Origin of the sequence: Streptomyces sp. SM11 (genome assembly GCF_002910905.1) — a bacterium.
Lineage (GTDB): Bacteria > Actinomycetota > Actinomycetes > Streptomycetales > Streptomycetaceae > Streptomyces.
On sequence record NZ_NEUE01000116.1, the window covers coordinates 1 to 52,275 of the forward strand.

General features: G+C 72.1%; 47 protein-coding genes and 2 pseudogenes. 23 read left to right on the top strand and 26 right to left on the bottom strand.

What is annotated here, in order from left to right; translation table 11 throughout:
• Positions 1-158: 158 nt before the first annotated feature.
• The gene (treY, locus tag B9S58_RS08245; protein ID WP_103531456.1) at positions 159-2,540 is read right to left on the bottom strand and encodes a malto-oligosyltrehalose synthase; all 2,382 of its coding nucleotides are present in this window, start codon (positions 2,538-2,540) and stop codon (positions 159-161) included.
• Between the two features lie 79 nt (positions 2,541-2,619).
• A complete protein-coding gene (glgX, locus tag B9S58_RS08250; RefSeq protein WP_103531457.1) occupies positions 2,620-4,749 on the bottom strand; it encodes a glycogen debranching protein GlgX in 2,130 nt (709 codons plus the stop codon).
• Positions 4,750-5,132: 383 nt separating this feature from the next.
• On the opposite strand from glgX, the gene B9S58_RS08255 reads away from it, so the two are divergent.
• Positions 5,133-6,368: an SAV2148 family HEPN domain-containing protein gene (locus B9S58_RS08255; RefSeq protein WP_103531458.1), complete on the top strand. Its 1,236-nt coding sequence runs from the start codon at positions 5,133-5,135 to the stop codon at positions 6,366-6,368.
• Between the two features lie 151 nt (positions 6,369-6,519).
• Entirely contained in the window at positions 6,520-7,230 is a 711-nt protein-coding gene (locus B9S58_RS08260; RefSeq protein ID WP_103531459.1) for a 3'-5' exonuclease, read from the top strand.
• 56 nt (positions 7,231-7,286) lie between these two features.
• On the opposite strand, the gene B9S58_RS08265 is transcribed toward B9S58_RS08260, so the two are convergent.
• Entirely contained in the window at positions 7,287-8,153 is an 867-nt protein-coding gene (locus tag B9S58_RS08265) for a phosphotransferase enzyme family protein (RefSeq protein ID WP_103531460.1), read from the bottom strand.
• 142 nt (positions 8,154-8,295) lie between these two features.
• Between B9S58_RS08265 and B9S58_RS08270 the strand changes: the two genes are divergently transcribed.
• The 7 genes and pseudogenes from B9S58_RS08270 to B9S58_RS08300 all read left to right on the top strand — a co-directional run bounded on the left by B9S58_RS08270 (position 8,296) and on the right by B9S58_RS08300 (position 14,968).
• Entirely contained in the window at positions 8,296-9,336 is a 1,041-nt protein-coding gene (locus B9S58_RS08270) for a carbohydrate ABC transporter permease (protein ID WP_103531461.1), read from the top strand.
• Complete coding sequence (locus tag B9S58_RS08275) at positions 9,333-10,232, top strand: carbohydrate ABC transporter permease (RefSeq protein WP_258044229.1); 900 nt, start codon at positions 9,333-9,335, stop codon at positions 10,230-10,232. Before B9S58_RS08270 ends, B9S58_RS08275 begins: the two co-directional genes overlap by 4 nt.
• Positions 10,232-11,527, top strand: a complete 1,296-nt coding sequence (locus tag B9S58_RS08280; RefSeq protein ID WP_103531462.1) for an ABC transporter substrate-binding protein — start codon at positions 10,232-10,234, stop codon at positions 11,525-11,527. Before B9S58_RS08275 ends, B9S58_RS08280 begins: the two co-directional genes overlap by 1 nt.
• Positions 11,528-11,545: 18 nt before the next feature.
• Positions 11,546-12,782, top strand: a pseudogene (mgt, locus tag B9S58_RS08285) (macrolide-inactivating glycosyltransferase).
• Positions 12,783-13,198: 416 nt separating this feature from the next.
• Positions 13,199-13,747, top strand: a complete 549-nt coding sequence (locus tag B9S58_RS08290; protein ID WP_103531464.1) for a DUF1697 domain-containing protein — start codon at positions 13,199-13,201, stop codon at positions 13,745-13,747.
• Entirely contained in the window at positions 13,740-14,135 is a 396-nt protein-coding gene (locus B9S58_RS08295; protein WP_103531465.1) for a DUF4440 domain-containing protein, read from the top strand. The genes B9S58_RS08290 and B9S58_RS08295 overlap by 8 nt, the downstream gene beginning before the upstream one ends.
• 215 nt (positions 14,136-14,350) lie before the next feature.
• Positions 14,351-14,968 (top strand): DsbA family protein, encoded by a 618-nt coding sequence (locus tag B9S58_RS08300; protein ID WP_103531466.1) that lies wholly within the window; start codon positions 14,351-14,353, stop codon positions 14,966-14,968.
• Between the two features lie 130 nt (positions 14,969-15,098).
• Here B9S58_RS08300 and B9S58_RS08305 read toward each other — a convergent pair whose 3' ends face one another.
• The 14 genes from B9S58_RS08305 to B9S58_RS08365 form a co-directional block, all read right to left on the bottom strand.
• Positions 15,099-15,851: a sirohydrochlorin chelatase gene (locus B9S58_RS08305; RefSeq protein ID WP_103531467.1), complete on the bottom strand. Its 753-nt coding sequence runs from the start codon at positions 15,849-15,851 to the stop codon at positions 15,099-15,101.
• An 8-nt stretch (positions 15,852-15,859) separates the two neighbouring features.
• Entirely contained in the window at positions 15,860-16,786 is a 927-nt protein-coding gene (locus B9S58_RS08310; protein WP_103531468.1) for an ABC transporter permease, read from the bottom strand.
• Entirely contained in the window at positions 16,773-17,564 is a 792-nt protein-coding gene (locus B9S58_RS08315) for an ABC transporter ATP-binding protein (protein ID WP_103531469.1), read from the bottom strand. Before B9S58_RS08315 ends, B9S58_RS08310 begins: the two co-directional genes overlap by 14 nt.
• 46 nt (positions 17,565-17,610) lie before the next feature.
• A complete protein-coding gene (locus B9S58_RS08320; protein ID WP_103531470.1) occupies positions 17,611-18,723 on the bottom strand; it encodes an aliphatic sulfonate ABC transporter substrate-binding protein in 1,113 nt (370 codons plus the stop codon).
• Between the two features lie 219 nt (positions 18,724-18,942).
• A complete protein-coding gene (locus B9S58_RS08325) occupies positions 18,943-20,280 on the bottom strand; it encodes a sulfate adenylyltransferase subunit 1 (RefSeq protein WP_103531471.1) in 1,338 nt (445 codons plus the stop codon).
• A gap of 1 nt (position 20,281) precedes the next feature.
• On the bottom strand, positions 20,282-21,217 hold the full coding sequence (gene cysD / locus B9S58_RS08330) for a sulfate adenylyltransferase subunit CysD (RefSeq protein ID WP_103531472.1): 936 nt from the start codon (positions 21,215-21,217) through the stop codon (positions 20,282-20,284).
• Positions 21,214-21,759, bottom strand: coding sequence for an adenylyl-sulfate kinase (gene cysC, locus B9S58_RS08335; protein WP_258044230.1), 546 nt, complete (start codon positions 21,757-21,759; stop codon positions 21,214-21,216). The genes cysD and cysC overlap by 4 nt, the downstream gene beginning before the upstream one ends.
• A 23-nt stretch (positions 21,760-21,782) precedes the next feature.
• On the bottom strand, positions 21,783-22,499 hold the full coding sequence (locus B9S58_RS08340) for a phosphoadenylyl-sulfate reductase (protein WP_103531473.1): 717 nt from the start codon (positions 22,497-22,499) through the stop codon (positions 21,783-21,785).
• On the bottom strand, positions 22,496-22,675 hold the full coding sequence (locus B9S58_RS08345; protein ID WP_103531474.1) for a hypothetical protein: 180 nt from the start codon (positions 22,673-22,675) through the stop codon (positions 22,496-22,498). The genes B9S58_RS08340 and B9S58_RS08345 overlap by 4 nt, the downstream gene beginning before the upstream one ends.
• Positions 22,672-24,369, bottom strand: coding sequence for a nitrite/sulfite reductase (locus B9S58_RS08350; RefSeq protein WP_103531475.1), 1,698 nt, complete (start codon positions 24,367-24,369; stop codon positions 22,672-22,674). The genes B9S58_RS08345 and B9S58_RS08350 overlap by 4 nt, the downstream gene beginning before the upstream one ends.
• Positions 24,370-24,484: 115 nt before the next feature.
• On the bottom strand, positions 24,485-24,568 hold the full coding sequence (locus B9S58_RS40170) for a putative leader peptide (RefSeq protein WP_309500612.1): 84 nt from the start codon (positions 24,566-24,568) through the stop codon (positions 24,485-24,487).
• Positions 24,569-24,758: 190 nt separating this feature from the next.
• Positions 24,759-25,355 carry a GNAT family N-acetyltransferase gene (locus B9S58_RS08355; RefSeq protein WP_103531476.1) on the bottom strand — a complete coding sequence of 199 codons (597 nt, stop codon included), beginning with the start codon at positions 25,353-25,355 and terminating at the stop codon, positions 24,759-24,761.
• Positions 25,356-25,437: 82 nt separating this feature from the next.
• On the bottom strand, positions 25,438-26,733 hold the full coding sequence (locus tag B9S58_RS08360) for a helix-turn-helix domain-containing protein (RefSeq protein ID WP_103531499.1): 1,296 nt from the start codon (positions 26,731-26,733) through the stop codon (positions 25,438-25,440).
• A 248-nt stretch (positions 26,734-26,981) separates the two neighbouring features.
• Positions 26,982-28,619 carry an acyl-CoA dehydrogenase family protein gene (locus tag B9S58_RS08365; RefSeq protein ID WP_103531477.1) on the bottom strand — a complete coding sequence of 546 codons (1,638 nt, stop codon included), beginning with the start codon at positions 28,617-28,619 and terminating at the stop codon, positions 26,982-26,984.
• A 74-nt stretch (positions 28,620-28,693) separates the two neighbouring features.
• Here B9S58_RS08365 and B9S58_RS08370 point away from each other — a divergent pair, with 74 nt between their 5' ends.
• Together B9S58_RS08370 and B9S58_RS08375 are read left to right on the top strand one after the other, a co-directional pair.
• The gene (locus tag B9S58_RS08370) at positions 28,694-29,863 is read left to right on the top strand and encodes a YihY/virulence factor BrkB family protein (RefSeq protein WP_103531478.1); all 1,170 of its coding nucleotides are present in this window, start codon (positions 28,694-28,696) and stop codon (positions 29,861-29,863) included.
• Positions 29,860-30,654, top strand: coding sequence for a DUF6597 domain-containing transcriptional factor (locus B9S58_RS08375; protein ID WP_103531500.1), 795 nt, complete (start codon positions 29,860-29,862; stop codon positions 30,652-30,654). Before B9S58_RS08370 ends, B9S58_RS08375 begins: the two co-directional genes overlap by 4 nt.
• On the opposite strand, the gene B9S58_RS08380 is transcribed toward B9S58_RS08375, so the two are convergent.
• The 4 genes from B9S58_RS08380 to B9S58_RS08395 all read right to left on the bottom strand — a co-directional run bounded on the left by B9S58_RS08380 (position 30,588) and on the right by B9S58_RS08395 (position 34,379).
• Complete coding sequence (locus B9S58_RS08380) at positions 30,588-30,986, bottom strand: VOC family protein (RefSeq protein WP_103531479.1); 399 nt, start codon at positions 30,984-30,986, stop codon at positions 30,588-30,590. The genes B9S58_RS08375 and B9S58_RS08380 overlap by 67 nt on opposite strands.
• A gap of 64 nt (positions 30,987-31,050) precedes the next feature.
• The gene (locus tag B9S58_RS08385; RefSeq protein ID WP_103531480.1) at positions 31,051-32,601 is read right to left on the bottom strand and encodes a 3-hydroxyacyl-CoA dehydrogenase NAD-binding domain-containing protein; all 1,551 of its coding nucleotides are present in this window, start codon (positions 32,599-32,601) and stop codon (positions 31,051-31,053) included.
• A gap of 39 nt (positions 32,602-32,640) precedes the next feature.
• The gene (locus tag B9S58_RS08390; RefSeq protein WP_103531481.1) at positions 32,641-33,438 is read right to left on the bottom strand and encodes a CoA-transferase subunit beta; all 798 of its coding nucleotides are present in this window, start codon (positions 33,436-33,438) and stop codon (positions 32,641-32,643) included.
• Complete coding sequence (locus B9S58_RS08395) at positions 33,435-34,379, bottom strand: CoA transferase subunit A (protein ID WP_103531482.1); 945 nt, start codon at positions 34,377-34,379, stop codon at positions 33,435-33,437. Before B9S58_RS08395 ends, B9S58_RS08390 begins: the two co-directional genes overlap by 4 nt.
• Positions 34,380-34,535: 156 nt before the next feature.
• Here B9S58_RS08395 and B9S58_RS08400 point away from each other — a divergent pair, with 156 nt between their 5' ends.
• Both B9S58_RS08400 and B9S58_RS08405 read left to right on the top strand, forming a co-directional pair.
• Positions 34,536-35,564: a LysR family transcriptional regulator gene (locus B9S58_RS08400; protein ID WP_258044231.1), complete on the top strand. Its 1,029-nt coding sequence runs from the start codon at positions 34,536-34,538 to the stop codon at positions 35,562-35,564.
• A 14-nt stretch (positions 35,565-35,578) separates the two neighbouring features.
• Complete coding sequence (locus B9S58_RS08405) at positions 35,579-36,799, top strand: acetyl-CoA C-acetyltransferase (protein ID WP_103531483.1); 1,221 nt, start codon at positions 35,579-35,581, stop codon at positions 36,797-36,799.
• 6 nt (positions 36,800-36,805) lie between these two features.
• Here B9S58_RS08405 and B9S58_RS08410 read toward each other — a convergent pair whose 3' ends face one another.
• Positions 36,806-38,050: an FAD-dependent monooxygenase gene (locus B9S58_RS08410; RefSeq protein WP_258044232.1), complete on the bottom strand. Its 1,245-nt coding sequence runs from the start codon at positions 38,048-38,050 to the stop codon at positions 36,806-36,808.
• A gap of 182 nt (positions 38,051-38,232) precedes the next feature.
• Positions 38,233-38,913: a chaplin gene (locus B9S58_RS39925; RefSeq protein ID WP_103531484.1), complete on the bottom strand. Its 681-nt coding sequence runs from the start codon at positions 38,911-38,913 to the stop codon at positions 38,233-38,235.
• A 549-nt stretch (positions 38,914-39,462) separates the two neighbouring features.
• Between B9S58_RS39925 and B9S58_RS08420 the strand changes: the two genes are divergently transcribed.
• The 6 genes from B9S58_RS08420 (at position 39,463) to B9S58_RS08445 (ending at position 42,362) form a co-directional block, all read left to right on the top strand.
• Positions 39,463-39,864, top strand: a complete 402-nt coding sequence (locus tag B9S58_RS08420; protein WP_103531485.1) for a rodlin — start codon at positions 39,463-39,465, stop codon at positions 39,862-39,864.
• 293 nt (positions 39,865-40,157) lie between these two features.
• Positions 40,158-40,391 (top strand): chaplin, encoded by a 234-nt coding sequence (locus B9S58_RS08425; protein WP_103531486.1) that lies wholly within the window; start codon positions 40,158-40,160, stop codon positions 40,389-40,391.
• A 265-nt stretch (positions 40,392-40,656) separates the two neighbouring features.
• Complete coding sequence (locus tag B9S58_RS08430; RefSeq protein WP_103531487.1) at positions 40,657-40,947, top strand: hypothetical protein; 291 nt, start codon at positions 40,657-40,659, stop codon at positions 40,945-40,947.
• Between the two features lie 68 nt (positions 40,948-41,015).
• Entirely contained in the window at positions 41,016-41,426 is a 411-nt protein-coding gene (locus B9S58_RS08435; RefSeq protein WP_103531488.1) for a rodlin, read from the top strand.
• Between the two features lie 188 nt (positions 41,427-41,614).
• On the top strand, positions 41,615-41,836 hold the full coding sequence (locus B9S58_RS38835; RefSeq protein ID WP_103531489.1) for a hypothetical protein: 222 nt from the start codon (positions 41,615-41,617) through the stop codon (positions 41,834-41,836).
• 118 nt (positions 41,837-41,954) lie between these two features.
• Positions 41,955-42,362 carry a rodlin gene (locus B9S58_RS08445; RefSeq protein ID WP_103531490.1) on the top strand — a complete coding sequence of 136 codons (408 nt, stop codon included), beginning with the start codon at positions 41,955-41,957 and terminating at the stop codon, positions 42,360-42,362.
• 153 nt (positions 42,363-42,515) lie between these two features.
• On the opposite strand, the gene B9S58_RS08450 is transcribed toward B9S58_RS08445, so the two are convergent.
• Positions 42,516-43,016, bottom strand: a complete 501-nt coding sequence (locus B9S58_RS08450) for a DUF5949 family protein (protein WP_103531491.1) — start codon at positions 43,014-43,016, stop codon at positions 42,516-42,518.
• Positions 43,017-43,390: 374 nt separating this feature from the next.
• Between B9S58_RS08450 and rsgA the strand changes: the two genes are divergently transcribed.
• Together rsgA and B9S58_RS08460 are read left to right on the top strand one after the other, a co-directional pair.
• A complete protein-coding gene (gene rsgA / locus B9S58_RS08455; RefSeq protein WP_103531492.1) occupies positions 43,391-44,542 on the top strand; it encodes a ribosome small subunit-dependent GTPase A in 1,152 nt (383 codons plus the stop codon).
• A gap of 72 nt (positions 44,543-44,614) precedes the next feature.
• Positions 44,615-45,988, top strand: a complete 1,374-nt coding sequence (locus B9S58_RS08460) for a DNA-3-methyladenine glycosylase 2 family protein (protein ID WP_103531493.1) — start codon at positions 44,615-44,617, stop codon at positions 45,986-45,988.
• Between the two features lie 24 nt (positions 45,989-46,012).
• Here the strand turns inward: B9S58_RS08460 and B9S58_RS08465 are convergent, their stop codons facing one another.
• Together B9S58_RS08465 and B9S58_RS08470 are read right to left on the bottom strand one after the other, a co-directional pair.
• Positions 46,013-46,495 (bottom strand): DUF456 domain-containing protein, encoded by a 483-nt coding sequence (locus B9S58_RS08465; protein WP_103531494.1) that lies wholly within the window; start codon positions 46,493-46,495, stop codon positions 46,013-46,015.
• 80 nt (positions 46,496-46,575) lie between these two features.
• On the bottom strand, positions 46,576-47,568 hold the full coding sequence (locus tag B9S58_RS08470; protein ID WP_103531495.1) for a LuxR family transcriptional regulator: 993 nt from the start codon (positions 47,566-47,568) through the stop codon (positions 46,576-46,578).
• 209 nt (positions 47,569-47,777) lie between these two features.
• On the opposite strand from B9S58_RS08470, the gene B9S58_RS08475 reads away from it, so the two are divergent.
• The gene (locus B9S58_RS08475; RefSeq protein ID WP_103531496.1) at positions 47,778-51,545 is read left to right on the top strand and encodes a S8 family peptidase; all 3,768 of its coding nucleotides are present in this window, start codon (positions 47,778-47,780) and stop codon (positions 51,543-51,545) included.
• 197 nt (positions 51,546-51,742) lie between these two features.
• Positions 51,743-52,275: pseudogene (locus B9S58_RS08480) on the top strand (hypothetical protein); the annotation flags it as partial.

Sequence of the window (52,275 nt, forward strand, 5' to 3'; positions counted from 1 at the left end):
ACCGGGAAGCCGCATGTACCGCACCGGGGACCGCGCGCGGTGGCGGGCGGCCTGCTCACCCGCGGCCCGCGAACCCTGCTCGTACGCCCGTCCTGAGGGCCGGGGCCGCGCCGGTCCGGCCGTGGTCACGGGCACAACCGGCGCGGGCCCCCCGGCCCTCAGTCCCCCCGCACGCGCCGCAGCAGCGCCACCGGCCGCTCGGCGAACAGCTCCGCCGCCGCCACCGGGCCCCCCGCGAACCTTCGGCCGGGAGCGGCCGACAGCAGGTCCTGCCAGCGGCCGTCGGCCGGCAGCTCCAGCGCCGTGTCCCGCCAGCCGCCGCCATCGGTCAGCCGCAGTGACAGCCGGGTCACCGCCGTGACCACCTCGCCCGACCGGCAGAAGGACAGCAGATGCGAGGCGGCCGGGCCCCCGGCCGACAGCGGCGTGTACGTCCCCGACGCCCCGAACACGTCCGGCAGTTCGCGTCGCAGCCCCAGCGCGGCCGACGTCAGCGCCCACTTCTCGTCCGGCACCTCGGGCCGCCGGAACGGCCGCCGGTTGTCCGGGTCGACCAGGGCCGGGTACTCGCTCTCCGTGCCCTGGTAGAGGTCCGGCACCCCGGGCATCGTCAGATGTACCAGCGCCGCCCCCAGTACCTGGGCGCGCACATGCGGGGCGAGCGCGTCCGCGAACTCGGCGAGCAGGGCCCGGGCCACGCCCGATCCGCTGCCCGGGCCGGCGGCGACGAAGTCCGACACCGCCCGCTCGTACGCCGGATCCGGCTCCGTCCAGCTGGTGAACAGGCCCGCCTCGCGCACCGACTTCAGCAGCGCCGGCTCCAGCCGCGCGGACAGCTCATCGGCCGGAAGCTCCGCGCAGCCGTACGCCGACTGCCAGGCCGCCCAGGCCAGTTGCGGGTCCGGGGCCCCGACGGCGGTCGCCGCGGTCAGCTCCGCCACCAGCGCCGCCCACCGCTCCGGGCACTGGGACAGCACCGCGATCCGGGCCCGGACGTCCGCGCTGCGCTTGGTGTCGTGCGTGGTCAGGACCGTGCCGGTGGCGGGCCGGTCGCGGGCGATCCGGGCGGCGAAGGCGTGGAACTCCTCCGGCGACACGGCGGGACGCTCCGGGTCCCCGCCCACCTCGGTGGCCGAGATCAGCGGGACGTACCGGTAGAACGCCGTGTCCTCCACCGACTTGGCGTGCAGTGCAGACGCCGTCTGCGCGAACCGGGCGCAGAACGCGGCCTGTTCCTCCCCGCCGCCGAGCCGCCCGAGCGCCAGGTCCCGTACGACGTCGACGGCGGCCGCCTCCTCCGGAACGGAGAACACCGCCTTCGCCTCCCGTACCGCCTCGTCGGGCAGTGTCTCCCGCGCGATCCGTGTCGGTGGCTCGCCCGCCGTGACATACGGGCGGTAGACCGGGACCCGTACCAGCAGCTCCCGGGCCGCCGTCCGCAGCGCCCAGGGCGCGTGGTCGCGCAGCGCCGGGTCCCGGCCGCAGATCCCGGCCGCCAGCCGGGTCAGCCAGGCCGTCTCGGCGGCCAGCTCATGGGTCACCACCCGGTACGCGGCTTGGCGCACCGTCGCCGTCCAGTCGCCGCCCCGGTCGCAGGGCGGGCCCGCGAACTCCCGGTAGCGGCCGAGCAGCTCCGACGCGCCGGACGGGTCGGTGAACAGGCCGTCGATCCGGTGCAGCGCGTCGTAGCCGGTGGTGCCAGCGACCGCCCAGTCCGCCGGGAGGCGCTCGTCGCCGGTGAGGATCTTCTCCACCACCGTCCAGCGGCCGCCGGTGGCCTCGTCCAGCCGCTCCAGATAGGCGGCGGGGGCGGCGAGGCCGTCCGGATGGTCGATGCGCAGCCCGTCCAGCACTCCGTCGTCGAGCAGTTCGAGGACCTTGGCATGCGTGGCGTCGAAGACCTCCGGGTGCTCGACGCGTACGCCGATCAGCTCCGAGACGGTGAAGAACCGCCGGTAGTTCAGCTCGGTGCGGGCCAGGCGCCACCAGCCGAGCCGGTAGTGCTGGGCGTCCAGCAGCTCCGGCAGCGGGAGATTCGCCGAGCCGGCGCGGAGCGGGAACCGCAGGTCGCCGTGGCGCAGCAGCTCCCCGTCCACGTCCACGGAGAGGGAAGCCAGCTCCCGGCCGAGCGGCCCGGCGAGCACCGGCAGCAGGATCCGCCCGCCGCCCGCGGCCCAGTCGATGTCGAACCAGCGGGCGTACGGGGACGCCGGGCCCTCGCGCAGCACCTCCCACAGCGGCCGGTTGTGCCGGGGCGAGGCCGCCATGTGGTTGGGCACGATGTCCAGGACCAGGCCGAGCCCCTGCTCCCGGGCGGCCGAGGCGAGCGACCGCAGCCCCTCCTCACCGCCCAGCTCCGCCCGGACCCGGCTGTGGTCGACCACGTCGTAACCGTGCGGGGAGCCCGGGACCGCCTCCAGGACGGGCGACAGATGGAGGTGCGAGACGCCGAGCCCGGCGAGGTACGGAACGGCCTTCTCGGCGGCGGCGAACGGGAAGTCGGGCTGGAGCTGAAGCCGGTACGTGGCGGAGGGCGTCATGGACTTCTACGTACCCCGTCCGGGGCGGTCCGTGTCACCCCGGGCGGCACACTCACTCCCGCTTCCGGCCCACCGAGCCTCAGGCGGGCCGCTTCAGCACCGTCAGGCTGCGCCCGATCAGCGTGACCCGTTCGCCCTCGGCCACCTTCGGTGCCGTCCCCGGCGCCACCCCGTCCGGCCGTGCGGTGTCGACGACGACCTGCCACTGCTCCCCGTGGCCGACCGGGACGGCGAACCGAAGGGTCTCGGCGCTCGCGTTGAACATCAGCAGGAACGAATCGTCGGAGATCCGCTCCCCGCGCGGCCCCGGCTCCGAGATCGCGTGGCCGTTGAGGAACACGGTCATCGCCTTGGCGTGCGCCGCCTGCCAGTCCTGCTGGGTCATCTCCTCGCCCTCGGGTGTGAACCAGGCGATGTCGGAGAGCTCGTCGTGGGTCCCCTCCACCGGCCGCCCGTGGAAGAAGCGGCGGCGCCGGAAGACCGGGTGGTCGCGGCGCAGCCACACCATGGCCCGGGTGAACTCCAGCAGCGTCGAGGCCGGGGCGTCCGCCGCCTCGTCCGGATCGGGCCAGTGCACCCAGGCCAGCTCGTTGTCCTGGCAGTAGGCGTTGTTGTTGCCCTGCTGCGTACGGGCGAACTCGTCGCCGTGGCTCAGCATCGGCACGCCCTGGGAGAGCATCAGCGTGGCGATGAAGTTCCGCATCTGGCGGGCCCGCAGCTCCAGGACCTCCGGGTTCTCGGTCTCGCCCTCCGCGCCGCAGTTCCAGGACCGGTTGTGGCTCTCGCCGTCCCGGTTGTCCTCCCCGTTGGCGTCGTTGCGCTTGTCGTTGTACGAGACGAGGTCGTGCAGGGTGAAGCCGTCGTGGCAGGTGGTGAAGTTGATCGAGGCGAGCGGGCGGCGCCCGTCGTCCTGGTAGAGGTCGGACGATCCCGTGAGCCGCCCGGCGAACTCCGCCAGGGTGCGCGGCTCGCCCCGCCACAGATCGCGGACCGTGTCGCGGTACTTGCCGTTCCACTCCGTCCACAGCGGCGGGAAGTTGCCCACCTGGTAGCCGCCCTCGCCGACGTCCCACGGCTCGGCGATCAGCTTCACCTGGCTGACCACCGGGTCCTGCTGCACCAGGTCGAAGAACGAGGAGAGCCGGTCCACCTCGTGGAACTGGCGGGCGAGCGTCGCCGCGAGGTCGAAGCGGAAGCCGTCCACATGCATCTCGGTCACCCAGTACCGCAACGAGTCCATGATCATCTGGAGGACGTGCGGGGACCGCATGAGCAGCGAGTTCCCGGTGCCCGTGGTGTCCATGTAGTACCGCTGATCATCGGTCAGGCGGTAGTAGGAAGCGTTGTCGAGGCCGCGGAAGGAGAGCGTCGGCCCGAGGTGGTTGCCCTCGGCGGTGTGGTTGTAGACCACGTCGAGGATGACCTCGATGCCCGCCTGGTGCAGCGCTTTCACCGCCTGCTTGAACTCCAGCACCTGCTCCCCGCGGTCGCCCCAGGAGGCGTAGGTGTTGTGCGGGGCGAAGAAGCCGATGGTGTTGTAGCCCCAGTAGTTGGTGAGCCCCATGTCCGACAGGCGGTGGTCCTGCACGAACTGGTGGACGGGCATCAGTTCGATCGCGGTGACGCCGAGCTCGGTCAGATGGGCGATCACCTCCGGGTGCGCGAGGCCCGCGTACGTACCGCGCAGCTCGGGCGGCAGCCCCGGATGGAGCATGGTCAGGCCCTTTACGTGGGCCTCGTAGATGACGGTCCGGTGGTAGTCCGTCCGGGGACGGCGGTCGTCGCCCCAGTCGAAGTACGGGTTGACCACCACCGAGCTCATGGTGTGCGGGGCCGAGTCGAGGTCGTTGCGGGCGTCCGGCCTCCCGAAGGGGTAGCCGTACACCGCCTCGCCCCAGTCGATCTTCCCGGCGACCGCACGGGCGTACGGATCCAGCAGCAGCTTCGCGGAGTTGCACCGCGACCCGCGCTGGGGCTCGTAGGGTCCGTGCACCCGGAAGCCGTACCGCTGACCCGGCATCACCCCGGGCAGATAGGCGTGGCGCACGAAGGCGTCGGTCTCGCGGAGCTCCACCGCCGTCTCCGAACCGTCGTCGTGCAGCAGGCACAACTCGATCCGGTGGGCGGCCTCGGAGAAGACCGCGAAGTTGGTGCCGGCGCCCTCGTACGTGGCGCCGAGGGGATAAGCGTGTCCCGGCCAGACCTGCATGATGAAGACTCTTCCACTTCTGATCTGGGTGCGGTGGCTTTCCTCGGCCCGATACTCCCCGAAGACGGGGCGCTCACCTAGGACGTCGCGCGGTGCGGCCGGGTCCCGTCGCCCGGCCCCGGCCGCCACCGGTCAACTTCGGACACTCCGGTGCCGCCCCGGATGCACATCCGGACCGCGTCACCCGGCGGGGGCCGGTTCCCTGCCCGGGGCAGGGGCCCCAATCACTATGAATCCGCTCACTCCACCCGATCTCGCCGCAAGGAACAAGCCGCACTTGCAGGGGAGTTGAGAAAGTCGCCTGCGCATCGGGCTGCGTCGGATCACGCTCCCGGAGTACCCTTCCTTGATCGTTGGGTGGGGGAGTGGAAGGCGGTGCGCGGGTGAGCTCGGGAGGGTTCGAGCTGCCCCCAGGTGACGCAGGTCACGAGGGGGAATCGACCGATGCCCCGCCCGGGGCGGTGTCCCTCGCGCAGCCATTGGAGATAGGCGCCGAGCTGGACTGGGGATCGGAGGCCTGGGGCGAGGTGCGCACCCGGGCCCAGCGGGCCGGGCGAGCCTATATCTGGCTGAATCTGGTCGAACAGCGCCTCCGGGCCGTCGTCGCCGCGGTGCTCCGGCCGATCTACGAGCCGGTGCACGGCGAGGAGTGGGTGGTGGCCGCGGCCGGACCCGCCGGGCAGGAGTGGGTGCAGCGTGCCGTCGCCGTACGCGAGGTCTCGCGCCGCAAGGGCTATCTGCTGGACCCGGCCGACGACAACGTCCTCAGCTTTCTGACGCTGCCGCAGCTGCGCGAGCTGATGGTCCAGCACTGGCCGTGCTTCGAGCCGTACTTCGACGACCGGCGCGATGTCGAGCTGGCCCTCGACGAGCTGGAGGTCGCGCGGAACGTCGTCTCCCGCAACCGCGCGCTGAACGAGGCGGTCCTCGCCCAGGCCGAGCGCGCCTCGGCCCGCCTGCTGGACATCCTCGGCAGCGGCGCCGGCGCGCCCTCCGCCGACCGGCTGCCGGTGGACGCGGTGGAGGAGCTGGTCGGCGACCGGTACGCGGACGTGGTGTCCGTCCACTCCGACCGGGTCCGGCTCCAGCGCCAGCTGCCCGCCGAGGACCTGTTCGGCGGGGCGCGGCGGCTCGACGCCATCGGTATAGGCCTCAACCTGCTCGTCCAGAACTTCTCCGGCCGTCGGCTCGTCCGGCTCGCCGAGTCGGGCTGCCGGGTGCGGCTGCTGTTCATCAACCCGGCCAGCAGCGCGGTGCGCCGCCGGGAGCGGGAACTCGGCCTCAAGAAGGGCGAGCTGAGCCGTTCGGTGGAGATGAACATCCTGCACATGCGCCGGGTGCGCTCCAAGCTCCGCGACCCGGGCGCGTTCGAGATCCAGGTCTTCGACGAGACGCCGCGCTTCACCGCCTACCTGGTGGACGGCGACGGACAGGACGCCGTGGGCGTCGTCCAGCCCTATCTGCGCCGGGCGCGGGGCATGGAGGCGCCCGTGCTGGTGCTGCGCGGCGGCGGCCGGCGCACGGTGGTGCGGGCGGGGCAGGACAGTGAGCACGGTCTCTTCGAGACCTACCGCGAGGAGTTCGAATCGGTCTGGACGGACTCCCGGCCGGTCTCCTGACAGACTCCCGCCCGGCCTCTGGGCGGGCCTCGCCCGGTCTCCTGGCGGGCCGTGCGCCGCGGACCTCCCCGGGGCTCTGTCAGTGGCCCGTGCGAAGGTGGTCATCACTCGGGGGAGCTCCACGGGGGAGCGCGAAACAGGAGGTATCGGGATGAGCTGGCATCAGGGCACACTGGTCGGCTTCGACCTGGAGACGACGGGGACCGACGTCGAGAACGACCGGATCGTCACCGCCGCACTCGTCCGGCTGGACCCGGACGGGACGGTCGCCGAGCAGCGGACCTGGCTGCTCGACCCCGGGGTGGCCATACCCGAGCAGGCCTCCGCGATCCACGGCATCGGCACCGACCACGCCCGCGAACACGGGGCGCGGGCGGCCTCCGCGGTCGAGGAGATCGCCCACGCGGTCGCCGATGTGCTGCGCTCGGGCGTCCCGCTGGTGGTGATGAACGCGCGCTACGACCTCTCGCTGCTGGACCGTGAATGCCGCAGGTACGGGCTGCCGTCGGTCGAGGATCGGGTCGGCGGGGCGCCCTCGCCCGTCATCGACCCCCTGGTGATCGACAAGCACGTCGACAAGTACCGCAAGGGCAAGCGGGCCCTCCAGGCGCTGTGCGACCACTACGGGGTCACGCTCGACGGAGCCCACGACGCGAGTGCCGACGCGGTGGCCGCCGTGCGCGTGGTGCGCCGGATGGGAGAGCGGCACCGGCCCGTCGGCACCCTGCCGCCGGCGGAGCTGCACGCCCTTCAGATCCGGGCGGCCGCCGAGCAGTCGGCCTCGCTCCAGGCCTATCTGCGCCGCTCGGACCCGGCGGCGGTGGTCGAGGCGTCCTGGCCGGTGATTCCGCGCAGCCGCTGAGCCGCGGCGGATTCCCGAGGCGGGTGACTTCCCGCTGCTCTTCGACGGCAGGTACCTCAGAAGGGGTACCACCGCACCGCCGGATCCCCGTCGCGCAGTGACGCCACCCGGCGGCGGAATTCCGCGAGCGCCTTCGGGTTGGCCGGGGCGTGCTGGGAGACCCAGGCGCAGCTGGCCGTCTCGCGGGCGCCGCGCAGCACCGCGCACCCCTCCCACTCCCGGACGTCCCAGCCGTACGCGGAGGTGAAGGCGTCGTAGGCCGCGGGGGCGAGGCCGTAGCGGTCGCGGGAGAGGGCCAGGACGACCAGGTCGTGTTCCCGCAGGCCGGCGGAGAACGTCTCCAGGTCGACCAGGACCGGACCGTCGGGTCCCACATGGACGTTGCGCGGGAGGGCGTCGCCGTGGATCGGGCCCGGCGGCAGATGCGGGACGAGTGCGGCGGCCGCGGCCGCGAAGCCGTCGCGGCGCTCGCGGAGGTAGTCGGCGTCGGCCGGGTCGATCGCGTCTCCCGCCAGGCTCAGCCACCGCTCGACGCCGCCCAGCAGTTCGCGGCGCGGCAGGGTGAAGTCCGCCGGGGCGGGCAGCGTGTGCACCAGGGAGAGCAGCGGCGCGAGGTCGCGCGGCTCGGCGGGGCGTACGGGGTCGGGAAGCCGGTGCCACAGCGTCACGGGGTGGCCCCCGACCAGGCGGGGCCCACGCTCGGCCGCGCGGACGGCCGGGACGCCGGACGCGGCGAGCCAGTCGGCGAGGGCCACTTCCCGCTCGGCCCGCTCGCGGAGCTCGGGGTGGCCGGTGGCGTCCCGGCCGACCTTGATCACCAGATCGTCGGCGGCGAAGACCGCGTTCTCACCCAGCGCGAGCAGCTCCGCCGTACCGGGGAACCCGGCGGCCGTCAGCACTTCGCGCGCTCGCATCTCGTCCATGGACGCGATTTTGCCTCCCCGCAGGCCACCTTGACGAACCGATGACCCGTCAGCACGATGACGGAGGCCTCCCGGACAGCCGGAACGGGACGAAGTCCGCCTCAGGTGCATCAGTGAGATACGGGACAGAGGGGTCTTCTTCGTGACATCGGTGACCGCGAAGAGCCGGTCCGGCCCGGACGGCCCGGACGGCGGGCGCAACGGGCGGGACGGGCAGGACGGACGGAGCGGGCGGGGTGGGCGTGACGGGCGGGGCGGGCGTCCGGGGAGCTCCTGGCGTCCGGGGAGCCCGGGCCCTCCGGAACGCAAGGTGTTCGGGGACCGGGCCGCCTGGTTCCTGGTGCTGCCCGCGCTCGTCCCGATCCTCATCCTCAGTGTCGGCCCGCTCCTCTACGGCATCGCTCTCGCCTTCACCGACGCGCAGTCTGGCCGGACCCGCTCCACCCAGTGGATCGGCACCCTCAATTTCCAGGACCTGCTGCACGACACCCTGTTCTGGGACTCGTTCCGGATCGGCCTGCTCTGGGCGGTGGGCGTCACCGTCCCGCAGTTCCTCCTGGCGCTCGGCCTCGCCCTGCTGCTCAACCAGAACCTTCGGATGCGCTGGCTGGCCCGGGCGCTGGCGATCATTCCCTGGGCGATGCCCGAGGTCGTCGTCGGCATCATGTGGCGGCTGGTCTACAACCCGGACGCGGGCATCCTCAACGAGACCGTCCGCGACCTCGGACTCGGCGACGGCCGGGACTGGCTGACCGGCCTCGCCACCGCGCTGCCCGCCGTCATCCTCGTCGGCGTCTGGGCGGGCATGCCGCAGACCACCGTGGCCCTGCTCGCCGGGCTCCAGAACACCCCGCGCGAACTCCACGAGGCGGCGGCCCTGGACGGAGCGGGCGCCTGGCGCCGTTTCCGTACGGTCACCTGGCCGGCCCTGAAGCCGATCGCGCTCGCGATCTCGGCGCTCAACCTGATCTGGAACTTCAACTCCTTCGCCCTGGTCTACGTCCTGACCAGCGGCGGACCCGGTGGCCGGACCCGGCTGCCGATGCTCTTCGCCTACGAGGAGGCCTTCCGCTACGGGCAGTTCGGGTACGCCGCGGCGATGGGCTGTGTGATGGTCGCGGTGGTCTCCGTGCTCCTCGCCCTCTACCTCGTCGGCCGGCTCAGGGGAGGAGAGGACCGATGAGGCGAGGAACGACGCGACGAGGAACGCCGCGGCGAGGGCCTGCGCGGCGCGAATCCACGGGGCTGCGCACCAGCAGGCCCGCGCGGGCCGCACAGTATCTGGCCCTCCTGGCGTATCTGGCCTTCCTCGCGTTCCCGTTCGTGTGGCTGATCTCGACCGCCTTCAAGCCCGCCCGCGAACTGGGCTCGCTGCACCCCACCTGGATCCCCGAGCGGACCACCCTGGACAACTTCCGGCAGGCCTTCGACGAGCAGCCGCTCCTCCAGGCCGCGGCCAACTCCCTGACCGCCGCCGTCGGCGCGGCCGTGATCGCCGTCGTGATCGCCACCCCGATGGCCTATGTGATGGCCCGCCGCCGGGGCCGACTCGCCACCGCGGCGACCGGCTGGGTCGTGGTCAGCCAGGCGTTCCCGTTCGTCCTGGTGATCATCCCGCTCTTCCTGATCCTGAAGAACCTGCACCTGATCAACTCCCTGTGGGGGCTGATCCTGGTCTACGTCGTCTGGTCGCTGCCCTTCGCGCTGTGGATGCTCGCCGGATACGTACGGGCCGTGCCGACCGAGCTGGAGGAGGCCGCCGCCGTCGACGGGGCGGGCCGGGTGCGGACCCTCGTCTCGGTGGTCGCGCCGCTGCTCGCCCCCGGGATCGTCGCCACCGCGCTGTTCGCGTTCATCACCGCATGGAACGAGTTCTTCTTCGCGCTCGTCCTGCTCAAGACCCCGGAGAAGCAGACCTTGCCGGTCGTCCTCACCCACTTCCTCGGCGCGGAGGGCGTGGCCGACCTCGGCCCCCTCGCCGCGGCCGCCTTCCTCGCCACACTGCCCTCCCTCGTCCTCTTCGCCCTCATCCAGCGCCGGATCACCGGCGGGATGACGGCCGGGGCGGTGAAGAACTGATGCGCGCCACCGTCCGGCGGGCGGCGACAGCCGTCGCCGTACTGGCCCTCCTGCTCACCGGCTGCTCCGTCGACGACGACGGGCGGGACGCGGACGGCACGATCCGGCTCCGGTTCCAGTCGCTGGCCTGGCAGAAGGAGTCCGTCGACGCCAACAAGCAGCTGGTGAAGGAGTGGAACGCGGCCCACCCCGACGTCCGGGTGGACTACGTCCAGGGCAGCTGGGACAGCGTCCACGACCAGCTGCTCACCTCGTTCGAGGGCGGCGAGGCCCCCGACGTCATCCATGACGCCTCCGACGACCTGGCCGATTTCGCGTACGGGGGCTACCTCGCCGACCTGCGCCCCTTCCTCCCCGACCGGCTCAAGGCCGACATCCCCGAACAGTCCTGGCGCACCACCACGTTCGGCGAGGGCGTCCACGGGGTGCCCTTCCTCCAGGAGCCCCGGGTCCTGATCGCCGACACGGAGCTGCTGAAGGCCTCGGGCGCCCGCGTTCCGACCCCGGAGCGCCCCTGGAGCTGGCAGGAGTTCCGGCAGGTCACCGAGGCGCTGACGGGCAAAGGGCGGTACGGGATCGCCTGGCCCCTCAAGGAGCCGGTCTCCGTCACCCTCAACCTGGGCCTGTCCGGCGGCGGGCAGCTCTTCCACCGGGACGGCGACGGCAAGGCGGTCCTGCGCTTCGAGCAGGGTGACGGCGTGGTGACCGGCACCATCCACGACCAGGTCAACATCGACGGCAGCGCGGCCCGCAGCGCGCTGGGGATGGGCGGGTCGGACGCGCTGCCCGGGTTCTTCGGCGGTAAGTACGCGATGCTCCCGCTCGGGTTCTCGTACCGCCAGCAGGTCATCCAGCAGGCGCCCGAAGGGTTCGACTGGACGGTCCTGCCGATGCCGGCGGGCGCGGGCGGCGCGGTGCAGGGCGTGAGCCCGCAGACGCTGTCGGTCGCCGAGGAGAGCCCGCACAAGAAGGAGGCGGTCGCGTTCATCGACTTCCTGCTGCGCCCGCCGAACATGGTGCGCCTGGCGCGCGGCGACTGGATGCTGCCCACCGGAACGGAGGCACTGGCCGACCCGTCGCTGCACACGGCCGAGCACGGCTGGGCCGTCGGCACCGCGCTCGCGCAGGGGCTGCGGCCGGCGCCGGCCCAGTCGGTGCGGGGGTATCCCGAGTGGAAGGACAAGGTGGCGACCCCGGCGCTCCAGGAGTACTACAGCGGCGCGATCGACGCCGACGAACTGAACAAGCGGCTGGTGGACGACGGGAACCGGGTGCTGGCCCGCTACCAACGCTGACCCCGGCCCGGAAAGAAATTGCACGAGACGTCTCGTCTCGCCTACCGTGGGCGGCATGACGGAATCCCCGCGTGCCCACATCGCCATGTTCTCCATCGCCGCCCACGGACATGTGAACCCGAGTCTCGACGTCATCCGCGAACTCGTCGACCGTGGACACCGTGTCAGCTACGCCATCCCGGCCTCGTTCGCCGAGAAGGTCGCCGCCACCGGCGCCGAACCCGTGATCTACACCTCGACCCTGCCGACCGACGAGGACCCCGAAGCCTGGGGCACCGAACTGATCGACAACATCGAACCCTTCCTCGACGACGCCATCCAGGCCCTCCCGCGGCTCGCCGAAGCCTTCGTGGGCGACGAGCCCGATCTCGTCCTGCACGACATCACCTCCTATCCCGCCCGGGTCCTCGCCCACCGCTGGGGCGTACCCGCCGTCTCCCTCTGGCTCAACCTGGTCCCCTGGGAGGGGTACGAGGAGGAGGTCGGGGAGCCGATGACCGCCGAGCTGAAGCAGACCGAGCGCGGCAAGGCGTACTACGCGCGCTTCGCGAACTGGCTCGCCGAGAACGGCCTCGGCCATGTCTCCAGCGACGACTTCGTCGCCCGCCCGCGCCATGGCCTCGTCCTGATCCCCGAGGCGCTCCAGCCGAACGCGGACCGGGTGGACCAGGCGATGTACACCTTCGTCGGGGCCTGTCAGGGCGACCGTGCGGACCAGGGGGAGTGGACCCGGCCGGCCGGTGCGGAGAGGGTGTTGCTGGTGTCGCTGGGCTCCTCGTTCACCAAGCAGCCCGCCTTCTACCGGGAGTGCGTCGAAGCCTCTCGTGGCCTGCCCGGCTGGCATGTGGTGCTCCAGATCGGCGCGCACGTCGACCCCGCCGAACTCGGTGACGTACCCGGCAACGTGGAGGTACGCACCTGGGTGCCACAACTGGCCGTCCTCAAGCAGGCCGACGCCTTCATCACCCATGCCGGCGCGGGCGGCAGCCAGGAGGGGCTCGCCACCGGCACCCCGATGGTCGCCGTCCCGCAGGCCGTCGACCAGTTCGGCAACGCGGACATGCTCCAGTCGCTGGGCGTGGCCCGGCACCTGCCGATGGAGGAGGCCGACGCCGCGAGCCTGCGCGCGGCGGTGCTCGCCCTCGTGGACGACCCCGAAGTGGCCGCCCGGTGCCGGCGCCTGAGTGAGCGGATGGCGCGGGAGGGCGGCACCCCGCGGGCCGCCGACCTCATCGAGGCGGAGCTGCGGCGCTGAGCGGATCCGCCTGACCGATATCCGGACGTTCCCCGTCCCGCCCCACCTGCCGCGGCCGGCGGTTCCGTGAGGCGGGACCTCGTTGTCCCGGCTCCGTGAAGCCGATGCGGCGACGGGCCCGGTCGGCGCATCGGCACACACGCCCTCGCGGCTTCACACCCGGGACCGGCCGTTCACGCCTCGCGCGCACACCTTCACGGGTCCTCGCGGGTCTTCACTCATGGTCACACCTGCCTCAGGGGCCTCCGGCGGGATACGGGCGACGGCCGGGCGGGACCGGACTCCGGGCGGCGGTGGTCACGTACCCCGCCGCCCGGCCCCGGCGCACAGCGGCCGCCGCGCTCTCCCCCACGGGGCGCGGCGGCCGCGCCGTTTGTCCGACCTGATCCACACACGAGGCTCTAGGGTGGGTGGCCATGACGACGACGTACGCGGCGCTGCTGCGGGGGATCAACGTGAGCGGCAGCAAACGGGTCCCGATGCCCGAACTGCGCACCGTGCTCACCGAACTGGGACACACCGGCATCGCCACCTATCTGCAGAGCGGCAATGCCGTCTTCCGCAGCGACAGCGACGACGAGGACGCGCTGGCCGCCACCCTGGAGCAGGCCCTGCGCCAGCGGTTCGGATTCTCCGTCGACTGCCTCGTCCGCGACGCCGGCTATCTCGCCGCCGTCGCCGAGGCCTGCCCCTTCCCCGCCGCCGGCCTGGAGGGCAGGCAGCTCCACGTCACCTACTACGACCGGCCCGTGGACGCGGACCGCTTCGCGGACCTGGAGGCGGGTGACTTCCTGCCGGAGGAGTTCCGGCTCGGCGACCGCTGCCTGTACCTGTACGCCCCCGACGGGCTCGGCCGCTCCAAGCTGGCCGTCGCGCTGGGACGCCCCCGCCATGTCAAAGGCCTCACCGCCACCAGCCGCAACTGGAACACCGTGGCGAAGCTCGTGGAGATGACCCGTGGCTGAGCCGTCGCCCGCCGTGGCCGCAGCCATCGAGGGGGAGCTCCGTCTGCTGGACCCGGTCGTACGGGCCTCCGCCGAGCTTATCGCCTCGCTGCTGCACCCCGAGTTCCGGGAGATCGGCACCAGCGGCCGGCTCTGGAACCGGGAGACGATCATCGCCTCGCTCACCGCCGACGACGCCCCGCGCCCCGGCCCGCTCACCGCCTCCCGGATGCGGGGGACGCAGCTCTGCGCCGACCTGGTGCACCTCACCTTCGACACGGAGTCCAAGGGGATCCACTCGCACCGCAGCTCCCTGTGGCGGCTGACCCCGGCGGGCTGGCGGCTCTACTTCCACCAGGCGACGCCGTTCAGCGGCGACCTCGTCGCCGGCCCCTCCGCCGAAGCCTGAGCCCCGGGCGGGACGCCGGCGTCACGCGACGCCGCTCCCGCCCGAGCGGAGAAGCGGCGGCGGTCGCGTGCTGACGGGCCGCCACGTCGTCCCCGCGCACGACGGCCAGGGCGGCATCGGGCCGGCGCACCCGTCGGGCCGCCGCCGAATGGCCCACCGGACCGGAGCCCGATTGGCCCAGGAGCCCGCGCCAATCGCTCCCTAGGGTGGAAACCATGAGCACCCGCCACGCCACCACCGTCGACTTCTACTTCGACCCCGCCTGCCCGTTCGCCTGGATCGCCTCCCGCTGGATGCTGGAGGTCGAGCAGCACCGCGACCTCGACCTCCGCTTCCGGCCCATGAGTCTCCACCTGCACAACGAGGGCAACGAACTCCCCGCCTGGTACCGCGAACTGGTCGACAAGTCGATCGGCCCGGTCCGGGTCGCCGTCGCAGCGGCCGTCGCCCACGGCGACGGGATCCTGCGGGACCTCTACACGGCCCTGGGCACCCGCCTACACCAGCACAAGGAGGAGGACTACGACGCCGTGATCGCCGCCTCCCTCGCCGAAACGGGCCTGCCCGCCGAGCTGGCGGAGGCCGCGCACTCGACGGCGTACGACGAAGAGGTCGCCCGCAGCCACGATGCGGGCAAGGACCCGGAGCGGGGCGCGTACGTGGGTACGCCGACGATCCACGTCGACGGCGCGGTGTGGTTCGGGCCGGTCCTGAACGCGATCCCTCGCGGCGAGGAAGCGGCCGAACTCTTCGACAGCTTCCGGGTGCTGGCCAACCACCCGGCCTTCTTCGAGCTCAAGCGCGCCCGGTCCGGCGGCCTGTCCTACGACTGAACCGTACGGCGTCCGCACGCTACGCGGCGGTGGAGCGACACAGCTGGTCGATGGGCGCGGACGGGATGGCCCTCGGGGCGGTCGGCTGCGCGGTCGCCGGGCCGATCGGCCAGAGGGCGCGCTCCGGCCCTCACGCCGACAGCGAGGCCTCCACCGTCATCCGGGCCTCGTCGTACCGGTCCAGCAGCAGCCGCGCCAACTCCGGGGCGGGGCCCAGCACATCGGCCAGCATGTCGGCCCCGGCAGCCTCGGCGCCCGCCGCGATGCGGTCGGGGAGCCGGCCGGGCGCGATGACGTACGGGGCCACCGCCACCCGCTCCACGCCGTCGGCGCGCAGGGCCCGCACCGCGTCCTCGGTGCGGGGAAGCAGTGCGGAGGCGAACGCAGGCCGCACGGCGCACCAACCGGTGTGCCGCAGCTCCCGCGCGATTTCAGCGATCACTGCGATCGCCTCCGGGTCTGTGGATCCCGCCGAGGCCAGGACGAGCCCGGTCCGGGGGAGGTCGCCGGGACGGATCCCGGCCTCCCGCAGCCGCCGCCCCACGGTGGCGTTCAGCAGCGGGGACGGGCCGAGGACGTCGGCCTGCCGGATGTGCAGCCGCGGCAGCCGGGCGTGGGCCTCGCGCAGGACCGAGGGGATGTCGGTCTTGGCGTGGAACGCCCTGGTGAGCAGCAGGGGAAGGGCGACGACCTCGTCCGCGCCCCGTGCGGCCAGGCGCTCCAGCACCCGGGGCACGGAAGGCGCGTTGAACTCCAGGAACGCGGTCTCCACACGCAGCCCCGGCCGCTCGGCCCGTACCCGCTCGGTGAGCGCGTGCACGGTCGCGGCGTGCCGCGGGTCGCGGCTGCCGTGGGCGATGACGAGGAGAACGGGACGGGACATGACGTGACTCAGTTCTTGACGAGGAGACCGCGGCTGCGCAGCACCCACCGCTCCAGCGGACTGAAGATGAGCAGGTCGATCGCGATGCCGACGAACAGGATGAGCAGGATCGAGAGGAAGATCCCGGGCATGTCGAAGTTGCTGCGGCCGTTCTCCAGCAACTGCCCGAGCCCCAGACCCAGGTCGGGCGAGGAGGCGATGATCTCGGCGGCCATCAGCGAGCGCCAGGAGAACGCCCAGCCCTGCTTGAGGCCCGCCAGATAGCCGGGCAGTGCCGCCGGGAGCACGACGTGCCAGGTCCCGCGCAGCCCGGTCGCGCCCAGCGTGCGGCCCGCCCGGAGGAACAGCGGCGGCACCTGGTCGACGCCGGAGACCAGCCCGTTGGCGATCGAGGGCACCGCGCCCAGCAGGATCACCGCGAACATCATCTGGTCGTTCAGGCCGAGCCAGATCACCGCCGGGGCCACCCACGCGACCGAGGGCAGCGACTGGAGCCCGGACAGGATGGGGCCGATCGCGGCCCGGATCAGCTTCACCCGGGCGACCAGCAGCCCCAGCGGCGTACCGATGGCGACCGCGAGCAGGAAGCCGAGCAGGCCGCGCGAGACGCTGGTCCAGACGACCTCCAGCAGCGTGCCCTTGAGCCACATCTCCCGGGCGCTGTCCCATACGGCGGACGGCGGCGGCAGCTTGTAGACCTCCGTGACCTGGGCGCGGACCAGCAGCTCCCAGATGACCAGGACCAGTGCGACGGCCACGACCGGCGGCAGCACCTTGCTCAGCAGGACCTCGCGCACCGGGGTGCGGCGGATCTGCACGGCGTCCAGGGCGTCGAGGCCTGCCTCAAGGCCCGCCAGATCGTCGGGTTTCGTGTCACCCGGTCCGGCCGCCCCGTTCGGCCGCTTCCGGCTCGACGTGATGTCAGTGCTGGCCATGTCGGCGGATCTCCCCACGCAGTTCTTCGGTGATCTCGACGGACAGTTCCGCCACGGCGGTGTCCTCGATACGGCGAGGCTGCTCGATGTCGACCGTCCACTGCCGGGCGATCCGTCCCGGCCGGGACGACAGCAGCACGACGCGCTGCGCGAGCCGTACGGCCTCGCGCACGTTGTGTGTGACGAAGAGGACCGAGGCGTTCGTCTCCCGCCAGATCCGGGTCAGCTCGTCGTGCAGCACATCGCGGGTGATGGCGTCGAGCGCCGCGAACGGCTCGTCCATGAGGAGCAGTCGGCTGTCCTGGGCGAGCGCTCGGGCCATCGCGACGCGCTGCCGCATACCGCCGGACAGCTCGTGTACCCGCTTGCCGTACGCCCCGCCGAGCCGGACGAGTTCGAGCAGCCGCTCCGCCTCGGTGCGGCGCTCCGACTTCGGCACCCCGCGCAGCCGCAGGGCCAGTTCGATGTTCTTGCCCGCGGTCAGCCACGGGAAGAGGGCGTGCTCCTGGAACATCAGGGCCGGCCGCCCGCCGGGGGTCTCGATGGATCCCGCGGACGGGCGGTCCAGTCCGGCCACCAGACTCAGCAGCGTCGACTTTCCGCACCCGGAGGCTCCCAGGAGGGTGACGAACTCACCCGGAGCGACGTCGAGCGTGATGTCGTCCAGCACGAGCTGCTGCCCCGTGGGTCCGGCGAAGGACTTCGAGACATGCGCGAGACGGGCCGCGTGCTCGACCGTCGTACGGTCCTCGGCCTTGGTGAGCGTAAGGGTCGCCATGGTCGTCACCTCCTGGGAATCCTGGGTCCTGGTACGGGTGGGTGGGCTACTCGACGCCGAGACCGGCGTCGGCGACCTCGGGCCGGCCCTCGGCCCGGAGGATCTTGTTCAGCGGGCCCAGGTCGTAGATGCCCCGCAGGTTCGGTTCCTTGAGCAGACCGGACTTCACCGAGTGCCCGGCCTGCGCCCTGAGCGTGTCGGCCAGTGGGTCGTCGGTGATCTCGATGGACTCCCATGCCGGGTCGAGGATCTCCTCGGGCAGCGGTTTGCCGCTCAGGTACTCCAGCGCCTTGTTCGCGGAGGCCTTGGCCTCCTCGGGGTTGGCGTTGATCCACCGGTTGGTGGCGACCGAACCCTTCAGCACCGCCTCGACCACGTCCGGGTGCTCCTTGAGGAACTTCTGCGACACGATGATGTTCGTGATCACGAACTTCTTGTCCGGCCACAGGTCGGTCTCGTCGAGGAGGACCTTCGCACCCTCGGAGACAAGCTGGGAGGCGGTGGGTTCGGCTGCCCAAGCACCGTCCAGGTCACCGGACCTGTAGGCGCCCGGTGTCACCTTGTTGTCCGAGCGGACCACGGAGACGTCGCCCTTGCCGCTCTGTGAGTCGACCTTCCAGCCCTTCTCGGAGATCCAGTTGAGAAAGGCCACGTCCTGGGTGTTGCCGAGCTGCGGGGTGGCGATCTTCTTGCCCCTGAGGTCGTCCAGGGTCTTGATCCGGTCCGGGTCGACGACCAGCTTCACCCCGCCGGAGGCCGAACCGGAGATGATCCGCAGGCCCTGGCCCCGGGACTTGGCGTACCCGTTGATGGAGGGGGAGGGGCCGATGAAGCCGATGTCGATGGACCCGGCGTTCAGCGCCTCGATCTCGGCGGGGCCCGCGTTGAAGGTCGTGGACTCGACCCGGGTGCCGCCCAGTTCCTTCTGGAAGGCGCCTTCCCTGATACCGACCAGGGCGGTGGCGTGCGTGAGGTTCGGGAGGTAGCCGATCCTCACGGTGTCGGCGGAGAGCTTCTTCCCCGTGGCGGAGACCTTCGTCCCGCCGACGCCGTCCTCGGCCTGGGAGCCGTAGCCGCACGCGGTGGCCGCCAGGGCGAGCAGCGGCAGGGCGGCCACGGCTCCCAGGACGCGGCGGACGGTGGAACGGGGGACAGGCACGGGAGGTTTTCCTCTCGTCGGCCCGGTGCTCACGTCCCGCTGGCTGGTCAGGGGGGCGTGGCCGGGAGGTCGGCAGGTCTTCGGCGGTGCGGAAGGGCGCGCGAGCGGTGCGCGTACGTCATCACGCACATCGCCCGACCCCGCCCTGGCCGCTCCCGAGGGCGCCGCTGCCCACCCGGCCGCCCTCCTTCGCGAAGGTGGAGAAGAAGTCGGTGGCCATCAGAAGTCCCACTCGGCGTCGTCGTCGGCGGCCGGGGCGACGGTTTCGGCGACCGCGGCGAACGAGGCGCCCGCCATGCCGGCGCTCAGCGTCGTACCGTCCGCCGGGTCGATCAGGAGGAACGAGCCGGTGCGCCGGGAGTCGGCGTACGCGTCGAGCGCGAGCGGCTCGGCGGTGCGCACGACGACCCGGCCGATGTCGTTGGCGACCAGTCGGCCGGGGGCCGGGTGCTGGGAGAGGTCGTCCAGGGTGAGCCGCGAGGGGATGTCCCTGACGATCGCCTTGACCGTACGGGTGGTGTGCTTGAGCAGCACCCGCTGGCCCACCGAGAGCGGCTGGTCGGCCACATGGCAGACGGTCGCCTCGACGTCCTGGGTGACTGCGGGGGAGTCGTCGGCCGGGGCGATCAGGTCGCCGCGCGAGATGTCGATGTCGTCGGCCAGCCGGATCGTCACCGACTGCGGAGCCCAGGCGATGTCGACGCTCTCCCCGAGCGCCTCGATGCCCGTGATCGTGGTGGTGCGCCCCGAGGGGAGTACGGAGACGGACTCGCCGACCCGGAACACCCCGGCCGCGATCTGACCGGCGTAACCCCGGTAGTCCGGGTGCTCGGCGCTCTGCGGGCGGATCACGTACTGCACGGGGAAACGCGCGTGGCAGGCGGTGAGGTCATGGCTGACCGGCACCGTCTCCAGGTGTTCGAGCACGGTCGGCCCGCCGTACCAGTCCATGTGCGCGGACGGCTCCACCACGTTGTCCCCGGCCAGCGCCGAGATCGGGATCGCGGTGATCTCCGGGACGCCGAGCGAGGCGGCGTACGCGGTGAACTCCTCTGCTATCGAGGCGAACACGGGCTCCGCGTAGTCGACCAGGTCCATCTTGTTGACCGCCAGCACCACATGCGGGACGCGCAGCAGTGCGGCGACGGCGGCGTGCCGGCGGGTCTGCTCGACGACCCCGTTGCGGGCGTCGACCAGGACCACGGCCAGCTCCGCCGTGGAGGCGCCGGTCACCATGTTGCGGGTGTACTGCACATGGCCCGGGGTGTCCGCGAGGATGAACCGCCGCCGGGCGGTGGCGAAGTAGCGGTAGGCGACGTCGATGGTGATGCCCTGCTCGCGTTCGGCCCGCAGCCCGTCGGTCAGCAGCGCCAGGTCCGGCGCCTCCTGGCCACGGCTCAGCGAGGCCTGCTCGACGGCCTCCAGCTGGTCGGTGAGGATCGACTTGGAGTCGTGCAGCAGGCGTCCCACGAGGGTGGACTTGCCGTCGTCGACCGACCCGGCCGTGGCGAACCGCAGCAGGGTGGTGGCCGACAACTGCTCGGTGGTCGTGCTCATCTTAGAAATACCCCTCGCGCTTGCGGTCTTCCATCGCGGCCTCGGACATCTTGTCGTCGGCGCGGGTCGCGCCCCGCTCGGTGAGCCGGGAGGCGGCGATCTCGGTGATCACGGCGTCCAGCGTGGTGGCGTCGGAGTCGACGGCCCCGGTACAGGACATGTCGCCGACCGTGCGGTAGCGCACCAGACGGGTCTCGGTGGACTCGTGCTCCTTGGGCCCGCCCCAGTGCCCCGCCGTCAGCCACATGCCGGCGCGGTTGAAGACCTCGCGCTCGTGGGCGAAGTAGATCTCCGGGAGCTCGATGCCCTCGCGCTCGATGTACTGCCAGACGTCCAGCTCGGTCCAGTTGGAGATCGGGAAGACCCGGACGTGCTCGCCGGGGGCGTGCCGGCCGTTGTACAGCTGCCACAGCTCGGGCCGCTGGCGGCGCGGGTCCCACTGCGAGAACTCGTCGCGCAGCGAGAAGACCCGCTCCTTGGCGCGTGCCTTCTCCTCGTCGCGCCGCCCGCCGCCGAACACCGCGTCGAAGCGGTGCTGCTGGATCGCCTCGGTGAGCGGGACTGTCTGGAGCGGGTTGCGGGTGCCGTCGGGGCGCTCACGGAGCTTCCCGGCGTCGATGTACTCCTGCACGGAGGCGACGTGCAGCCGCAGCCCGTGCTTCTTCACCGTGCGGTCGCGGTACTCCAGGACCTCGGGGAAGTTGTGCCCGGTGTCCACGTGCAGCAGCGTGAACGGCACCGGCGCGGGCGCGAACGCCTTGAGCGCCAGGTGCAGCATCACGATGGAGTCCTTGCCGCCGGAAAACAGGATCACCGGCCGCTCGAACTCACCCGCGACCTCGCGGAAGATGTGGACCGCCTCCGACTCCAGGGAGTCCAGGTGGCTGAGCGCGTACGGGTTGACGGTGCCATCCGGCACGGTGGCGACGGTGCTCACGCCAGGCCCCTCTCGGTGAGCAGCGCGTGGAGCGCCGCTGCGGACTCCTGCACGGTCTGCTGGTGCGACTCGATCCGCAGGTCGGGTGATTCGGGGGCCTCGTAGGGGTCGTCGACCCCGGTGAGACCGCTGATCTCGCCGGCCGCCTGCTTGGCGTAAAGACCCTTCACATCGCGTACGGAGCACACCTCGACGGGCGTCGCGACGTGCACCTCCAGGTAGGTGGTGGACTCGGTGGCGTGCCGCTTGCGGACGGCCTCGCGGCTGTCGGCGAACGGGGCGATGACGGGGACCAGCACCTTCACGCCGTTGGCGGCGAGCAGTTCGGCGACGAAGCCGATCCGGGCCACGTTGGTGTGCCGGTCCTCGCGGGAGAAGCCGAGGCCCGCGGAGAGGAACTCGCGGATCTCGTCGCCGTCGAGCACCTCCACCCGGTGGCCGTCGGTCCGCAGCCGGCCCGCCAGCTCGTACGCGATGGTGGTCTTGCCCGCGCTCGGCAGACCGGTCAGCCAGATCGTGGCTCCCGTCTCCGTCACGCTCATCGAAGTCTCCTGATCAGTCGTCATCAGCCGTGCAGCCCGCATTCGGTCTTGCCCCGTCCGGCCCAGCGGCCGGCCCGTGCGTCCTCGCCCTCCAGCACCCGGCGGGTGCAGGGCGTGCAGCCGACGGAGGCGTAACCGTCCATCAGTAGCGGGTTGGTGAGCACCCCGTGCTCGGCGACGTAGGCGTCCACGTCGTCCTGGGTCCAGCGGGCGATGGGGGAGACCTTCACCTTGCGGCGCTTGGCGTCCCAGCCCACGACCGGGGTGTTCGCCCGGGTCGGGGACTCGTCGCGGCGCAGGCCCGTCGCCCACGCGGCGTACGCGGTCAGGCCGTCCTCCAACGGCTTGACCTTGCGCAGCGCGCAGCACAGGTCGGGGTCGCGGTCGTGCAGCTTCTCGCCGTGCTCCGCGTCCTGCTCGGCGACGGTCCGCCGGGGGGTGATCGTGATGACGTTGACGTCCATCACGGCGTCCACCGCGTCCCGGGTCCCGATGGTCTCCGGGAAGTGGTAGCCGGTGTCCAGGAACACCACGTCCACACCCGGCATCACCCGCGAGGCCAGGTGCGCGACCACGGCGTCCTCCATCGAGGAGGTGACGCAGAAGCGCGCCCCGAAGGTGTCGGTCGCCCACTTCAGGATCTCGGTGGCGGAGGCGTCCTCAAGCTCCCGGCCCACCCGCTCGGCCAGCTCCCGAAGCTCTTCGTCGTTGAGCTGTCCGGTCAGCAGAGTGTCCGTCATGTCCGGTCCCCTTCAACGTCGTTGCGCTGCACGCCCCGGGTCAGCAGCCCCAGGAACTTCAGCTGGAACGCACGGTTGCAGGAAGCGCATTCCCAGGCGCCGTGACCGGTCTCGTTGGGGCGCAGGTCCTCGTCGCCGCAGTACGGGCAGTAGAACGGCGCGGCTCGCTCGCTCATGACAGCGACTCCGCACTGGCGCGCGCCGCCCAGGCCGCGAAGCGCTCGCCGTCCTCGCGCTCCTCCTGGAAGCGGCCGAGCACCCGCTCGACGTAGTCCGGCAGTTCGGCCGAAGTGACCTTCAGCCCGCGGACCTTGCGGCCGAACCCGGCCTCCAGGCCGAGCGCCCCGCCGAGGTGTACCTGGTAGCCCTCGACCTGGTTGCCGCTGTCGTCCAGCATCAGCTGGCCCTTGAGGCCGATGTCGGCGACCTGGATACGGGCGCAGGCGTTCGGGCAGCCGTTGATGTTGATGGTGATCGGGTGGTCGAACTCCGGGATGCGGCGCTCCAGTTCGTCGATGAGGGAAGCACCGCGCGCCTTCGTCTCGACGATCGCCAGCTTGCAGAACTCGATGCCGGTGCAGGCCATCGTGCCGCGCCGGAACGGGGACGGGGTGACCTTGAGGTCGAGCGCCTCCAGGCCGGCGACCAGGGACTCCACCTGCTCCTCGGCCACGTCCAGCACGATCATCTTCTGCTCGGCGGTGGTCCGTACCCGGCCGGAGCCGTGCGCGTCGGCCAGCTCGGCGATCTTGGTGAGCGTGGAGCCGTCGACCCGGCCCACCCGCGCGGCGAAGCCGACGTAGAAGCGGCCGTCCTTCTGCCGGTGCACCCCGAGGTGGTCGCGCCAGGTCTGGGTGGGCTGCTCGGGCGCGGGCCCGTCGGTCAGCCTGCGCTGGAGGTACTCGTCCTCCAGCACCTGGCGGAACTTCTCCGGGCCCCAGTCGGCGACCAGGAACTTCAGCCGGGCCCGGGTGCGCAGCCGGCGGTAGCCGTAGTCGCGGAAGATCCCGATGACCCCGCCGTACACGTCGGCCACGTCGTCCAGCGGTACCCAGGCGCCGAGCCGCACCCCGAGCTTGGGGTTGGTGGAGAGGCCGCCGCCGACCCAGAGGTCGAAGCCGGGTCCGTGCTCCGGGTGGTTCACGCCGACGAACGCGATGTCGTTGATCTCGTGCGCCACGTCCAGCTGCGGGGAGCCGGAGACCGCGGACTTGAACTTGCGCGGCAGGTTGGAGAAGTCGGGGTTGCCGATGAACCGGCGCTGGATCTCGTCGATGGCGGGCGTGCCGTCGATGATCTCGTTCTCGGCGATGCCCGCGACGGGCGAGCCGAGGATCACGCGGGGGGTGTCTCCGCAGGCCTCGGTGGTGGACAGGCCCACCTCTTCGAGCCGCCGCCAGATCTCCGGCACGTCCTCGATGCGAATCCAGTGGTACTGCACGTTCTGCCGGTCGGTGAGGTCGGCGGTGCCGCGCGCGAACTCCTGCGAGACCTCCCCGATCACCCGCAGCTGCTGCGTGGTCAGCCGGCCGCCGTCGATGCGGACGCGCAGCATGAAGTACCTGTCGTCCAGCTCCTCCGGCTCCAGCACGGCCGTCTTGCCGCCGTCGATGCCGGGCTTGCGCTGGGTGTACAGCCCCCACCAGCGCATGCGTCCGCGCAGGTCGTTCGGGTCGATGGAGTCGAAGCCGCGCTTGGAGTAGATCGTCTCAATACGTGTCCGTACGTTGAGACCGTCATCGTCCTTCTTGAACTGCTCGTTCCCGTTCAGGGGGGTGTGGTGTCCCACGGCCCACTGACCCTCGCCACGGTGGCGTCCGGCCTTGCGGCGAGGCGTGGTGGTCGCAGGCTGTTCTGGGGTAGCGGCCATGACAATACGTCCTTCGGGACTGCGGGAGGGCGGCTCTGAGCTGCACACTCGCGCTGAGGCGCGGCGGTGCGCAGGGGCGGTTCAGAGGTAAGAGGGGGCGGCGGTGCTGGGACTCTCAGCCCGCCGGACAGATGGCGCTGGACATGCGGCCGAGGTCGACGTGGCGTCGACTCACCAAGGCAATTCCAGTTCCAGACATGACGGAAGCGTGTCACGCGCAACTCTGAGCAGTCCACCACTATCCGCTATGTGGACGACTTGGTCTTGAAGGATGAGATGCTGTGGTGCTCGTCACGGGGTGCGCCTGGGCATTAGCGACAAGACGCCCACACGGGAAACCCTGAGGGCGGTGGAGCGACCGCTCCACCGCCCTCAGGGGTCACGGATGATCAGGAGGCGTACGCCCCGGGCCACGGACCGGGCGTCGCCACCTCGGGCTCCACCTCGGTCTTCGTGTCGAAGAGCCGGAAGCCGCGCCGCAGGTAGTTGTCCATCGCGTGCGGTCCGTCCTTCGAGCAGGTGTGCAGCCAGACCCGCTTCGTCGCCGGCCGCTCCGGCCAGCGCTCGGCCAGGTCCCAGGCGCGCGCCACCCCGTACGAGAGGAGGTGACCGCCGATCCGTCGCCCACGGAACGCCGGGATCAGCCCGAAGTACATGATCTCGACCACACCGTCGCCCTGCGGGTCCAGCTCGACGTACCCGGCCGGCGTCCCGTTCAGGTACGCCACCCAGGTCTCCGCCCCGGGCCGCTGCAGAGTCTCCTGCCACTGGGAGTACGTCATGTCCAGCCGGTCGGTCCACCGGATGTCGCCGCCCACGGAGGCGTAGAGGAAGCGGCTGAACTCCGGCAACGGAACCTCGGACCGGACGATGCGCACATCACCCTCCGGCGCGAGCGCCGGGCGGAGATCGGCGGGCGAGGTCTGCTCCAGCGACCAGACGGTCACCTCGGTGGTCGGCGCTGCGGGCTGCGGGGTGTCACTCATGACGGCCAGAAAACCATGCCGCCGCACGTCGGTGCACGGCGGCCCCCACGTTGGACCGACCGACCGTGCGCAGCGCCCCCGCTCAAGTGGCCTGCGCCGCCCTGCGGGCCTCCGCCACCACCGGCGCGAGGGAGTGGGGCAGCAGATCCGCACGGTGCTCCGGGTGGATCACCTCCACCTCCACCCCGTCCCCGAAGCGGTACGGGCGGTGGGCCAGGACCTCCGCCAGCTGACGCCGCAGCCGGGAGACCTCGGCCCGGACCGTCACCGTCCGGGTCGCGTCCCCGAAGATGTCCCCCGCCAGCTCCGAGGCCGTCCGCCCCTGCCGGTGCACCGCCAGCGCGTACAACAGCTCCGCGTGGCGCGGCGAGAGCCGCTGCGTGCGGCTCCCCAGCGGCCCGGTCAGATGCACGGCGAGCGTCCGGGACCGGCTCAAATCCAGCACCACCCGGCGCGGCGCCCCCCGCGTCCCGCCGTCGTCCACCTGCACCAGCCAGCCGCCCGGCAGCGGCTCGACCTGGCACATACCGAGCGAGGGCAGCCACACCGGACCCGGTCGCAGCGACTTCGGCAGCGGCAGCCGGTCCACCGGGGCCATCCCGGTCACCGCCGCCAGCCGTCCGTGCACGTCCACCGCCAGCGCCCGCCCGCCGATCCGGCACAGGATCGGCGCGGCCACCGCGCGCAGCCGCTCGATCTCCGCCAGGTGGCGGATACGGATCTCACCCTCGGCGAGCCGGGCCACCGAGTCGACCAGGGCCAGCGTCGCCGGATGGAAGGTGGACGCGGGACCGCTGATGTCCACGATCCCTATCAGCCGGCCGTCGCGCGGATCCCGCACCGGGGCCGCCGCACAGGTCCAGCTGTGCAGCGCCCGGATGAAGTGCTCGGCCGAGTGGACCTGGATGGGGACCCGGACGGCCAGCGCCGTTCCGATCGCGTTCGTCCCGGTCGCCGCCTCGGCCCAGGCGGCCCCCTCCTCCAGGCAGATGTCGTGGGCCCGGCGCAGCACCCCCGTGTTGCCCTGCCGCCACAGCACCCGGCCCTCGGTGTCGGTCACCACCATGATCTGCTGCGCGACATCCGCGATCGAAGCCAGCCCCGCCCGCAGCAACGGCATCAGCTCGCCGAGCGCCGTGCTGTGGCGCCGGTACTCGATCTCGTCCGCCTGCAGCAGCTCGCTCTCCGGCGACTGGTCGGGGTCGATGCCACTGCGCACCACGCGGTCCCAGGAGGCGTCGATCTCCGCCCGGGGCGCGACCTCGGACCGTGCCCCCGCCAGCCGCTCCTCCCGCGCCAGGTGGAGCAACCGGGTCGCCCGGCGGCCCGCCCCCTGGCCCGTCACCCGGACCACCCCCGCAGAACCCGTGTCCGTCATGGTCTCCGTCCCCCCCCCGAACGCCTTCCGATCCCCGGCCCGGCCCATCCTGCCGTTCACCTGGCCCGACCGCCGGTCAGTCCACACAATGGTTGCAACCCTTTGCAACTCTGGCGATGTCCTGCGGGTCCGTACGAGAGTGGCGGAACACTGTGCGCCGGGCCTGTCCCGGTCGCCCGGTGTTGCACGAGCGTGGAGGGTGGTGCCGTGTCGGCGCAGCATCACCCTCCGTCGCCTCCTCCCGATTGCTACGCGACGGCAGGCCGGGCCCGCACCACCACCGATGCCAGGTCCAGACTGTGCGGCAGTGTCCCGAACGCCGAGCCCCAGTCCCCGCCCAGACGCGAGGCGCAGAACGCGTCGGACACCTCCGGCGGAGCCCAGCGCACCAGCAGCGAACCCTGGAGCACCAGCGCGATCCGCTCCACCAGCCGCCGCGCCCGCGCCTCGATGCCCTCCAGATCGGCCAGCTCCGTCAGCAGGCCCTTGATCGCCGCGTCCAGCCGGTGGTCCGCCCCGCGCGCCTTGCCGACCTCGCGCAGGAACGCGTTCAGCGCCTTCGGCTCCCGCTGCAGGGCCCGCAGCACATCCAGCGCCTGCACATTGCCCGAGCCCTCCCAGATCGAGTTGAGCGGCGCCTCGCGCAGCAGCCGGGGCATCCCGGACTCCTCCACGTACCCGTTGCCGCCCAGGCATTCCAGCGCCTCACCGACGACCGCCGTACACCGCTTGGTGACCCAGTACTTCGCGGCGGGCACCGCCAGCCGCAGGAAGGCCCGCTCCTCCTCGGTGTCCGTGTCGTACGCCGAGGCCAGCCGCATCGCCAGCACCGTCGCCGCCTCCGACTCCAGCGCCAGATCCGCCAGAACGTTGCGCATCAGCGGCTTGTCGATCAGCAGCCCGCCGAACGCGCCGCGGTAGGCGCTGTGATGGATCGCCTGTGCCACCGCCTGCCGCATCAGCGCCGCCGAACCCACCACGCAGTCGAGCCGGGTGGCCGCCACCATCTCGATGATGGTGCGCACCCCGCGCCCCTCCTCACCGACCCGGCGGGCCCAGGTCCCGTCGAACTCGACCTCGCCGGACGCGTTGGACCGGTTGCCGAGCTTGTCCTTGAGCCGCTGGATCGCGAAGACGTTGCGCGTACCGTCCGGGAGCACGCGCGGCACCAGGAAGCAGCTCAGTCCGCCCGGCGCCCGCGCCAGTACCAGGAAGCCGTCCGACATCGGCGCCGAGCAGAACCACTTGTGCCCGGTGAGCAGATACTCGCCCTTGCCGGACAGCGGCTCCGCCCGCGTCGTGTTGGACCGCACGTCGGTGCCGCCCTGCTTCTCGGTCATGCCCATCCCGAGGAGCACCCCGCTCTTCTGCCCGGCGGGCCGCAGCCCCTCCTCGTACGCGTGCGAGGTCAGCAGCGGCTCCCACTCGGCGGCCAGCGCCGGATCGGTCCGCAGCGCGGGCACCGCGGCATGCGTCATCGACAGCGGGCAGCCGTGCCCCGCCTCGGCCTGCGTCCAGACCAGGAACCCCGCGGCACGCCGCACATGACCGGCCGGACGCCCCCAGGCATCCGTCAGCCCGGCCTCGACCGCGTGCCCCAGCAGCCGGTGCCAGGCCGGATGGAACTCCACTTCGTCGATGCGATGCCCGTAACGGTCGTGGGTGCGCAGTACGGGCGGATACGCGTTCGCCTGCTCACCCCATTCCCGGGCCTGGGCGGAGCCAGCGGACCGGCCGAGCTCCCCGAGCTCCTCCAGTGCCCCGGGCAGGACCCCGGGCACGATGTGCCGCTCGACGGCCTCGGACAGAGCCAGGTCGGAGGCGAAGACGTCATAGCCGACCAGCGGCGGAACCTGATTGGTCACTGTGTGGGTGGTGGCTGCCATGCCGATACGGTAAGGAGGTGCAGGCAGCAAACGAAACACCCGAGCGGCCACCGGGCCGGCTCCACCGGGCGCGAGTGCTCTACCGCAACGTCTCCAAACGGCGGATGGCGTGGCACTTGCTCAAGGACACCGTCAACTCGTGCATCGAGTACCGCATTCTGGGGCTCGCGGCCGAGGCGGCGTTCTTCACCCTGCTCTCGCTTCCCCCGCTGCTGCTCGGCATGATCGGACTGCTCGGTTACGTCGACGAGTGGACGGCCACCACCACCGTCGCCTCCATCGAGCGCAACATCCTCTCCGCCGCCCAGACGGTGCTGTCCGAGCGCGGGGTCAACGACTTCGCCAAACCGCTGCTCGCCGACGTCACGACCGGGGCCCGCCCCGACGTCATCTCCATCGGCTTCGCCATCGCCCTGTGGTCCGGCTCCCGCGCGGTGAACGTCTTCATCGACACCATCACCGTCATGTACGGCCTCGACGGCCACCGCGGCATCGTCAAGACCCGGCTGCTGGCCTTCCTGCTGTACGTCGTCGCCCTGCTGCTCGGCGCGGTGGTGCTGCCGCTGCTGGTCGTCGGCCCGGACCGGGTGGTCGAGTTCGTGCCCTGGGGCACCGAGGTCATAGCCGTCCTGTACTGGCCACTCGTGATGCTGCTGACCGTCGCGTTCCTCACGACGCTCTACCACGTGTCCGTGCCGGTGCGTTCGCCGTGGATCGAGGACGTCCCCGGAGCGCTGGTAGCGCTCGGCATGTGGGTCCTCGGCAGCTTCCTGCTGCGGATCTACCTGACCAACACGGTCGAGGGCCCGACCATCTACGGCTCCTTGGCGGCGCCGATCGCCGTCCTGCTGTGGATCGGCATCTCCGCCTTCGCGGTCCTGGTCGGCGCCGCGGTCAACGCGGCCATCGACCGGGTGTGGCCCTCGCTCGCCACGGCCGCCGCCCGCGAGGCCACCGAACGCGTCCGGGCCGCGCAGGCCGCCGAGTTCGTCGCCCGGACCCGCTCGGCCGTCTACGAGGGCGCGGAAGACGACGAGGACGAGGACGACGAGGACGACGGCCCCGCGTACATGCCCTCCGAGTTCCCCGAGCGCTGGTCCCGCTTCCTGCCGCCCGACGACGTGAAGTCCCGGCTGCACGCGACCTGGGAGAAGGAACCCAAGGAGCTGAAGGAGACCAAGGAGACCAAGGAGTCCAGGGAGTCCAGGGCGCGCACGTCGTCGGAGGACCCGTCCTCCCACTGACCGCGCTAGCGTGGCGGCATGCCCAGGACCAGCGCTACCAGGAACGGCCGTCCCGGCTGGACGGGGCCGTCGTCTGGAACGTGGACGACCCGCCCGGCCCGCGACAGCCCGCCCGGTCCGTCCTGCCCGACGGCTGCATGGACCTGATCTGGACCGCCGGACGGCTGGTCGTCGCCGGACCCGACACCCACGCCTTCCAGGTCGACCCCCACGACCGCGGCTCCTGCGCCGCGATCCGGTTCGCGCCCGGCACCGCCCCCGCACTGCTCGGCGTACCGGCGTACGAACTGCGCGACCACCGGGTCGAACTCGCCGACCTCTGGTCCCGTACCGCCGTCCGGGAACTCACCGGGCGGATCGACCGGGCCGCCGACCCCGCCGCCGCCCTGGAGGACTTCGCCCTGGGCCGGGCCGCCGACACCGGCCCCCCGGACCCGCTCACGGTGACCGTCGCCGACCGGCTGCGGCGCGGCAGGTCCGTCGCGTCGACGGCCGCCGAGGTCGGCCTCGGCGCCCGTCAGCTGCACCGTCGTTCCCTGGCCGCCTTCGGCTACGGCCCCAAGACCCTGGCCCGGGTCCTCCGCCTCCAACGCGCCCTGAACCTGGTCCGTACCGGCCTCCCGTACGCCGAGGCGGCCTGCGCGGCGGGCTGCACGGACCAGGCGCACCTGGCCCGCGAGATGCGCGACCTCGCGGGGACGACGCTCGGGGCCTACTTCGGGCGCTACGACGCGTCGGCCGCGGCGAACAGCGACACCCCGCAGCCGTCCGGGTCCAGCACGACCGCATAGCGCTGCCCCCACACCGCGTCCCACGGTTTCAGGTGCCCGGTGTACCCGGCCCCGGTGAGCTCCGCGTACAGCGAGTCCACCTCCTGCGGGCTGTCGCAGACGAAGGCCAGGGCGACCCGCTCACCGCCCGCCGGGCGCTGCCAGTCGGGATCGAACGAGGCGATGACCTCCTCCGTGTCCCACAGCAGCCGCTGCCCGCCCGGCAGGGTCACTTCGACATGGGGCGCGGACTCCGCCCCGTCGGGAACGTCGAGGCCGAGCCTCCGGTAGAAGGTGAGCGAGGCCGCCAGGTCCGCCGTGATGATGCTGATCGCGTCAAGTCGTGGAGTCATGCCCCGACCGTAGGCACCCGGTGCTCCCGCCGTCTTGTACGAATCGGCCTTCCGCGACGGATACTCACCCCAGGCAGTCGGCGGGCGAGGTCCCAGGATCGGTCAGCGCGAGGCCCAGAGCGGCCCGCTCCGTGATCCACCGCGTCGGCCGGTGACGCGGATCGCCCGTCGTCGCGTGCAGCGACCGCTGGAGCTCCAGCATCGTCACGGCCCCGACGCGTTCGCCCCAGACCAGCGGACCGGCCGGATAGCCGAGCCCGGTGGTCACCGCCAGATCGATGCCGGCGGGCGTGGCCAGCGAGCGCTCCGCGATCGAACAGCCGACCGCGACGACGGAGGACAGCAGCCGCTGCGCCACCGAGCCCGCGGTGTCCCGCACCACCGACACCGCGTACGGCTCACCGCCCTCAGCTCCCCGCGCCAGCACCGCCCGCGCGTCCCGGGCGGCCACCGGGTCGCCGGCCGCCGTCACCGCGAGGACCCGCCGCCGCCCCGCCGCCGGCAGCACCTCCACGCCGAACGTACGGTCCCGGGGCAGTGCGCCCTCCGCGACCGCCGCCGACACCGACGTCCCCCAGCCCGGCACCAGCACCACGGCCTCCGCCGACGGCCCCGCGCCCCGCTCCACCCGGACCCCCGCCGCCTCCAGCGAACCGGCCAGGGCCTCCTCGTACGCCGCGGTCTCCGGCCGCCCGCCCGGGGCCAGGAACACCGGGCGGTCCGCGTCCCCGGTGACCGCGCTCTCCGGTGCGGGGCCGGACGCCCCGTCCCCGTACGCGTACCAGCCCCGGCCCGTCTTGCGGCCGTGCAGCCCCGCCACCACCCGGTTCGGGGTCAGGAACGACGGGCGCAGCCGGTCCTCGTACCGGAAGCCCTGCCAGATCGAGTCGATCACCGCGGCCGTCACATCGAGACCGGTCAGGTCCATCAGTTCGAAGGGGCCCATCCGCAGCCCCAGGACGTCCCGGGCGATCCGGTCGATCTCCGCCGGGTCCGCCACCGACTCCTCCAGCAGCGCGAGCGCCTCGGTCACCAGCCCCCGCCCGGCGTGGTTGACCAGGAATCCGGGGGTGTCGGCGACGGTCACCGCCTGGTGCCCGCAGCCCTCCACCAGCCCGGTCAGCAGGGCCGGAATGTCCGGGCGGGTGGCCGCGCCCGGCACCACCTCGACGATCCTCATCAGCGGCACCGGGTTGAAGAAGTGCAGCCCGGCCAGGCGTGCGGGGTCCTGGAGCGTCGCGGCGATCCGGGTCACCGACAGGGAGGAGGTGTTGGTCGCGAAGACGGCGGAGGACGGCAGCGCCCGCTCCAGCTTCCCGAACACCTCGGCCTTGGTCGCCAGATCCTCCCGTACGGCCTCGATCACCAGCTCCACCTCCGGCCCCGCCGCCCACGGCTCGGCGAGCGGCACCAGCCGGCCCACGGCCCCGTCCCGGTCGGCGGCGGACATCCGGCCCTTGGCGACCGCCCGGTCCAGCATCGAGACGACGAAGTCCAGGGCGTCCGTCACCGCCTCGGGCCGTACGTCCCCGAGCTCGACGGTGTGTCCGGCGCTCGCCGCCCACTGGGCGATGCCGCGGCCCATGGCCCCGGCTCCGACGATCCTGATACGCATGGCGGTGAGAGCCCTTTCAGTGGAGGCGGATGCGGTTCTTCAACGGAGATAGACACGGCCGGGGTCGACTTCGTCACGCAGGAGCAGCAGCTCCGCGGCGGTCGGTGGGGCCGTCGTCGCGACCGCGCCGGCCGTCTCCAGGTCCCAGCCGGTCGCGGCCCGGACCTGCTCGGCGGTGACGCCGGGATGCACGGCGACCAGCCGCAGTTCGTCGCCGACGCCTTCCCGGGCGAGGACGCCCAGTTCGGTGACGACCCGGGTGACGCCGACGCCCAGCGGGCGGATCCCGTCCGCCAGCGCCCGTTCCGGGCCCGGCGTGGTGCAGAAGTCCAGGACGCCGGCGAAGGAACGCGGCGTGTGGCGGCGCATCACGACGAACACCTCCCGGGCGTTCGCCATCACCTCGACCGCGCCCCCGGAACCCGGCAGCCGAACCGCCGGGCGGTCCCAGTCCCCGATGACCGAGGTGTTGAGGTTGCCCCACCGGTCGATCTGCGCGGCCCCCAGAAAACCCACGTCGATGTGCCCGCCCTGGAGCACCGAGCCGAACAGGGTGGGCATGGACACCACCGCCTCGGCCCCCGTGATCAGGACGGCGTCCGCGATGGTCTCCGGCAGATGGGAGGGGTGCGCCCCGCAGACCCCGGACTCGTACACCACCTCGATGGCCGGCGCGACGGTCAGCCGCGACAGTTCGGCCGCGAGCGTCGGCAGCCCGATGCCCGCGAACACCGTTCGGCGGCCCGCCAGTTCACGCGAGGCGACGACGGACAGCAGCTCGGAGGAGGTGACGGGCGCACCGGCACCGCCCGCCCGCGTCAGCTCCTGCCCGCTCACCGCCGCCGCCCGTAGTCCACCGGCTCGCTCAGCGCCTCGCCGACCGAGAGCCCCGCCCAGAACTCCTCACCCAGCTTCGCCACGTACTCCGCGTGGTCGGCGGTTCCGTACACCCATTCCTCCAGCCACTCCCGCAGCCGCACCCGGTCCGCGCTGATCGCGGACCAGGACCGGTAGAAGGCGTTGTCCCGGTCGTAGTAGCCCTGCGCGAACGAGGGATGCGCCCCGCGCGGGCAGACCACCACCGCGTCGACCGCGTGCGCCGGGATCAGCGTGCGGTTCGGGTCCGAGCGGATCACCTCGTCCGCGACCAGCTCCTCCACCACCACGATCGCCCGGTCCGCCGCGTACACCGCCTCGGTCTGGACCCCGGTCAGACCCCAGATCTGGGTATTGCCCCGGCGGTCGGCGCGCTGCGCGTGGACGATCGTCACGTCAGGGTTGACCGGCGGCACCACGTAGATCTGCTCGGGTTCCCGCCCGTCCGGCCCGGGATAGGGCGAAGTCACCTTGCGGATACCCGGGTTGACCGAGGGCAGGTCGCTGCCGCCGTACGAGCGCAGCGGATGGAACGGCAGCCGCTGCGCACCGGCGAGATACCGGCACACCATCCCGTAGTGGCTGTACTCCTCGAACGCCAGCGGCTCCGGATCGGCCCGCTCGATCCGCCGCCGCAGCTCACCGAGCGAACCGGCGGAGGAGTTGCCCACGAAGGACGAGACCAGCCGCGTGACACAGCCGGCCGCCAGCATCTGGTCCACCACGATGTCCGCCGTCATCCGTACGACGGTGAGCCCGCGCCGGCCCTGCCGGATGATCTCGTGGCCCGCGGCGGTCGGGATGAGATGGGTGAACCCTTCCAGGCTCACGGTGTCCCCGTCGTGCACGGAGCGCGCGACGGCCTCCCGCAGGGACACGACCTTGTCGGCCGTCCGTTCCACAGCGCTCCCCGGCGTCGGTGTACAGGTCGCCCCACCGTGCCAGGGACCATTGATCGGTGTCCAATACCGAATTAGGCTCGCATTGAGATGTCAGAGGTCTCACGGGGAGGCCGGAGGTCCCGCTCGGCCGGAAGAAGAACGAGGGGGAGGACCCACATGGAACTGCGCCATCTGAAGGCCTTCCTCGCCGTGGCCGAGGAGCTGCACTTCGGCCGGGCCGCCAAGCGCCTCCAGATGGCACAGCCGCCCCTGAGCCAGCAGATCCGGCAGCTGGAGAAGGAGCTCGGTGTCCAGCTCTTCCGCCGCAACACGCGCTCCGTCCGGCTCACCGGCGCGGGGGAGACCTTCCTCGAACCCGTACGGACCGTCCTCGACGATCTCGACACCGCCGTCCGGGCCGCCCGCTCGGCGGGCCGCGGTGAGTACGGCCGGGTGACCATCGGCTTCGCCGGAGCCTCCAGCCACGAGACGCTGCCCCGCCTCACCCGCGCCGTCCGCGCCGCGCACCCCGGGCTCGAACTGGTCATGACCGGCCAGACCTACGCCAACGTCGCGCTGTCCCGGGTCGCCGACGGCTCGCTCGACCTGGGCTTCGTCCGGCTGCCGGTGACCCGGCCGGGCGTGGACCACCGGGTGATCGACGAGGAGGAGCTGGTGTGCGCCCTGCCCTTCGACCACCCGCTCGCCCGGCACGAGGCGGTGCCGCTCGCCGAGCTGGCGGACGAACCGTTCGTCTCCTTCCCCGCCAACACCGGCTCCACCGTGCGCGACGCCATGACCGAGGCCTGCGAGAGCGCCGGATTCACGCCGCGCGTCGTCCAGGAGGCCCCCGACTCGTACACGATCATGGCGCTCGTCGCCGCCGGGGTCGGCATCACCCTCACGGTCACCTCCGTACGGCACATCCAGCAGAGCGGACTGGTCTACCGGCCCCTCAGCGGGCCGCCCATCCGTCTCCAGGCAGCACTGGCCTGGCGTGCCGACAACCCCTCCGCCGCCCTGCACGCCGTGCTCGCCATCGCCCGGGACGCCCTGCCGACCCCCGTACGGGGACCGGGCGGAGGACCGATTGAGACGCCGGGCCTCTCGATCGGGAGCACATCCGGTATTGGACCGGCTCAGTCACCGGATGCGAAGGTCACCCCACCACCGGGGCGTGACCCGGCGCCCCGCCCGTCGCCCTGAAGGAAGGCCCAGCCGTGCCGCTCGACGTCGTCATCTGCGAACCCCTGCGTACCCCCATCGGCCGTTTCGGCGGGGCCTTGGCCCAGCAGACCCCGGCCTCGCTGGCCGCACACGTCATCGCGGAGATCGTCGCCCGTACCGGCATCGACCCCGCCCGGGTCGACGAGGTGATCCTCGGCCACGCCTACCCGACCAGCGAGGCCCCCGCCATCGGCCGGGTCGCCGCCCTGGACGCCGGACTGCCCACCACGGTCACCGGCTCCCAGATCGACCGCCGCTGCGGCTCCGGGCTCCAGGCCGTGCTGGACGCGGCGATGCAGATCCGGGCCGGGTTCAGCGACGTCGTGATCGCGGGCGGCGTCGACGTGATGAGCGCCGCCCCCTACTACACGCACGACGGCCGTTGGGGCATCAAGGGCCCCGGCCTCCAGCTCCACGACGCCCTCGCACGGGGCCGCGTCACCGCCGGAGGCGTCAACCACCCCGTCCCCGGCGGCATGATCGAGACGGCGGAGAACCTGCGCCGGGAGTACGGCATCAGCCGAGCCGACCAGGACGCCCTGGCCCTGCGCTCCCAGCAGCGCGCCGCCCGCGCCGCCGCCGAGGGCCGCTACGACGCGGAGACCGTCCCCGTCACGGTACGCACCCGCAAGGGCGAAACGACCGTCACCGTCGACGAGCACCCCCGCCCCGACACCACCGCCGAACAACTCGCCGCCCTCCGGCCGGTGATGGCGAAATCCGACCCGGACGCCACCGTCACCGCGGGCAACGCCAGCGGCCAGAACGACGCGGCTGCCGCCTGCCTGGTCACCAGCGCCGAGACCGCCCGACGCCTCGGTCTCACCCCGCTCGTCCGCCTTGTCTCCTTCGCCCGCGCCGGGGTCCCCGCGGCGACGATGGGCATCGCCCCCGTCGCCGCCACCCGCACCGCTCTCGACCGGGCGGGCCTCACCCCCGCCGACCTCGACCTGATCGAGCTGAACGAGGCATTCGCCGCCCAGGTGCTGGCCTGCACAAGGGAACTGGGCCTCGGCGACACCGACCACGAGCAGCGGATCAACGTCAACGGCTCGGGGATCTCGCTGGGCCACCCGGTCGGCGCCACCGGAGCCCGCATCCTCGCCACCCTCACCCGCGAACTCCACCGCCGTGAGGCCCGGTACGGCCTGGAGACGATGTGCATCGGCGGCGGCCAGGGCCTCGCTGCAGTCTTCGAACGCATCGCGGGCTGAAGGCGGTCAGCGCGGAACCGCCGCACCGGGCGGCGGTCGTTCCAGGCGTCCCGGCTCGGCGGCCTCCCGGGTCTCCGCGTAGAGATAGTGCCGCGTCCCGGCCAGCACCCCGCGGAACCAGGTGTCCACCTCGACCTGCCCCATCGTCGGCCAGTCGGGGGTCTCCTCGACCAGGGCACGGCCCATCCGGCGGCCCAGCTCCACCAAGTGGGCGCCCGCCGCCGTGCGTTCGTCCGCGTACCGCTCCAGCGCCGCGGAGCGGCCCGGCTCCTCCCGGAGCACCCGTTCCAGGCACAGGGCGTCCTGCAGGGCCTTGACCGCGCCGGTGGCGGTGTGCGGCCTGGTCACCCCGGCCGCGTCCCCGGCCAGCAGCAGCGGCGGGCGGGCGACCCGGGGGGTCTGCACATCGGCGACCGGGTGGCAGGCCGCCGCCCGGCGCCCGCCCCGGGCGACGATGTCCGCCCACGCCGCCGGAAAGTGTTCCTTCGCCAGCTCGTGCACATACGGTCCTGGCTCGGCGCCCTCGGGCGGGCGGCCGTAAACGGCGTACGCGAGCAGCCGGTTGCTCTCACCGCCGCTCCCGTCACCGTCCTGCGGGCCGCCCGGGATCAGGTAGAAGACACCGTGCCCGCCGGGGAAACCCAGGGTCACCCACGCCTCGCGCAGCAACTCCAGCTCCCGGGGGCGCCCGGCCGGCGCGCCGAGCGGGATCGCGCCGCGCCAGACGAGGTAGGGAGCGGGCTCCGGCCGCGACCCCGGGGCGAGCAGTCGCCGGGTCGCCGACGCGTGCCCGTCAGCGCCCACGACCACGTCGTAGGGTTCATCGCCCCGCGCGCTGGTGATCACCGCCCCGCCGGATCCGCCCCGGCCGACCGAGACCACCGGCTGCCCCCGGAGATAGCGCACCGCTCCGGCACTCGCGCGCAGCGACCGCCACAGGTGACCCCAGTTGCACGGGGTCACGGGGGAGGACTGCCGGGCCAGCTCCCGAGCCGACCGGCCGCCGGGCTCCCGGGTCAGCCAGATCCGTGTCCCCACCGGGGCCGTCGGCATCGCCGCGTCCAGGTACCCGGACCCGACCAGCTCCGCGTGCAGCGGCGGCGGGATCACGATGCCGAACCCCCGGTCCTGGAGCTCGGCGTCGCTCCGCTCGTACACGGTGACGTCCGCCCCGGCCCGCGAGCCCGCGACGGCCACCGCGCACCCCGCGATACTTCCGCCGATCACCCCGATGCGCAACGCTGCCGCCACGTCCCCGGCCCTTCCCGTCGTCCCGTTCGCTCCCCGGCATTCCGCGCGGCGCGCGGTGCCCCCGGTCATCTTTCCAACAGCGTGCCCGGAGCCACGGGAGAACGCTGCCGCCGCGCACACAGAAGGTCCGGCCGGACAGCCTCGCTGTCCGGCCGGACCTCGTTCTCCCGCAGGAGCTCTGTTCAGTTCCGCGCGTTGCGCGTGCGGCGCATCAGAACCGCACCACCGAGCAGCAGCGCGGCGCTCGCACCGGCGGCCAGACCCAGGTCGGCGGCACCGGTGTCGGCGAGGTGCGCGTCCGGGGTGTTGGACCCGGGCGTGCCGGAACCGGGAATGTCCGAGCCGGGGGTGTCGGTACCGGGGGTGTCGGTCGGCGGCTCGTCGACGGGGGGCTGGTCCACCGGCGGCTCGTCGACCGGCGGCTCGTCGACGGGGGGCTCGTCGACGGGGGGCTCGTCGACCGGCGGCTCGTCGACGGGGGGCTCGTCGACGGGGGGCTCGTCGACCGGCGGCTCGTCGACGGGGGGCTCGTCGACGGGGGGCTCGTCCACGGGCGGTTCGTCGACGGGCGGTTCGTCGACGGGCGGCTCGTCCACCGGCGGGTGGTTGTGCTTCGGGCCGTCGGCATTCACGCACTTGTTGCCGAAGGCCGGGTTCAGCAGGGCGATCACATTGACGGTGTTGCCGCACACATTGACCGGGACGTGCACCGGCACCTGCACGGCGTTGCCCGAACCGACCCCCGGCGAACCGACGGCCGCCCCCTCGGCCGACGCGTCGGCGTGTGCGGTGCCGCCCACCGCCGCCAGGAGGCCCGATGCGGCCGCCATGACGATGATGCTCTTGTTCAGGACCTGTCGCATTACTTGCCCTTCCTTAGGACATTCGCGAGGACATCGCGTGGGTGCTTCGCGCGCGGAGACGGGCAGCCATCGGGCGGAGCCGCTGCCGCAACCGTGTCCCGCAGGAAGCCATGGTGAAAGTGGTGAAGTCGTGTGCGCTGGACGATTGCCATAACGACTGGGGGCTGTGCGGGAAACTTGGAGTTGCGTGGAAATGGTGTAATCACCCGAACGGGTGGCGTGCGTGGATCTCGTACATCCCGGTTCGCAGAGCAAGAAAAACGATTCGCTCCCAACTTTGTTGCCCGCTGCTGGTGTTGACCGGGGGTAAAAGCCCTCCCGGGACGCGTCGTGGCGTCAGGGTCATCGAGCCTCGCCCACCCGTTCGGGCGAAACGGGGGTCGGAGGGGCAGTACGCCATTTCTTCACGAAGGGACAGGCGGCCGTGCGACGGAGGTGGAGGTCACGCCTCGTGTCCGGCATTCGGGTGAATGGGCGGAACCAAACGCCGGGTGGTGAGTTGACCAGGGGGCTCCGCCTACGGGGCAACCAGTGCGAGAAGGGCTAATCGTGATCAAGAAGGTTCTGGCTACCGGCGCTGCCGCCGCCTCCATTCTCGGCCTCGGCGCGACGCAGGCCATGGCCATCGCCAATGACGGCGGCACCACCACGGTCAATGGCAACGGTGCTTCGCAGGCCTACGGCAACTCCGAGACCCACGGTGACTGGAGCCCGCAGTTCGCGCTCGTCCAGGGTTCGCTCAACAAGCCCTGCATCGCTCTGCCGGCCAAGGCGAACCTCGGTTCGCTCGTCGGTCTCGTGCCGATCGCGGTCCAGGACATCAATGTCCTGTCCTCCCCGCAGAACCAGCAGTGCACCGAGAACTCCACCCAGGCCAAGGGTGACGAGGCCCTGTCGCACATCCTGGAGGACATCCCGATCCTCTCCGGCAACGGCGCCGGCAACAACTGACGCGCAGCCGCCCTACTCGGGCCCGAGCCCTCGGCGTTCCTCCACCGAGCGGCTCGGGCCCGTTGCTTTCCCGGGACGGGGGCACGGGTTCCTCGCCAGCGTCCTCCGCTGGACCGCCCGCCGGGCATTGCGGCATTCGGGCGGATATCCAGAAATTCACCCGCCGAACAGTTCCGATCCCGGGTGCTCATCGTTACGTAGGACAGCGCCGGAGTCGCGAGCGATCAGGACCCGGCTCGGGCGGGCACGACAGCCGTGACCGCACCGGACTCCGCCGAGGAAAGGGACGAAAAGTGAAGTACACCAAGGTTGCCGCAGTCGCCGCGGGCACGCTCATGGCGATGGGCACGGCCGCGCCCGCCATGGCCGACTCGGGTGCCGAGGCCATTGCCGCGCACTCCCCGGGCGTACTGTCGGGCAACATCCTCCAGGCCCCGATCCACATTCCGGTCAACGTCTGCGGCAACACCGTCAACTTGGCCGGTGCGCTGAACCCGGCCTTCGGCAACACCTGCATCAACAAGTGACCCCCTGACCGGCAGGGCCCAGTGCCCGTTGCCGGTGGGCCCCGGACGGCATCCGCCAGGCATCCGCCGTCCGGGGCCTTTTCGCGGTCCGGTTTCGCCGACCGGATCCGTCGACGGTGCCGGAGAAAATCGTCGCCCCACAGTTTCCCGAAAGCGGCCTGATCGTTGGTCAGGGAGAAAGCGGCAGAAGTCACAGGTAAAGAGAGCTTGTGTGCGGCACGGAAACGTGACCGAAGCAGACGCCGCGTAGAAGGGAACCAGAAAAGTGAAGTACGCGAAGACCGCCGCCCTCGTTGCCGGTTCCGTGGCTGCCCTCGGAACGGCCGCTCCCGCCTTCGCCGCTACTACCCCCACGGCCCCCAACTTCAGCCTCGACAGTGGCCTCAACCAGGTGATGGCCAGTGCCCCGCAGGTCGTGGACCCGGTGGTGGACACGGTCGCCGAGACCACTGAGACGGTCTCGAAGGACGGCACGGTCGGCAAGCTGGCGGGCCAGGCAACCGGTGCGGCGGAGGGTGCCGCACCGCTGCTCGGTGGAGTTCCCCTCGGCGGCTGACCGCCGCGGCACGACCGTTCCCCCTGGTTCCTTCACCGATCCGCATCACTCCCCAGAAGGGCTCCATCATGTTCAAGAAGATCATGGCCTCGGCCGCTGTCGCCGCCTCGGTCGTCGGCGCCTCCGCCGCTGCCGCCCCGTCCGCCATGGCCATCGCCAATGACGGCGGCACCACCACGGTCAATGGCAACGGTGCTTCGCAGGCCTACGGCAACTCCGAGACCCACGGTGACTGGAGCCCGCAGTTCGCGCTCGTCCAGGGTTCGCTCAACAAGCCCTGCATCGCTCTGCCGGCCAAGGCGAACCTCGGTTCGCTCGTCGGTCTCGTGCCGATCGCGGTCCAGGACATCAATGTCCTGTCCTCCCCGCAGAACCAGCAGTGCACCGAGAACTCCACCCAGGCCAAGGGTGACGAGGCCCTGTCGCACATCCTGAACGACATCCCGATCCTCTCCGGCAACGGCGCCGGCAACAACTGAGACCGGGTAGCTCCGCTCCGCACCGCCTGACCCGCGTGGGGCCAGTCCATCCGTACGGCGACCGTTCTTCGCCGGACCGGCCGGACTGGCCCTTCGACGTGTGCCGGTGCCGCCGGTCGGGGCATCCCGTTGGACCGGATGCCGTAGCCCCGGCTGACGATCCGTGCCGGGCCGGGTAGGGCCTCCGTATGGATCCGTACGACAGTCAGACCTCGCAGAGCGGAGAGCGGTGGCCCGCGCCGAGCGGCACACCGATCTACGACCGGCTCGTCGCCGAGTGGCGGGCGGCCGGAGGCAGTCACCCCCTCGCAGAACCGCCCCCGCCCCCCGCCCCCCGCCACGGCGCCGGTTTCGTGCCGGCGGCGCGCACTTCGGACGAGGTCCCTGGCTCTGAGGCCCGTGGGAACTGAGCAGTGGCGTCGACCTTGCGCCGTAACGAACCCATTTGAGTGGTACTGCGCAACCGATCAGGGGTGGGGGCAGTTGATCAGTACGTTCCACAACGGGACGCTCCGAAAGGTGAAGTTGATGAAGAAGATGATGGCCGGCGCTGCAGTGGCCGTGTCCCTGCTCGGTCTGTCCGCGGCCGCGGCTCCCACGGCCATGGCGATCGGCAACGACGGTGGCACCACCACGGTCAACGGCAACGGTGCCGAGTCGGAGGTCGGCAACGCCACGACCAAGGGCGACTGGAGCCCGCAGAACCAGCTCGTTCAGGGCACCCTGAACAAGCTCTGCGTCGGTCTGCCGCTCAAGGCCAACGTCGGTTCGCTCGTCGGCGTCGTGCCGATCGCGGTCCAGGACATCAACGTCCTGTCCAACCCGCAGAACCAGCAGTGCGCCGACAACTCCACCCAGGCCAAGGGCGACGAGCCGCTGTCGCACATCCTGGACGACATCCCGGTCCTCTCGGGCAACGGTGTCGGCAACAACTGACCTACCGAGCGCGGGCGGTCCGGAGATCACACTCCGGGCCGCCCGTCCTCGTTTCGCCGTACGGCGGTACGCGCGCACGGCCGCACGGGCGAGGCCCACCACTCCACGGGGGTGGTGGGCCTCGTCGTGTGTGCGGGGCGGCGGGGTTGCCGCTCAGCCCAGGGTGCGGACCGGGAGCAGACAGTGAGCGGCGGTGCGGACGACCTCCTCGTCGGTGGCGAAGGCCCGCAGCTGGTCCTCGCTGACCGGTTGTCCGGGAAGGGCTTCCGGCCACGGGATGGTGGCGAACATTCCATACACCTGACCCTGCGCCTGGGCGGCGGCCAGCCACTCCGCGGGGGCGGGGTACTGCGCCGTGAGGTGAGGCAGTGTCAGGACGGCCCGCCCTGCCTGGACGAGGAGCTTCGCCTGGATGCCCGGGGTCTCGGCCGCGTCCTGGATCGGGCCGCCGACGTGGAGGCCCGCGCGCTCCAGCGCGGCGCGCATGGCATCGCGGCCGACTTCCGGGCCGTCCTGCCCGTCGCCCAGCGAATAGGCGAGGAGGAAGGCGGTGTCCTGGTCGGCGTCGGGCTGCCGGCCGCTCCAGCCGATCAGGATCTGCGTGCCCAACTGGGCTTGTGTGAACGTGCCGGTGGAGGCCTGGGGTGTGGTCATGCTCGGCACCCTAACGGTCACGGACCGGGTGCTATGCATGCGTATCACTCGATCGAGGGAGATCTATGGGTAACTCCGGCGAACACCCCGGTGCGGCCGTTCCACGGATGCCTCCATCGGAGGTGCGCGGAAAAGCTGTTGACGCCGCTCCCGGGGGCCGGGCTAATGTGACCACTGTCCGCACGCCGCAGTGACGCGTGCGGCGCGGAACCCTGAGGAACCAGGAGGTGAGGACATTGATGACTGTCGTTGCGATGGGCACTGCCCACAACCGGAAGAGCATCGTCCTCATCCCCGTGGCCACCGGCTGAACCACTTCACTCATTTTCCCGCGCCGAGCGCGCGTGCCGGGGCCACCCTGTGAAGGGTTTCCCTTGTCTTTCTCTTCTCTCTCCGCTCCCTCCCCCTCGCACCCGCTGGCTCCGTACGGCTGGGACGAGGACTGGGCGGCTGCTTTCTCCCCGTACGCCGAGCAGGGGTTCGTGCCGGGGCGGGTCGTGCGGGTGGACCGCGGTCAGTGCGACGTGATCACCGCTGACGGCCCCGTACGCGCCGACACCGCGTTCGTGGTGCCCCGTGACCCGATGCGGATCGTCTGCACCGGCGACTGGGTGGCGCTCGACCCGGACGGCGACCCGCTGTTCGTCCGTACGCTGCTGCCCCGCCGCACCGCTTTCGTCCGCTCCAGCTCCTCGGAACGGTCCGAGGGCCAGGTGCTCGCCACCAACATCGACCACATCGCCATCTGTGTCTCGCTCGCCGTCGAGCTGGACCTCGGCCGCCTGGAGCGCTTCCTCACGCTCGCCCTGTCCAGCTCCAGCGGCGCCGCGCTGCTCGGCGACGGCCACGACACGGGCCACCGCCCGGAGCCGATCGTGCTGCTGACCAAGGCGGACCTGGTGCCCGACGCGGTCACCGTGTCCCACCTGGTCCAGGACATCGAGGCGATCGCCCCCGGTATCCAGGTGCTGCCCGTCAGCTCCACCACGGGCGAGGGGCTCGACGTTCTCGGGGCCGTCGTCTCCGGCGGCACGTGCGTGCTGCTCGGGATCTCCGGAGCGGGCAAGTCCACCCTGGCCAACACCCTGCTGGGCATGGACGTGATGGAGGTGCGGGCCGCCCGTGACGTCGACGGCAAGGGCCGGCACACCACCACGACCCGCAACCTCCTGCTCCTGCCGCACGGGGGTGTCCTCATCGACACCCCCGGCCTCCGCGGGGTCGGCCTCTTCGACGCCACGACCGGGGTCGGCGAGGTGTTCTCCGAGATCGAGGAGCTGGCCGGGCGGTGCCGGTTCCACGACTGCGCCCACAAGGCGGAGCCGGGGTGCGCCGTCCTCGGGGCACTGGCGGACGGAGTCCTGGCCGAGCGGCGGCTCGACAGCTACCGCAAGCTGATCCGCGAGAACCAGCGGATCGCCGCCAAGACCGATGCCCGGATGCGTGCCGAGATCCGCCGGGACTGGAAGCGCAAGGGCGCGGAGGGGCGCGCGGCCGTGCAGGCCAAGCGCGGCCGGGTGCGGTAGCCGGGGCGGCCCGGCTCGACGTCCGAATTCCGCGAGTGCGGCGGCCCCGGCTGCCGCACACTGGACGGTGTGATGGACGAACGGACCAGGTACGAGGCGGTGAGCAGCCGTGACGCACGGTTCGACGGCGCGTTCTTCTTCGCCGTCGTGACCACCGGCATCTACTGCCGGCCGAGCTGCCCCGCCGTCACCCCCAAACGCGCCAACGTGCGCTTCTACCCCACCGCCGCGGCGGCCCAGGCGGGTGGCTTCCGGGCCTGCCGCCGCTGCCGCCCGGACGCGGTGCCCGGCTCCGCCGAGTGGAACGTCCGCGCGGACGTCGTCGGCCGGGCCATGCGGCTGATCGGCGACGGCGTCGTGGACCGTGAAGGCGTCCCCGGGCTCGCCGGACGGCTCGGCTACAGCGCCCGGCAGGTCCAGCGCCAGCTCAACGCCGAGCTGGGCGCGGGGCCCGTCGCCCTCGCCCGGGCCCAGCGCTCCCACACTGCCCGGGTGCTCCTCCAGACCACCGGGCTGCCGGTCACCGACATCGCCTTCGCCGCCGGGTTCGCCAGTGTCCGGCAGTTCAACGACACCATCCGGCAGATCTACGCCCGCACCCCCAGCGCCCTGCGCACCGAGGCCGGTACGGGGCTCGGCGGCGGACGCCGCGAGGGGATGCGGGCCGGCATCCCGCTGCGGCTCGCCCATCGGGGCCCGTACGCCGCCGCCGCTCTGTTCGACCTGCTGGCCGCCGAGGCGGTCGTCCGGATCGAGGAGGTGGTGGGCCGGCCCGGTCACCGCACCTACCGGCGCACCCTCCGCCTGCCGTACGGGACGGGGCTCGTCGCGGTCGACGAGGCGTCGCCCGGCGGCCCCTGGCTGGAGGCCCGGATCCAGCTCACCGACCTGCGCGACCTGACCACCGCCGTCCAGCGGGTGCGCCGCCTGCTCGACCTGGACGCCGATCCGTACGCCGTGGACGAGGCGCTGGCCGCCGACCCCCGGCTCGCCCCGCTGGTCGCCGCCCGCCCCGGGCTGCGCTCGCCGGGCGCGGCCGACCCGGAGGAGGTCGCCGTACGGACCCTGGTGGGGCACGCGGACGCCGGGGACCTGGTCGAGCGGTACGGGAAGACGCTGGACGTGCCGTGCGGCGGGCTCACCCATGTGTTCCCGGAGCCGGACGCGCTCGCCGGTTCCGCCGAGGACCCGGCGCTCGCGGACCTGGCCACCGCGCTCGCCGACGGCCGGCTGCGGCTGGACGCCGGGGCCGACCGGGACGAGGCGGAACGGACGCTGCTGACGCTGCCCGGGATCGGCCGGCGCACCGCCGCCCTGATCCGGATGCGGGCACTCGGCGATCCCGACGTGGACCCGTACGGAACGCCGGGCGCACAGCGGTGGCGGCCCTGGCGGTCCTACGCCGTACGCCACCTGGAAACGGCGGGAGCGGCTGTCCCGGGCTGACTCCGGCCGACGGGTGCGCCCCGGTCAGGCCCAGAGCACCACGCCCAGCCAGGCCCCCGCCGCCAGCAGGCAGCAGAACAGCTCCACCAGCACCGCGTAGCCCGTCGCCCGCATCACCGAGCGCACCGAGGCCCAGCCCGCGCCGCGACTGCCGAGACGCAGCCGCTCCGCGCCGAAGATGGCCCCCACGTACCCGAGGATCCCGCCCACCACGGGCACCACGAAGAAGCCCACGATCCCCGCGACCCCGCCGATCATCAAGGTCCGGTGGGGCGCCCCCGACTCACCCGGGCGACGCGGCGGCAGCAGCGGTTTGAGGGCCTGGTTCAGCAGCATCAGCGCCGTCGCGCCGATCAGGACACCCCAGGCGGCCGGCGTCACGTCCGTCAGCGCCCACCACAGCACCGCCGCCCAGACGATCGCCTGACCCGGCACGCCCGGCACCAGCACCCCGACCAGACCCAGCAGCATGACCAGGCCCACGGCGACGAGCAGCCACACACTCATCTGACCAGCCTGCCGGAGAGTGGCCCGCTCCGCCCGTCAGGGCATCCCGGCCACCCGCGGCGACCTGCGCCGATGCCACCTCAGGCCGATTCGGTACGGGCCACCCAGCCACGCTCGTACGCGTGCCAGCCCAGCTGGAGCCGCGTCGAGACCCCGGTCAGCTCCATCAGGCCCTTGACCCGGCGCTGCACGGTCCGCAGCCCCAGATCCAGCTGCTTGGCCACACTGGCATCCGTCAGCCCCGCCAGCAGCAGCGAGAGGATCTCCAGGTCCGTCGGGTCCGGCCCGGCCCCGTCCTCGCGCACCCCGCCGCCGCCCTCGCCCAGCCGCAACGGCATCGCCTCCCGCCACACCGCCTCGAAGAGGCCCATCAGTGACTCCAGCAGACCGCTGGCGTGCACGACCAGGGCGGCGGGCTCCTCGCCGCGGCCGGTCAGCGGGACCATCGCGAGGCTTCCGTCGGCGATCACCAGCTTCGTCGGCACCCGGTCCACCACCCGGCACTGCTCGTCCCGGCTCAGCGCCGCCGACAGCTCCAGGATCCCGAACGGCATCGACAGCACCTCGCGCTCCACCACCACCCGGTAACTCACCCCGCGCGAGGTGGCCCGCTCCTCCGACTCGTTCTCCATCCCGGTCACCGCGATCGGCTTCCCCGTCACCAGGGCGCAGACCTCGGACGCCGCCCCCAGCTGCAGCTGGTGGAAGCGCTGCGCGACGGCGCTCGCCCCCGTCACCACCTCCACCAGGTCGTGCACCGCCGGTTCGCTCGCCTCGGCCCGGTACTCCTCGGCGAGCAGCGCGGACGCCAGCTCCGCCTGCTCCAGCTCGTGCCGCTGCTGGATCAGCAGCGCGCCCAGCGCCACCCCGGGCGGCGCGGCCACCCAGCGGCCCGGCCGGGCCGAGGACTGGGCGGCCAGACCGTGCTGCTCCAGACGTCGCAGTACGCGTTCGGCGTCCGCGTCGGACAGCGCCAGCCGGTGCGCGAGATCGGTGAGCTCCGCGGCTCCCGCCGCGACGAGCGCGCGGTACGCGGCTTCCTGTCTCTCGTCGAGACCTATGGCCCCCAGCATTCTCCGACCTCCCCGGATGTGGTGATCGCGCATCACGGCGCCCTCGCGGCGGGTCCCGGGTGGCGGGAAAGGGCCACGGCGTAAACCCGCCGCGCACATCATCCCCTGTACCCCTGGCCCCTCTGACACTGTGGCGCCACCGCAGCACCAACAACCTCTGAGATGCAGTCTCTTGGGCTGCTTTGATCCGGATTGACCTGGGGAGAGCGATGCGCCCGATATCGCGTACGGCACTCGGAGCGGCGACCGCCGCCGTGCTTGCCGTCACCGTCGTCGCACCGTCCGTGGCAGCGCCACCGGGCGGACGCGACGCACCGAGACCGATCACCGGCACTCCGGCCGCCGCCACGGCCACGAAGCCCGTCACGCTGACGCTCGTCACCGGCGACACCGTGCTGGTGACCACGGACGCCTCGGGCGCGTCCGCCGCCACCGTCCTGCCCCGCGAGGACGGCACCGTCCCCCTCGTCCAGACCCGGCAGTCCGGCGCGGACCTGTACGTATACCCCGAGTCCGCCGTCCCCGCGCTCGCCGCGGACACCGTGGACGAGGAACTGTTCAACGTCACCGGGCTCATCCGCCAGGGCCACGACGACAGCCGCACCGACTCCGTCCCGCTGATCGCCACCTACACCGGCGACACCGCCCGCCGCGCCCCTCTCACCCCGCGCGGGGCCGAGCGCGGAGCGGCCCTCGACGTCATCGGCGGAATCGCGCTGAAGGCCGACAAGAAGCGGGCCGCCGACTTCTGGGCCGACCTCACCGCCTCCCGCTCCAGGTCGGGCTCCGGTCTCAAGAAGCTCTGGCTCGACCGCAAGGTTCAGGCCAGTCTCGACAAGTCGACGAAACAGGTCGGCGCGGACCTCGCCCGGGCCGCCGGCTACGACGGCACCGGCGCCAAGGTCGCCGTCCTGGACACCGGGGCCGACGCCGAACACCCCGACCTCCAGGGCCGGGTCACCGCCTCGGAGAACTTCACCGACTCCGACAGCACCGACGACCGCCGGGGCCACGGCACCCACGTCGCGTCCACCGTCGGCGGCTCCGGCGCAGCGAGCGACGGGAAGAACAAGGGCGTGGCGCCCGGCGCCGACCTGATGGTCGGCAAGGTCCTCAACGACAGCGGATCCGGCGCCGCCTCCTGGATCATCGCGGGCATGCAGTGGGCCGTCGACAACAAGGCCGACGTCGTCTCCATGAGCCTCGGCAGCGCGGAACCCACCGACTGCACCGACCCGATGAGCCTGGCCGCCGAAGAGCTCGGCAAGAACAAGGACACCCTCTTCGTCGTCGCCGCCGGAAACCTCGGCCCGTCCCTGAACACCGTCTCATCACCCGGCTGCGCACCCGGTGTGCTCACCGTGGGAGCGGTCGACCGCGACGACTCCACGGCGAACTTCTCCAGCCGAGGCCCCGCGATCGGCTCGCACACCCTCAAGCCCGAGATCGCCGCGCCCGGCGTCGCCATCTCCGCCGCCGCTGCGGGCGGCCGGGGCTCACAGGCGTACCGGTCCATGTCCGGTACGTCGATGGCGACCCCGCATGTCGCGGGTGCCGCGGCCGTGGTGAAGCAGCGTCACCCCGAGTGGACCGCCCAGCAGATCAAGGCGGCCCTCGTCTCCTCGGCGCAGAGCGCCGTCCCCGGCGATGTGCGCGAGACCGGAGGAGGCCGTCTCGACGTCGACCGCGCGATCCGTACGCCCGTACTCGGCGCGCCCGCCGTGCAGGGCGGCACCTTCAACTGGCCGCAGGACAAGAGCGACCGCACCACGGTCGCCGTGCCCTACACCAACACGAGCGGCAAGCCGGTCGCGCTCTCGCTGAAGGTCGCGGGCGTCACCGGCAACGACGGCTCGGCCATCGGGTCCAAGGTCGCCCCGCTCGGCCGGAAGTCCGTCACCGTGCCGGCTGGGGAGACCATCGAGGTCCCCCCCGCTCTCGACCCCGACGCCCGGCTGACCGCCGCCCAGTACGGCGACGTCACCGGCCGCGTCCTCGCCAGGGCCTCCGGGGGAGTGACGGTCTCCACCCCGTTCTCCCTGTACGTCGCGCCGGAGACCGTCACCCTGCGCGTCAAGCTCGTCGACCGCACCGGCAAGCCCGCCGACGGCGCCTCCTCGGTCGACCTCATCGGCACCGACAACGCATCCGGCGAACGCCGCTTCAACGAGGGCGCCAACGACCAGACCTACCAGGTCCGGCCCGGCGCGTACTTCGTCTCCAGTTTCATCGCCTCGCCCGACACCGCTGGCGCGACGGGCCGACTCGTGGGCTCTCTCGGCTATCTGGCGCGCCCCCAGCTGAACGTCACCAAGGACACCACCCTCGTCCTGGACGCCCGCGAGGCGCACCGTCTGAAGGTGCGGACCGAGGACAAGGCCGCCGAGACACGCGGCGCGACCCTCGCGTTCGGGCGCTCCTGGGACGACACCTGGCTGCACTCCGGGTCCATCGCCGGCAATGAGCTGATCAAGGACTACCTGGTCGACGTCCAGGGCAAGGCGCGTGACGGGGACTTCGAGTTCGCCTCCTTCTGGCGTGCCTACGCCCCGCAGATCCAGAAGTTCTCCCTGGTCGGCGGCGCGGCCCTGCACCCCCGGCCCGCCACCACGGGCTCGGTCAACCTGGACGGCGTCGGCCGGGCCGAGGTCGTCGACGCCGGAGCGGGCAGCGCCGCTGAACTGGAGGCCGCCGGAGCGAAGGGCCGGATCGCCCTGGTGAAGGTCGGCGACGACTCCGCGGGCGTCCTGGCCCAGGCGCGGGCCGCGCGGGCAGCCGGGGCGACGGCACTCCTGGTGCACCGTCCCTCGGCCGGCGCCTGGAAGCCGTCCATCGGCTACGGGGCGGCGCCCCTTCCGGTTCTCGGACTGCGGGCGGACGAGGCCGCCGTGCTGCGGAAGGCCCTCGGCAAGGGGAGGGCGGAGGTCTCCTGGACGGCCACGGCCGTGAGCCCGTTCGTCTACAACCTGTCGTTCCCGGAGAAGGGGCGGATCACCTCGGACCGTACCTACAAGGTCCGTGACAGGAAGCTCGGCTCGGTCGTCTCCACTCATGAATCCATGGGCGTGGCCGCCGACTTCGTCGACACGCTGCTGGTCTCCCGCCCCTACGGCGCGAGCTTCGGCGCGTCCTCGCTCGCCGTGGTCGCCGCCCCCGGAAAACGCACCGAGTACTACACGGCGGGGGACACCGTCTGGCAGAAGATGCTCTCCTCCAGCTTCCCCTGGGGCGAGCTGATGACGGGCAGCGCCCGTACGTACAAAGCAGGTCGGGCCACGACGGAGGAGTGGTACCGGGGCCTGCTGGTCCCCGGCGCCCCGCGCGACGCCGAAGGTGTGGAACTGCTCGCCGGTGAGCGCCGGGACAATGTGATCGGCGTCGCCCCGGCGTTCATGACCGACTCCGAACACATCGGCCAGCAGAGTTCGTTCGGTGACATCGGCAACATGCGGCTCAAGCGTGGGGGTGAACTCGTCGGCCAGAGCGGCTATCCGTTCGGCGCCTTCGCCGTGCCCGCCGAGGACGCGGCGTACGAACTCACCATGATGACCACGAAGATCGGCTCGCCCGCCGAGGTCTGGAAGCGGTCCACACGGACGGAGACCACCTGGGCGTTCCGTTCCGAGCGGAAGCCGGATGTGGAGTCGCAGGGTCTCCCGCTGCTCTTCCCGCGCTACGACGTGCCGTCGGACGCGATGAAGACCCTGCCCGCGGAGAACGGCCAGATGATCGGGCTCGGCGCGACCGGGCACGCCGGATACACCCCCGGCAAGCTCACCGGTGCGAAGGTCTCCTTCAGCTACGACGACGGCGAGACCTGGCACACGGCCACCACCGCGCGGCAGAACGGCCGCTGGACCGCGACCGTCGGCCACGCGGACGCGACCGGGAAGTCCGTCACCCTGCGGACGGAACTGAGCGACGCGAACGGCAACTCCGTCGTCCAGACCGTCAACGACGCCTACGTCGTGCGCTGAAGCGGCCCGCCCGCCGGGCCGCCGAACCGGTGATCGGCTGAGCGTACGAACGGCTGGAACGCCGACATGCCGATCACTTCGACCGGTCCGCCGGGCGTCCTTCCCGTGGAGGGTGGGGCAGCCCGGCGGACCTGTTTACGGGCCACTTTTTCCTGATGTCCCGTTTTCGGGCCGCCTCCGCGGTGGACAATAAGGGCATGAGTCAACAGGGGGAGAAGCCCGCCGCCCACGAGGACGACTGGTGGCGCAAGCTGTACGACGAGACCGCGCCGGACACGGGTCCCAGCATTGCGGCCGACAGCCTCGACGACCGCTTCGACTCCGTGTCGAACACGGTGAGCAGGCCGGTGGACGGCCACCGGGACACCGTGTGCGAGACCGTCCGGGACCCGTACGCGGTGGCGTACGAGGACCCGTACGCGGACCGGTACGAGGAAGCGGACGCCGACCAAGCCGACCACTACGAGGTCCCGTACGCGACGGATGCGTACCGGCCGCCGGAGCCGAGCCGGCCCGTGGTGGCACAGCGGGAACCGGACCGGGTCCCGGATCCGGTCCCGGACGCGGACACCGCAGTGGTCCCGGGACCGGCGGCAGCCCCGGACCCAGGTCCGGACGCGGCAGCGGACCTGGCCCAGACGGCGGCTCCGGTCCCGGTCCCGGCCCCGGCGGCGGACGCGGATCCGGTCCCGGCGGCGGGCCTGGGCTCGGCGGCGGACCTGGGCTCGGC

Bases quoted from the DNA above. Each gene is read 5' to 3' on its own strand.
- B9S58_RS08350 (WP_103531475.1), bottom strand. From the start codon at position 24,369: ATGGCCGCTACCCCAGAACAGCCTGCGACCACCACGCCTCGCCGCAAG.
- B9S58_RS08345 (WP_103531474.1), bottom strand. From the start codon at position 22,675: ATGAGCGAGCGAGCCGCGCCGTTCTACTGCCCGTACTGCGGCGACGAG.
- B9S58_RS40170 (WP_309500612.1), bottom strand. From the start codon at position 24,568: ATGTCTGGAACTGGAATTGCCTTGGTGAGTCGACGCCACGTCGACCTC.
- B9S58_RS08315 (WP_103531469.1), bottom strand. From the start codon at position 17,564: ATGGCGACCCTTACGCTCACCAAGGCCGAGGACCGTACGACGGTCGAG.
- B9S58_RS08470 (WP_103531495.1), bottom strand. From the start codon at position 47,568: ATGCTGGGGGCCATAGGTCTCGACGAGAGACAGGAAGCCGCGTACCGC.
- B9S58_RS08380 (WP_103531479.1), bottom strand. From the start codon at position 30,986: ATGACTCCACGACTTGACGCGATCAGCATCATCACGGCGGACCTGGCG.
- B9S58_RS08445 (WP_103531490.1), top strand. From the start codon at position 41,955: ATGAAGAAGATGATGGCCGGCGCTGCAGTGGCCGTGTCCCTGCTCGGT.
- B9S58_RS08360 (WP_103531499.1), bottom strand. From the start codon at position 26,733: ATGACGGACACGGGTTCTGCGGGGGTGGTCCGGGTGACGGGCCAGGGG.
- glgX (WP_103531457.1), bottom strand. From the start codon at position 4,749: ATGCAGGTCTGGCCGGGACACGCTTATCCCCTCGGCGCCACGTACGAG.
- B9S58_RS08460 (WP_103531493.1), top strand. From the start codon at position 44,615: ATGGACGAACGGACCAGGTACGAGGCGGTGAGCAGCCGTGACGCACGG.
- B9S58_RS08355 (WP_103531476.1), bottom strand. From the start codon at position 25,355: ATGAGTGACACCCCGCAGCCCGCAGCGCCGACCACCGAGGTGACCGTC.
- B9S58_RS08290 (WP_103531464.1), top strand. From the start codon at position 13,199: ATGACGACGACGTACGCGGCGCTGCTGCGGGGGATCAACGTGAGCGGC.
- B9S58_RS08300 (WP_103531466.1), top strand. From the start codon at position 14,351: ATGAGCACCCGCCACGCCACCACCGTCGACTTCTACTTCGACCCCGCC.
- B9S58_RS39925 (WP_103531484.1), bottom strand. From the start codon at position 38,913: ATGCGACAGGTCCTGAACAAGAGCATCATCGTCATGGCGGCCGCATCG.
- B9S58_RS08365 (WP_103531477.1), bottom strand. From the start codon at position 28,619: ATGGCAGCCACCACCCACACAGTGACCAATCAGGTTCCGCCGCTGGTC.
- B9S58_RS08325 (WP_103531471.1), bottom strand. From the start codon at position 20,280: ATGAGCACGACCACCGAGCAGTTGTCGGCCACCACCCTGCTGCGGTTC.
- B9S58_RS08310 (WP_103531468.1), bottom strand. From the start codon at position 16,786: ATGGCCAGCACTGACATCACGTCGAGCCGGAAGCGGCCGAACGGGGCG.
- B9S58_RS08400 (WP_258044231.1), top strand. From the start codon at position 34,536: ATGGAACTGCGCCATCTGAAGGCCTTCCTCGCCGTGGCCGAGGAGCTG.
- B9S58_RS08305 (WP_103531467.1), bottom strand. From the start codon at position 15,851: ATGTCCCGTCCCGTTCTCCTCGTCATCGCCCACGGCAGCCGCGACCCG.
- B9S58_RS08265 (WP_103531460.1), bottom strand. From the start codon at position 8,153: ATGGACGAGATGCGAGCGCGCGAAGTGCTGACGGCCGCCGGGTTCCCC.
- B9S58_RS08275 (WP_258044229.1), top strand. From the start codon at position 9,333: ATGAGGCGAGGAACGACGCGACGAGGAACGCCGCGGCGAGGGCCTGCG.
- B9S58_RS08260 (WP_103531459.1), top strand. From the start codon at position 6,520: ATGAGCTGGCATCAGGGCACACTGGTCGGCTTCGACCTGGAGACGACG.
- B9S58_RS08280 (WP_103531462.1), top strand. From the start codon at position 10,232: ATGCGCGCCACCGTCCGGCGGGCGGCGACAGCCGTCGCCGTACTGGCC.
- B9S58_RS08385 (WP_103531480.1), bottom strand. From the start codon at position 32,601: ATGCGTATCAGGATCGTCGGAGCCGGGGCCATGGGCCGCGGCATCGCC.
- treY (WP_103531456.1), bottom strand. From the start codon at position 2,540: ATGACGCCCTCCGCCACGTACCGGCTTCAGCTCCAGCCCGACTTCCCG.
- B9S58_RS08340 (WP_103531473.1), bottom strand. From the start codon at position 22,499: ATGACGGACACTCTGCTGACCGGACAGCTCAACGACGAAGAGCTTCGG.
- cysC (WP_258044230.1), bottom strand. From the start codon at position 21,759: ATGAGCGTGACGGAGACGGGAGCCACGATCTGGCTGACCGGTCTGCCG.
- B9S58_RS38835 (WP_103531489.1), top strand. From the start codon at position 41,615: ATGGATCCGTACGACAGTCAGACCTCGCAGAGCGGAGAGCGGTGGCCC.
- B9S58_RS08435 (WP_103531488.1), top strand. From the start codon at position 41,016: ATGTTCAAGAAGATCATGGCCTCGGCCGCTGTCGCCGCCTCGGTCGTC.
- B9S58_RS08465 (WP_103531494.1), bottom strand. From the start codon at position 46,495: ATGAGTGTGTGGCTGCTCGTCGCCGTGGGCCTGGTCATGCTGCTGGGT.
- B9S58_RS08450 (WP_103531491.1), bottom strand. From the start codon at position 43,016: ATGACCACACCCCAGGCCTCCACCGGCACGTTCACACAAGCCCAGTTG.
- B9S58_RS08475 (WP_103531496.1), top strand. From the start codon at position 47,778: ATGCGCCCGATATCGCGTACGGCACTCGGAGCGGCGACCGCCGCCGTG.